The following is a 51583-nucleotide window of genomic DNA, read 5'->3' on the forward strand; positions in this document are numbered from 1 at the left end:
TCAAGAACATTCCTGTCGCCGCCGTCTGACGCGGCAGCAGCCGCGGCGGCGCTAGAGTTTGCGCATGCAACCCGGCAGTCCCATCGGCGTGTTCGACAGCGGCATCGGCGGCCTGAGCATCCTCAGGTCGCTGCGCGCCGAGCTGCCGAATGAAGACTTCGTCTATTTCTCCGACGCCGGGCACGCGCCCTACGGCGAGCGCGACGACGCCTTCGTCGCGCAGCGCTCGGCCGGCATCGCGCGCACGCTGGTGGACGGCCACCGCATCAAGGCGCTGGTGGTGGCCTGCAACACGGCCACCGCGGCGGCGGTGCACCTGCTGCGCGAAACGCATGGGCAGGCCCTGCCGGTGGTCGGCGTGGAGCCGGCATTGCGGCCGGCGGCAACGCTCACGCGCACGCGCCGCGTTGCCGTGTTTGCCACGCGCGGCACGCTGGCCAGCGCCAAATTCCGCGCGCTGCACGATTCGATGTCGGCGCATGCCGAATTCCTGCTGCAGCCGTGCGACGGCCTGGCAACGGCAATCGAGTCGCATGACGCTGACGCAGTCGCGGCGCTGTGCGAACGCTATGCGCGCGCCTGCGGCGCCTTCGGCGGCACGCAGGGGCAGATCGACACGCTGGTGCTGGGCTGCACGCACTACCCGTTCGCGCTCGCGCAGCTCACGGCCGCGGTCGGGCCGGCGGTGCATCTGCTGGAAAACGGGGCACCGGTGGCGCGGCAGACGCGCCGGCTGCTGGAAGACAACGCACTGCTCAATGCCCAGGGCGCCGGCCGTGTGACGCTGCTGACGACCGGCGCGCCGCAGGCCCTGCGCGCCGCCTCGCAGCGCTGGCTCGGCCTTCAGGCCGAAGCCGTGCCGGCCTGAAGCGCGGCGTCGCGGCCGCGCTGCACATTCACTTTGACCAGCAGCACCAGCCCGGCGGCGAACAGCACCGTGGTGGACATCAGCGCTGCGCGCAGGTTGCCGCCGCTTGCCCAGGCAATGGCGCCGAAAGTGAGCGGCCCCACGATGCTGGCCAGCCGGATCGCGAACGTCCACAGCCCATAGAACTCCGCCAGCTGGCGCGGCGGCGCGAACAGGCCGGCCATGGCGCGGCCGGCCGACTGGCTGGACCCCATGCACAGACCCGCGAGCGCGGCGGCCCACCAGAACTGGCCCTTGCTGGTGCTCACGGCCGCGATCACGCAGGTGGCCACCCAGCCGACCAGCGTGCTGCCCAGCGCCAGCTTGTGGCCCACGCGGTCCTGCAGGTAGCCCCAGGCGAATGCGCCGCCGGCCGCCGCGAGGTTCAGCACGAAGATCAGCACCATGGTTTCCTGCTGCTGGAAGCCGATCACCGTTTCCGCATAAATCGCCGCCAGCGAGATCGCCACCGCCACGCCACCCTGGTAGAACACGGCGCAGCCCATCAGCCACATGAAGTCGGTGTAGCGCCTCGCCTGGGCAAAGGTGCCGCGCAGCTGGCGCAGCGAGGCCCGCATGCCGCCTTCGCGCAGCGCATCGGGATTGGGCCGCGCGCGTTCGTCCATCAGCCAGAAAGTCGCGAGCGCGGCCAGGCCGTAGATCGCCGCGGTGACCACCATGGTCACCGGCACGAACCGCTCGGCCGGGATGCCGTGCGCCTGCGCCCAGATCACGTAGGCCAGGCAGATGCCGAGCGCCAGCATGCCGCCGAAGTAGCCGAAGCCCCAGCCCCAGCCGCTGACCTTGCCCATGGCTTCGGGCTTGGCCAACTCCGGCAGGAAGGCGGCCGTGAGCGATTCGCCGTAGGAATAGAAGGTGTTGGAGACGATCACAAGCAGCATGGCCAGCGCCACGCTGCCCGGCCGCGCGAAGGCGAGCGCCGCGGTGGACAGCACGCAGCCGGCGGTGAACCACGCCAGCAGCCGCTTCTTGGCGGCGCGCAGGTCGGCATAGGCGCCGATGCTGGGCATGGTGAGCATGACGATGGCGTAGGACACGCTGAGCGCCGCCGTCCAGGCGAAGGTGGCCCACTCGGCCTTTTGCGCGATGCCGCCGACGAAGTACGCAGCGAACACGGCCGTGATCACCACCGTGGTGTAGCCGGAGTTGGCGAAGTCGTACATCGCCCAGCCGAACACCTCGCGCTTGCGCACGCCGGGGTTCAGGGCATCCTTGGAAAACAGCGCCATGTGGGCCTCCTCACGGCCGAGCATAGCGGAGGATGGCGCGCCTGCTTCAGTGCAGGTGGCGCGGGCGGCGTCCGCCGCCGTGGCCGCCGCCACCGCTTCCGCGCGGCGGCTTGCCCAGCTCGAGCGAGCTGGCCAGCGCGTCGAAGCGTTGCGCGAACAGCTTGTCGATCTCGCCCACCACGCCCGACAACTCGGAGGCGTCGAAGTGCCGCTCCATCAGGTTGATCACGTCCTGCACCAGCAGGTCGCGCTGCACCTGCATGATGGCCGCGGGCGTTGGCCCGACGAACAGCATCAGGAAATCGTCGCGCGACTCGGCTTCGGAATCGGACTCTTCCTCGTCGAAGTCGGCATCGTAGAAGGTGACTTCGATGGCCGCGCCGGCGTCCGCCAGGTCGTTCAGGCTCATGCACATCTCGTCGAGCGACTGGCGAAAATCCTCGTCGCCGTTGACGGTCCAGCACATGGTCAGCAGGTGCTCGTGCGCATCGAACTTGATGCCGGGCTCTTCCTCGTACGCGCTTTCGGCACCGTCGGCCAGCGACTTGGCGCCGGCGTATTTCCACAGGGGGCTGAGCGCCTCCTGCAGCTGGGCAAAAGTGACGTCGGAGCGCAGCGGCACATCGCCATGGACGTGGATCTCGAAGGGGGCGTTATCGTAATTGGCCATGTGGCTCTCCGGAACCGGTACGCCGCTCTGCAAGCGGCATCAAGCCCGATGATACCCCGGCGTTCGGCCGGGACCGGTCAGGAAACGGCTCAGCGGTGCGGCCTTCTCAGTGGAGCGACGCGAGCGGTTTCTGCCGCGCCGAGAGCACCGCGCCGATGAACAGCGCAACGGCCGACACGATCAGGCCGCGCTCCAGTCCGCCCGGGCCGTCGGCGATCCAGCCCACCATGGTCGGGCCCACGATCTGGCCGAAAGCAAAGGCGGTGGTGAATGCGCTGATGCCCGCGGACCAGGATTCCTGCGGCAGGTTGTGCCGCACCAGGGCCGTGGTGGAGGCCACGACCGACAGGAACACTCCGCCGAAGACGATGCCGGAGAGGAACACGACCGGCACCGAGCTGGTCAGCGCCGGCAGGATGCAGACCACGCCCAGCACGCCGTTCAGGATCGCCAGCGACTCGCCGCCCTTGAAGCGGTCCAGCATGCGTGCCCAGATGCGCGACGACGCCACCACCGCCAGGCCGAGCAGCGTGTAGAACAGCGTGATCCGCCCTGGCGTCATGCCCTGCTGCTTGAGCAAGGCGATCACAAAGGTCATGTAGCCGATGTAGCCCATGCCGAACATGAAGTAGCCGCTCAGGCCGAAGAAGAAATCCTTGACGGCGAACGCCCGCTTGCCGCCCTGCCCGGGTGGCGCTTCGCCGATGGCCCTGGCCGGCAGGGCCAGGATGGCCGTGGCAAGCAGGCACGAAATGCCGAGCGCCAGCCACGGCCACTGCCAGGTGTGCGCCACGCCGTGTTCCTGCGCGGATGCCAGCGCCGCGGGCACCAGCAAGGCGGACAGCGCAATGCCGATGCCGGTGCCGCCGTAATACAGGCCGATGAGGAAACCGGCGCGCTTGCTGTGCATGGAGCCCAGCCGCGCCGACAGCACGCCACCAGCGATGAAGATAAAGGAGCTGGCGATGCCCGCGCACACCCGCTGCAGGAACAAGGCGCTGGCATCGGTCACCAGGCCCGACACCAGCATGAAGATGCCGGCCAGCACGGAACCCGCGATCAACAGGCGCCAGACACCCATGCGGCGCATCAAGGCCGGTGTGATCAGCGCGCCGATGAAATAGCCGAGCGCATTGGCCGTGTTCATTCCGCCGGCCAGCAGATACGACCAGCCGAGATCGGAGCGCATCGGCGGCAACAACAGTCCGTAGGAGAATCTTGAGATTCCTAATGCGACTGCTGCAGCGAGTGACAGCGCCAATGCCGTTGCCACGGGATGGCGTATGGAAATTCCCTGAGAAGACATGCGAGCGCGGAATGTTGGTATGCTTTTTTGATTATACATTTCGCGGTTTCGTCTGCCGCGTCGCGGCGGACGAAACGGGCGTCCCGCCTGATGGCGGAACGCCAATGGGCGCAATGCAATGCCCCAATTCCCGAGGCTGCTTCAGCGGCGCTCGGCGTTCCCCACCACGTCGGCCACGGTCTTGGCCTTGTCGTGGATGAAAACGCAGAGCAGCTTGATCGGCGTTTCGCTCAGCACCCTGGCGAAATGCACGTCCTTGTCCGTGACCATGTAGGACATGCCGGGCTTGAAGCGCTTGTCGGGCTTGCCTTCGGTGACCAGGTCGAACTCGCCTTCGAGCACGTAGGTGCACTCGAGGCCGGGGTGCGTGTGCGGCGCCGCGCTGGTGCCGTTGGGCACTTCGATGATGCTGCAGTTGACGGTGTAGCCCTCGGGGAAATTCGCCTTCTGCAGCGTCGTGCGCTTGATGCCCCCCTGGACGTAGGAAGCGCCGACCTTCGCGGCGATTGCTTCCTCGACGCTGGATTCTCTCAGTGCGAGTTCTTGCATGTCTGTTTCTCCTTGCTCATCTGATTGAAAAATTGCCATCCCTCCAACCGACTTCATGCAGTGCGGACTTTGGGGGGCGAAAGGCCAAATCTAAATCAGCCAATTTCAAAGATCAAGAAATTACAGATGTGCATTGCGTAAATATCCAAGTCAAATTGTCTTTTCTGGACAAATAGCTACGTACGACGGATTTATTTACGAAATTAAAATTGACGTGCAATAGCGTGCCGAGAGAGATTAGCTGGATCGCCCTTCCGACATCTCCGCGAGATTGGCAATTAGAAATTGAATTGGTGAGCAAGCAGACGCAAGGCGATCTCCTCGACTGGAACGGTGTTCCGGTCGATCTTGTTTTCGGAGCCTGTTTTCCTTCTCGCCGCTTGGGTGGCATCCAATTCAATTGCATTTCAGCAATCAACAATGAAAAAAGGTCTATCCGTGAACACAGAAGATGCAGTGAGATTCAGGCCGTACACGCGCAGCAACATCAGCGAGGCACCGCAATGGGGAAAGCTCACGCAGGACCAGCGTGAATCGGTGACTGTGATCTCGCGGGTGCTTCCGTTCCGTGTCAATTCCTACGTCCTGGGCGAGCTGATCGATTGGGACAACATTCCCGACGATCCGATCTACCGGCTCACTTTCCCGCACCGCGACATGCTGCGGCCGCAGGAATACGAGGCGCTGCGCGACCTGGTGCTGGTGGACAAGGACGAGAAGAAGATCGAGCGCATGGTGCATGACATCCGCATGCGCATGAATCCGCACCCCGCGGGGCAGATGACGCACAACGTGCCCTACCTGGACGGCCGGCCGTTGAGCGGGCTGCAGCACAAGTACCGGGAGACCGTGCTGTTCTTCCCGAAGGCCGGGCAGTCCTGCCACGCCTATTGCACCTTCTGCTTCCGCTGGCCGCAGTTCGTGGGCATGGAAGAGCTCAAGTTCGATGCCAAGGACGCGTCGGAGCTGGTCGCCTACCTCAAGCGGCACAAGGACGTCACCGACATCCTCATCACCGGCGGTGACCCGATGGTGATGAATACGCGCGCGCTGAGCAGCTACATCGAGCCCCTGCTCGTGCCCGAGCTGTCGCACATCCAGAACATCCGCATCGGCACCAAGTCGGTCGCCTACTGGCCGCAGCGCTTCGTGAACGAAAAGGATTCGGACGACGTGCTGCGGCTGTTCGAAAAGGTGGTGGCGTCGGGCAAGAACCTGGCGCTCATGGGCCACTACAACCACCCGGCCGAATTGCGCACCCCGCTCGCGCAACAGGCCGTGCGGCGAATCATTTCCACTGGCGCGACGCTGCGCATCCAGGCGCCGCTGATCCGCCACATCAACGAAGACCCGAACGGCTGGGCCGAGCTGTGGACGACCGGCGTCAGGCTGGGCGCCATTCCCTATTACATGTTCGTCGAGCGGGACACCGGCCCCAGCCACTACTTCGAGCTGCCGCTGGCCAAGGCCTACGAGGTGTTCCAGCAGGCATACAAGCAGGTATCCGGCCTGGCGCGCACGGTGCGCGGTCCTTCCATGAGCGCGCATCCGGGCAAGGTGGTCATCGACGGCATCGTGACGCTGGCCGGCGAAAAGGTGTTCGCACTGCAGTTCCTGCAGGCGCGCAACCCGGACTGGGTGCGCCGGCCGTTCTACGCGAAATTCGACCCCAAGGCGACCTGGTTCGACCAGCTGGTCCCGGCCTTCGGCGAGGACAAGTTCTTCTTCCAGGAAGACAGCGCCCCGGCGCGCGAGGAGCAGGTGGTCGAGCACCGCATTCCCGTGGCCTCCCTGAAGCGCACGCGCGAGGTGCATGCCGACGCGCCTGCCGACGTGTCCTGAAAGCCGCCATGAGCAAGCCTTCCTACGAGGTGTATGCGCTGCGCTACGCCACGCATCCCGGCCGCCATGCATCGGAAAACTTCATCTTTTCCGACTTCCACGACGACGCCCTGATGCCGCTGGATTTTTTCATGTGGGCGATCAAGGGCGAAGGCCGGACGATCGTGGTGGACACCGGGTTCGACGCCGAGACGGCGAAGAAGCGCCACCGCGTCTACCTGCAAAGCCCGGTGGAGATGCTGCGCGACGTGGGCATCGATGCGAACACGGTGACCGACGTCGCCATCACCCACATGCACTACGACCATTGCGGCAACCTGATGGCGTTCCCGAATGCGCGCTTCCACATCCAGGACGACGAGATGGCCTACTGCACGGGCCGCTGCATGGGCCACAAGGCCCTGCAGCAGCCGTTCGAGGTCAAGGACGTCATCAACGCCATCCGCTGCCTGTACGAAGGGCGGCTGGTCTTCCACAAAGGCCGGGGAAAGCTCGCCGACGGCATCTTCCTGCACCAGGTGGGCGGCCATACCAAGGGCCTGCAGGTGGTGAGCGTGCCGACGGCGCGCGGCGAGCTGGTGCTGGCGAGCGACGCCGCGCACTACTGGGCCAACATCCGCGAGCGCAGCCCGTTCCCGATCGTGGTCGACGTGGAGGGCATGCTGGAGGCGCACGCCACGATCGACGCGCTCGCCGACGGGCCCTACCACGTCATCCCGGGGCACGACCCCAAGGTGCTGGAGGTGTTCCCCAGGCTGCCGGGCAACAGCAACATCGCCGTGCTGCATGCCCACCCGGTGTTCCCGGGTGAAGAAAAAATCCAGGAAGTCATCTCGCAGAGCCTGGCCGCGACTCCTCAATAAGAATTGCCATGGACACCGCACGCATCACAATCGTCGGCATGGGCCCGCGCGGCCTGAGCATCCTGGAGCGCATGGTGGAGCTGCTGCACGCCAGCCCGCTGCCGCTCGACATCAAGGTGGATATCGTCGAGCCGGGCGAGTGCGGGCAGGGATCGCATCCCGCGCACCAGCCGGACCACCTTCTCACCAACACGGTAGCGTCGCAGGTCAGCATCTTCGCGCAGGACAGCATGGTTGCCGGCAAGGACGGCATCTCGCTGACGCAGTGGGCGCGCATGGTCGGCTACCGCAGGTTCGGCACCCGCTACTTCCCGGTGAAGGACGGCTCGGGCGAGGAGATCACCGACCACGACCATCTGCCGCGCAACATGCTGGGCGAATACCTGACCTGGGCGTTCGACCGCATCGTGCGCCTGCTGCCGGAGAACGTGCGCATCGAACACCACAGGCGGCGCGTGGTGGACCTGATCGCGCTGAAGAGCGGCGGTTTCACTGTCTGCCTCGACAACGGCTTCCAATATCCCGCCGACCACGTGTTCATCACCACCGGTCACGGCACGCGCGCGGCCAGCCCTGCCGACTTGGCGTTCGACGCATTCGCACGCTCCACCGGTGCGAAGAACCCGAAGCTGAATTTCTATTCCACGCCGTATCCGGTGCATTGCCTCAACACCATCGCGGCGGATGCGACGGTGGCGGTGCAGGGCCTGGGCCTCACGGCCTACGACGTCATCTCCGCGCTGACGACGGGGCGCGGCGGCCAGTTCGTGGAGGAGCAAGGCAAGTTCGTCTACCGGCCGAGCGGCCGCGAGCCGAACATCCTGCTGTTCTCGCGCAACTGCCTGCCGTTCGCCGCGCGCGGCGCCAACCAGAAGGGCATTGCGGGCCGGCACCAGGCGCGCTTCTTCACCGTCGACGCGGTCAAGGCCTTGCAGGCGCGTGCGGTCGCGCGCACCGGCAGCCACCAGCTGGATTTCGCAGAGGAGATGCTGCCGCTGATCGAGAAGGAAATGGCGTACGTCTACCGTGCGGTCGGGACGGGGAGCGACCCGGCCCCGGCGTCGTTCCAGGCGACCGCGGAAGAACGCCAAGCGATTTCGAAGCTGCTGAACCCGCTGAAGGGCAAAACCTTCTCCTCGTTCGAGAGCTTCAGGCGGTTCTTCCGCGCGCAGGTCGAAGCCGACCTCGCAGAAGCGCACAAGGGCAACCTGACCAGCCCGGTCAAGGCGGCGACCGATGTCTTGCGCGACACCCGCGAGGCCTTGCGCACGGGCGTCGAGTTCGCGGGCCTGACGCCGTCGTCCCACAAAGTGTACGTGGAAGACTTCGTCGCCACTACCAACCGGATCTCGTTCGGCCCGCCCAGGCGGCGCAATGCCGAACTGCTCGCGCTGATGGATGCCGGCGTGCTCGACGTCGCCGGCGGACCAGGCAACCAGGTCACTACCGATGCCGCGCGGGGGCAGTTCTGCATCGCCAACCAGTTCGGCAAGGAACAGGTCAGGCACTATGCTGACGTGCTGGTGATCGCCAGGCTGGACCCCTATTCGCCCCGGACCGATTCCTCGGCGCTCACCACGAACCTGGTCCGCAGGGAGCTCGTGCGGCCGCACCTGAACGGCGACTACCATCCCGGCGGCCTGGACATCAACCGCGACATGCAGGTCATCGATGCAAGCGGCGAGTCGCACGGCAACCTGTGGGCGATCGGATTTCCCGTGGAAGGCCCGCATTTCTACACGCATGCCCTGCCCCGGCCATTGATGAATTCCCGGTTCACGCAGGATGCGCACCGCTGCGTGGCGCAGTTGCTGGAGTCGCTGCGCGAACGGCAGCAAGCCTCTCGGCAAGAAGACAGACTTGCCGCTTTCAGCTAAAAAGTCCTAGCGCGTATTAACATGCTGTTCTTTTCACTGAATTGACGCATGGCAACTTATCGCGAACTGCAAGAACAAGCCCAAAAACTTCTGGAGCAAGCCGAACAGCAGCGGCAGAAAGAGGTCAAAGAATCTCTGGACTTGATAGCCAAGACGATGACGGATTTCGACATCGGCCTTGAAGAACTCTTCGATCACCTGAAGTCCGCCGGATTCAAGGCGGAGAGCCCCAGGAGGACGGCCAAGAACAAGGTGAAAGCAAAGGGCGGGGTTCCAAAATTCCGCAATCCGTCTACTGATGAAACCTGGTCTGGCCGTGGCCGCGCGCCGGCTTGGCTTCGCGAAGCCGAAGAAAAGGGCAAGAGCCGCGACAAGTTTCTGATCAAGTCATAGGGCAGTCCGGCTCTCCAGGCATTGGTGCTCGCGGCCGGACTCGAACCGGCACGATCTCTCAATCGACGGATTTTCGTACCCCTACAGCTTTCGCTGCGCGCGCCACCGAGGTGGCGCGTTTGTGGTCTGGACTATCCCTTCACCCTAGCCTCGCGGCCGTAGGTGCTGCCCGTCTAGTCTCTACACCTTCCTGATCTCTCAGGCTTGGCTCGGGATTGGCAACAGCATCACGCTGCGAGCGTTCCCCGAATTTGAGCAGTTCTACTTCCGGCGTTTCCACCGGAGCACTCAAATCTCCCAAGTCCGTTGCGTCTACCGATTCCGCCACGCGAGCAAGTCACTTTAAAAAATTCTTGGAAGTTCGAGCTGTGCCAGTGTAAAGGCTTCGCTGTGGGCATCGCAGGTGTTTGCCCGCCAAAAAGAAACAGCCCCGGCAGGTTCACCTGCGGGGCTGTGTGTCTGGAGGCGCGGGGCGGAGTCGAACCGCCCTGGACGGATTTGCAATCCGCTGCATAACCGCTTTGCTACCGCGCCGCACAAGAAAAAGGGAAGCGGAAGCTTCCCTTTTTCGAACGGTACCTGGAGCGGGAAACGAGACTCGAACTCGCGACCTCAACCTTGGCAAGGTTGCGCTCTACCAACTGAGCTATTCCCGCGGAAGACCATGATTATAGACAGAAATTTCGGTGCTTTAAGGTGCGTCCGAAGTTTTTGATCAGTGTTTGATGGCGACCGGCGCCGCCGGTTTGGCAGCTTCGGCAACCGGTGCGGCGGTCACCGGCTCGTCGTCGGGAAGCGGCGTCGGCACGCGTTCGAGCGCCACTTCCAGCACCTTGTCGATCCACTTCACCGGCACGATCTCCAGCCCGTTTTTTACGTTCTCGGGAATGTCCTGCAGATCCTTGCTGTTCTCTTCGGGGATCAGCACCGTCTTGATGCCACCGCGCAGCGCCGCCAGCAGCTTCTCTTTCAAGCCGCCGATGGCCGTGACCTCGCCGCGCAGGGTGATCTCGCCGGTCATCGCCACGTCGGCGCGCACCGGAATGCCGGTATATGCCGAAACCATTGCCGTGGTCATGGCGGCGCCCGCGCTCGGGCCGTCCTTGGGCGTGGCGCCGTCGGGCACGTGCACGTGCATGTCGCGCTTTTCGAACTGCTCGTCCTTGATGCCCAGGCCGCGCGCGCGGCTGCGCACCACGGTGCGCGCGGCTTCCACCGATTCCTTCATCACGTCGCCCAGCGAACCGGTGCGCAGGATGGTGCCCTTGCCGGGCATCAGCGCGGCCTCGATGGTGAGCAGGTCGCCGCCCACTTCGGTCCACGCCAGGCCGACCACCTGGCCCACCTGGTTCTGGGCCTCGGCGCGCCCATAGGTGTGCTTGCGCACGCCCAGGAAATCGTTCAGGTTCTCGGCGGTCACCCGCACCTTCGGCGTCATCTTCTTGAGCTGCAGGCCCTTGATCACCTTGCGGCAGATCTTCGACAGCTCGCGTTCGAGCGAACGCACGCCGGCTTCACGCGTGTAGTAGCGCACGATGTCGCGCACCGCTTCCTCGGTGACCTCGAGTTCCTCGTCCTTCACGCCGTTGTTTTTCAACTGCTTGGGCAGCAGGTAGCGCATGGCGATGTTGGTCTTCTCGTCCTCGGTATAGCCCGACAGGCGGATGACTTCCATGCGGTCCAGCAGGGCCGGCGGAATGTTCATCGAGTTCGAGGTCGCAACGAACATCACGTCCGACAGGTCGAAGTCGACTTCGACGTAGTGGTCGCTGAAGGTGTGGTTCTGCTCGGGGTCCAGCACCTCCAGCAACGCGCTGGCGGGGTCGCCGCGGAAGTCGGTTCCCAGCTTGTCGATCTCGTCGAGCAGGAACAGCGGATTGCGCGTTCCAGCCTTCGACAGGCTCTGCAGCACTTTGCCCGGCAGCGCACCGATGTAGGTGCGGCGGTGGCCGCGGATCTCGGCCTCGTCGCGCATGCCGCCCAGCGCCATGCGCACGTACTTGCGCCCGGTGGCCTTGGCGACCGACTGGCCGAGCGAGGTCTTGCCGACACCCGGAGGGCCGACCAGGCACAGGATCGGCGCCTTCACCTTGTCCACGCGCTGCTGCACCGCAAGATATTCCAGGATGCGGTCCTTGACCTTCTCAAGGCCCCAATGGTCTTCGTTGAGCACCTGCTCGGCGTACGCCAGGTCGTGCTTGATCTTTGTGCGCTTGGCCCAGGGCAGGTTGGTCAGCACGTCGATGTAGTTGCGCACCACCGTCGCCTCGGCCGACATCGGCGACATCAGCTTGAGTTTCTTCAGCTCCGCGTCCGCCTTCTTCTTGGCGTCCTTGGGCATCTTGGCGGCCTTGATGCGCTTCTCGATTTCCTCGATGTCCGCGCCCTCCTCGCCTTCGCCCAATTCCTTCTGGATGGCCTTGACCTGCTCGTTCAGGTAGAAGTCGCGCTGGTTCTTTTCCATCTGGCGCTTCACGCGGCCGCGGATGCGCTTGTCGACGTTGAGGATCTCGACCTCGCGCTCGATCTGCTCGAACAGGTTCTCCAACCGCTCCTTCACCTCGGCCAGGTCCAGCACGATCTGCTTGTTGTCGAGCTTGAGCGGCAGGTGCGCGGCGATGGTGTCGGCAAGGCGGCCCGGATCGTCGATGCTGGCGATCGAAGTCAGGATTTCCGGCGGGATCTTCTTGTTGAGTTTGACGTACTGGTCGAACTGCTGGAGCACCGCGCGGCGCAGCGCCTCCACTTCGGCCGACTTGGACTCGTCCACCACGCCGGCGGGCACCGGCACCACGGTGGCCGAGAAATGCTGGTTGCCGTCGGTGATCTTGCTCACGCGGGCGCGCTGCTGGCCTTCGACCAGCACCTTCACCGTGCCGTCGGGCAGCTTGAGCATCTGCAAAATGGTGGAGACGCAGCCGACCTCGAACATGTCGGTGACCGCGGGCTCATCCTTCGCGGCCGCCTTCTGGGCCACCAGCATGATGCGGCGCTCGGCCTCCATCGCAGCCTCCAGCGCCTTGATGCTTTTGGGCCGGCCAACGAACAGGGGAATCACCATGTGCGGGAACACCACCACGTCCCGCAGAGGCAGGAGCGGCAGTTCCATCGGTTCGGCTGGCAGGGGATTGTGTGCGGACATGAAAATCCTTTTTGTGACCAGCCGCATATGGCTGGCGATGCGCCATTTTCAACCCGGCCTCATCCGAGTGGGGCCGAATGGGTCGAAAGCGGCTGAAAAACCATGAAGGGCTCCCATGGGAGCCCTTCCGTTACGCTTTCTTGGCCGCCTCGCGGTACACCAGCAAGGGCGGCTTGTTCTCTTCAACGGTTGATTCGTCCACCACCACGCGCTCCACGTTGGAGATGTTGGGCAGCTCGAACATCGTATCGATCAGCGACTGCTCCAGGATCGAGCGCAGGCCGCGCGCGCCGGTCTTGCGCGCCAGCGCCTTGCGGGCGATGGCCTTCAGCGCGCTCGGGCGCACCTCCAGGTCAACGCCTTCCATCGACAGCAGCTTGGCGTACTGCTTGACCAGCGCGTTCTTCGGCTCGGTGAGAATCTGCACCAGCGCGTCTTCGCTCAGCTCGGACAGCGTGGTGACCACCGGCAGGCGGCCAACCAGTTCGGGGATCAGGCCGAACTTGATCAGATCTTCCGGCTCGACCTCGCGGAACATGTCGGACAGGCTGCGCTCGGCCTTGCCGCGCACCTTGGCCGAGAAGCCGATGCCCGAGGCTTCGGTGCGCTGTTCGATGACCTTTTCCAGGCCGGAGAACGCGCCGCCGCAGATGAACAGGATGTTGGTCGTGTCGATCTGCAGGAAGTCCTGGTTCGGGTGCTTGCGGCCGCCCTGCGGCGGCACGCTGGCCATGGTGCCTTCGATGAGCTTGAGCAGCGCCTGCTGCACGCCCTCGCCCGAGACGTCGCGCGTGATGCTGGGGTTGTCCGACTTGCGCGAGATCTTGTCGATCTCGTCGATGTAGACGATGCCGCGCTGCGCCCGCTCCACCTCGTAGTTGCAGTTCTGCAGCAGCTTCTGGATGATGTTCTCGACGTCTTCGCCCACATAGCCCGCTTCGGTCAGCGTGGTGGCGTCGGCCATGACGAAGGGCACGTCCAGCATGCGCGCCAGCGTCTGCGCCAGCAGCGTCTTGCCGGAACCGGTAGGGCCGATCAGCAGAATGTTGGTCTTGGCGAGCTCGACCTCTTCCTTCTTGGCTTTTTCCTTGTGGCGCAGCCGCTTGTAGTGGTTGTACACGGCCACCGACAGCGCCCGCTTGGCGGGCTCCTGGCCGATGACGTAGTTGTCCAGGTTCAGCTTGATCTCGTTGGGCGTCGGCAGGTCGCCGCGCGCCTCGCGCTGCTCGTCGCCCTGCGGCAGCTCGTCGCGGATGATCTCGTTGCACAGGTCGATGCACTCGTCGCAGATGAAGACCGAAGGTCCCGCGATGAGTTTCTTCACCTCGTGCTGGCTCTTTCCGCAGAAGGAGCAGTAAAGCGTTTTCTCGCTGGAAGAGCCTTTTCGTTCGGCCATGTGGGGAGCGCCTGCCTCGGTGTACGGTTGGGGAGGATGATACAGAAAGGGCCGAGGGGCCAGGGATGAGGGGCTAGGGGAAAAATCACAGAGAGGCGTCGGATGACGCCCTGTTTTCCCTAACCCCGGCCCCTGGCCCCTCAGCCTGCGAAGCGGCGCGTGCCGCTTCGCTCAAGGCCGCTTCGCGATGACTTGGTCGACGATGCCGTAGTTCTTCGCTTCCTCGGCTTCGAGGAAGTAGTCGCGGTCGGTGTCGCGTTCGACCTTTTCCAGCGGCTGCCCGGTGCGCTCGGCCATGATGCGGTTCATCGTGGCCTTGGTCTTCAGGATGTCCTTGGCATGGATCTCGATGTCCGTGGCCTGGCCCTGCATGCCGCCCAGCGGCTGGTGGATCATGATCTTGGCGTTGGGCAGCGAGAAGCGCTTGCCCTTCTCGCCCGCGGCCAGCAGGAAGGCGCCCATGCTCGCGGCCATGCCGGTGCACAGCGTGGAGACCGCGGGCTTGATGAAGTTCATGGTGTCGTAGATCGCCAGGCCGGCGCTCACGCTGCCGCCCGGGGAGTTGATGTACAGCGAGATGTCCTTGTCGGGATTCTCGCTTTCCAGGAACAGCAGCTGGGCGACCACCAGGTTGCCCGTCTGGTCGTTCACCGGGCCGACCAGGAAGATCACGCGTTCGCGCAGCAGTCGCGAGTAGATGTCGTAAGACCGCTCGCCGCGGCCCGACTGCTCGATGACCATCGGAATCAGGCCGAGGCCCTGGGTGTCGAGTGCGCTCATGGGGGATTTCGCTCCGTGTGTGGCTGCTACTGTAGTCCGAAAGAAGATGGGGCGCGGCCGCAAGACTGCAAGCCCGCGCCCCGATCCGGGATCTTTCGGCGGAATCAGCCCTGCGGGCCCATCAGCTCGTCGAACGTGACCTGCTTGTCGTTGACCTTGGCCTTGGCCAGCACGTAGTCGGTCACGTTGTTCTCGATCACGATGGCTTCGACTTCGGCCATGCGGCGGTTGTCGCCGTGGTACCAGCGCTCCACGTCGGCCGGGCGCTCGTAGCTGGCGGCCAGCTCCTGGATGTGCGCCTTGACCTGCTCGGGCTTGGCGCCCAGGTCGTTGGAGCGCACCAGCTCGGCGACCACCAGGCCCAGGCGGACGCGGCGCTCGGCCTGCGGCTGGAACACGTCGCCGGGAATCGGCGCCTTGTCGGCGTCCTTGATGCCGCGCTGCTTCAGGTCGGCGCGGGCGTTCTCGACCATGCGGTCGATCTCGGCCTGCACGATGGACTTGGGCAGGTCAAGCTCGGCCTTGGACACCAGGGCGTCCATGGCGGACTGCTTGTTGCGCGCAAGCACGCGGAATTTCACCTCGCGCTCCAGGTTCTTGCGGATGTCGGCGCGCAGGCCGTCGACCGTCGCGTCGGCGATGCCCAGCGACTTGGCGAAAGCTTCGTTGACTTCCGGCAGATGCGGCGCCTCGATCTTCTTGACCGTGACCATGAAGTCCGCCGTCTTGCCGGACACGTCCTTGCCGTGGTAGTCCTCGGGGAAAGCGAGCGGGAAGGTCTTGCTCTCGCCGACCTTCATGCCGCGCACGGCGTCCTCGAATTCCTTGAGCATCTGGCCTTCGCCGATGGAGAACTGGAAGTCCTCGGCCTTGCCGCCGCTGAAGGTTTCGCCGTCGATCTTGCCTTCGAAATCGACCGTGACGCGGTCGTCCTGCTCGGCCGCCGCGTCCTGCGAACGCTGGGCGAAGCTGCGGCGCTGCTTGCGCAGGATGTCCAGCGTGCGGTCGACGGCCGGGTCGGTCACTTCGGCGCTGATGCGCTCGACTTCGGCGTCCGACAGGTCGGCGATCTTGACTTCGGGATAGACCTCGAAGACGGCGTCGAATTCCAGCTGGCCTTCCGGTGCGCCTTCCTTCTCGGTGATCTTGGGCTGGCCGGCGACGCGCAGGTTGGCCTCGTTGGCGGCCTGGGCGAAGGCTTCGCCCACCTTGTCGTTCATCACCTCGTACTGCACCGAGTAGCCGTAGCGCTGCGCCACCACCGACATCGGCACCTTGCCGGGCCGGAAGCCGTCCATCTTGACGGTGCGCGCGAGACGCTTGAGACGGGTGTCGACTTCGGACTGGATCGCGCCGACAGGCAGCGACAGGGTGATCTTGCGTTCCAGCTTGTCCAGGGTTTCTACGTTCACGGCCATGATGGGTTTGCTCACTAGAGTCTTCGATTGCGTGGTGCGCGGGGGGGGACTCGAACCCCCACACCATTGCTGGCGTCAGGACCTAAACCTGGTGCGTCTACCAATTTCGCCACCCGCGCCCGCTGTCCTGATTCTTTGAAAGGGAAAGCGGGCAGCCAGGTGACCCCGGCGGCCCGCTCGAATCCGGTCAACTGACGATTTTAACCTGCGGAACAACGGCGCCCGAACAGCCGCCGTTTTCCGCGCGTTGCACCGTCAGGCCGGCTGCGCCTCCAGCAGGGGCGGCGCCGGTTGTTCCTCGCCGGGGCGCTTCACGCGGAACCACGCCGCGTACATCGCCGGCAGGGCGAGCAGCGTCAGCACGGTGGCCACGATCAGCCCGCCCATGATGGCCACCGCCATCGGGCCCCAGAACACCGAGCGCGACAACGGGATCATGGCCAGCACTGCCGCGGCCGCGGTCAGCACGATGGGGCGCAGCCGCCGCACCGCCGATTCGACGATGGCGGTCCAGGCCGGCACGCCGCGCGCGCGGTCCTGCTCGATCTGGTCGATCAGGATCACCGAGTTGCGCTGGATCATGCCCATCAGCGCGATCACGCCCAGCAGCGCCACGAAGCCGAATGGCCGGTTCAGCAGCAGCAGCGCGCCCGCCACGCCGGCAATGCCCAGCGGGCCGGTGATGAACACCAGCAGCGCGCGGCTGAAGCTGTGCAGCTGCAGCATCAGCAGCGTGAAGACGATGAACAGCATCACCGGGATGCCGGCGGAGATCGACGACGAGCCCTTGCCGCTCTCCTCCACCGCGCCCGCCACCTCCAGCCGGTAGCCGGGCTGCCACTTGGCGGCCAGCGCATCGAGCTTGGGCTGCAGTTCCGCCGTCACGGTGGCGCCCTGCAGGCCCTCGATCACGTCGGCTTGCGTGGTGATCGCGTAGCTGCGGCCCTCGCGCCACATCACGCCCGGCTCCCAGGCGAAGGTCGGCTTGGCGATCTGCGTGAGCGGGATCGACTTGCCCGACGCGGTGGGCAGGTAGGCGTTGCCGATGTCGGTGATGGCGTTGCGCTCGTCCAGCGGCTGGCGCAGCACGATGTCGATCAGCTTGTCGCCTTCGCGGTACTGGCCGACCGTGGTGCCCGACAGGATGGTCTTGCTGGCCTGCGCGATCGACTGGCTGGTGACGCCGAGCGCACGCGCCTTGGCCTGGTCGACCTCCAGCCGCAGCACCTTCACCGATTCGTTCCAGTTGTCGTTGACGCCGCGCGTGTTCGGGTTGGCGCGCATGGCAGCCTTCACCTGGTCGGCGTAATCGCGCAGCACCGCCGGATCGGTGCCGACGACGCGGAACATCACCGGGTACGGCACCGGCGGGCCGTTGGGCAGCAGGGTCAGGCGGCCGCGGGCTTCCGGGAACTCCCTGGCCAGCAGCGCCGGCAGGGTGCCGCGCAGCGCCTCGCGCGCATGCAGGTCCTGCGGCAGCACGATCAGCTGCGACACGTTGGTCTGCGGGAACACCTGGTTGAGCGGCAGGTAAAAGCGCGGCGCGCCCGAGCCGATCCAGGTGCTCACCGAGCTCACGCCCGGCTGGGTCATCAGGCGCTTTTCCACCCGCCTGGTGAGTTCCTCGTTGGCGGCGAACGACGTGCCCTCGGGGAACCACAGGTCCACCATGATCTCCGGCCGGCTCGAGTCCGGGAAGAACTGCTGCTGCACCTTGCCCATGCCGACGATTCCCAGCGCGAAGGTCAGCAAGGTGGCTCCGATGGTGATCCAGCGGTGCTCCACGCACCAGTCCACCGCCCGGCGAAAGCGCCGGTAGAACGGCGTGTCGAAATGCTCGTGCACTTCGGCGGACCCGGCATGCACCGGCGCGTGCGGCTTGGCCTTGAGCAGCAGCGTGCCCAAATACGGCACGAAGTACACCGAGACGAACCAGCTGAGCACCAGCGCGATCACCGTCACCGCGAAGATCGCGTAGGTGTACTCGCCCACGGTGGAGCGCGCCATGCCGATCGGCAGGAAGCCGGCGGCGGTGATCAGCGTGCCGGTCAGCATCGGCATCGCGGTGACCTCGTAGGCGAAGGTGGCGGCGCGGACCTTGTCGTAGCCCTCCTCCATCTTGCGCACCATCATTTCCACCGCGATGATCGCGTCGTCCACCAAGAGGCCCAGCGCGATGATCAGCGAGCCCAGCGAGATCTTGTGCAGGCCGATGCCCCAGTAGTTCATGGCCAGGAAGGTCACGGCCAGCACCAGCGGGATGGTGATGCCCACCACCAGGCCGGGACGCATGTCCACGTACCAGCGCCGCCACAGCGGCAGGCTCCCGGCGTCGGGCCGCTTGTGCAGGCCCAGCGCGAGGAAGCTCACCGCCAGCACGATCGCCACCGCCTCGATCAGCGTGCGCACGAATTCGTTGACCGAGCTGGCCACCGAGCGCGGCTGGTCCTGCAGCTGCACCAGGCGGATGCCGGCGGGCAGGCCGTCCTCGATGCGGCTGGAATTGGCCTTGAGCGCCTTGCCCAGGCGGATGATGTCGCCGCCCTTGGCCATGGACACGCCCAGGCCGATCACCTCCCTGCCCTGGTGGTGCACCTTCACCAACGGCGGATCGACGTAGCCGCGCTTGATCTCGGCGATGTCGCCCAGCCGCAGCTGGCTGCCGGAGCTGCCGCGGATCGGCATCGCCTTCAACTGGTCGAGGGCCTCGAACTGGCCGCCCACGCGCACCTGCACCACGTCCAGCGGCGTCTGCACCGCGCCGGCCGATTCCACCGCGTTCTGCTGGCCCAGCTGCGCCAGCACCTGGGTCAGGTCCAGCCCGAGCTGCGACAGGCGCTTTTGCGAGATCTCGACGTAGAGCTTCTCGTCCTGCACGCCGAACAGCTCCACCTTCGCCACGTCGGGCACGCGCAGCAGCTGCTGGCGCACGTCGTCGGCGAAGGTCTTGAGCTCGGCGTAGTTGAAGCCGGCGTCGGCCTGCAGCGCGTAGATGACGCCGTAGACGTCGCCGAACTCGTCGTTGTAGAACGGCCCCTGCACGCCCTGCGGCAGGGTGGCGCGGATGTCGCCGATCTTCTTGCGCACCGTGTACCAGACGTTGGGCACGTCGCCCGGCTTGGAGGAGTCCTTGATCTGGAAGGTGATCAGCGACTCGCCCGGCTTCGAATAGCTGCGGATGATGTCGGAGTACGGCACCTCCTGCAGCGTGCGCTCCAGCTTGTCGGTGACCTGCTCGGCCACCTGCTGCGCCGTGGCACCGGGCCAGTAGGTGCGGATCACCATGGCGCGGAAGGTGAATGGCGGGTCCTCGTCCTGGCCCAGCTGGAAGTAGGCCGCGACGCCCAGCACCATCAGCACCACCATCAGGTAGCGCGTGAGCGCCGGGTGTTCCAGTGCCCAGCGCGAGAGGTTGAAGCGCTGGCTCTCTTGGGTTGCGTGTCCGTCCTGCATGCCGGCCTCAGCGCGTGGCGGTGGGCACGGGCGCGGCCGCCGCGGTCCCCGGCGCCGGCTTGGGGGCGGCCGGGGCGGCGGCGCTCATGGCCGACGGGTCCTGCCAGATCGCGACCTTCTGGCCGGGCTGCAGCACATGCACGCCGGCCGACACCACGGTCATGCCCGGCTGAAGGCCGGAGCTGATGACTGCCTCGTTGCCGTCGGCGGTGGTCACCTGCACCGGTTGCGACTTCAGCGTCATGGAGCCGCGGTCCACCACCCACACGGCCGTGCCCTTGCCTTCCTGGCGCAAGGCGCTGGTCGGCAGCTTGATCATCTGGGCCGAGAGCTCCGGGCGGCTCAGCACGGGCAGTACCGACACGGTGGCGCCCAGCGGCGGCTGCACGGCGGGATCGAGCGACACCTTGACGGCATAGGTGCGGGTCACCGGATCGGCGCTGGCCGCGACTTCGCGCACCTTGCCGGGCACCGAGGTGCCGCTGGCCCAGGGCTTGACCATCACGGCCGCCCCGGGGCGCACGCCCGCCACCTTGTCCTCTGGCACCGAGAACACCACGTCGCGGGCGCCGTCCTGCGCAATCCGCACCACCGGCGTGCCGGCGGACACCACCTGGCCAGGCTCGGCTTCGATGGCGGTCACCACGCCCGAGACGTCGGCCACCAGGTTGGTGTAGCGCGCCTGGTTGCCCTGCGAGGCGAACTGCGCCTGCGCCTGCTGCAGCTGCGCCTGCGCCGCCTTGAGGGTGGTTTCGCGGCGCTCGAGTTCGGCGCCGCTGATGAAATTCTGCTCGCGCAGGGCGGCGTAGCGCTTGAAGTCGCCGGCCGCCAGGTCGCGGTTGGTGCTGGCCGCGGCGACCTGTGCGCGCGCGGCGTCGGTGGCCAGCTTGTAGTCCTGCGGATCGAGCTGCGCGAGCACGTCGCCGGCCTTCACGTGCTGGCCCAGTTCGGCCTGGCGGCGAATCATCTTGCCCGCCACGCGAAAGCCCAGGCGCGATTCGACACGCGGCTTGACCTCCCCGGAAAACTCGTAACCCGACTGTGCGCTGGATGTGCCCACGTTGATCACCTTGACGGCACGCAGCGGCTCGGGCGGCGCCTCGGGCTTGGAGCACCCACCCAGGGTGATAGCTACCAATGCGAGCAGGCTGAGCGACAGCGGAAGTGCGGAGAATTTCTGATACGGCATCATGAAAGAGGTCAAAAGTTTCGCAAAATCAGGTGCTACTGACTGACTGGTTAGTAATCTAGGGGATTTGGCCCAGCCGTGTCAAGCAACAATGCGCGGGTGACGACACCGCCCGACGGCCGGCCCCAACCGGTCGACCACTACGAAAATTTCCCGGTCGCCTCCTGGCTGTGCCCGGCGCGCCTGCGCCCGGCCGTGGCGGCGATCTACTGGTTCGCGCGCACGGCGGACGACATCGCGGACGAAGGCGACGCCACGCCGGCACAGCGTCTCGCCGACCTTGCCGCCTACGAGAGTGCCCTGCGCAGTTGCATCGCCGGCACCGACGCTTTCGCGCGCTGGCCGCAGGTGTTCACGCCGCTTGACAGGGTGCTGCGCGATTTCGCCCTGCCCTCCGGGCCGCTGTTCGACCTGCTGAGCGCCTTCACGCAGGACGTGCGCAAGACCGCCGCCGGCGCGCTGTACCGCGACCGCGTCGAGCTGATCGACTACTGCCGCCGCTCCGCCGACCCGGTCGGGCGGCTGATGCTGCACCTGTACGGCGTCACCGACGCCCAGGCGCTGCAACGGTCGGACGCCATCTGCAGTGCGTTGCAGCTCATCAATTTTTGGCAGGACTTGAGCCTGGACATCCCGCGCGGCCGCTACTACTTGCCGGTGGACGACCTGCGGCGCCACGGCATGGACCCGGCCGATCCCGCGCAGTGGGCCAGCCACCCGCAGGCGCCTGCGCTGGTCGCCCACGAAGTGGCATGGGCGCGCGACCTGATGCACGCCGGCGCACCGCTGGTCCACCAGGTGCCAGGCCGCGCCGGCTGGGAATTGCGGCTGGTGGTGCAAGGCGGCCTGCGCATCCTGGACCGCATCGCGGCCACAGGCTACGGCAGCTTCCATGTGCGGCCGAAGCTGCGGCGCCGGGATCTGGGCGCCATGGCATGGCGTGGCTTGCGAATGTGACAATCGCTGCCTCATGACGCCAGAACAGTACGTGCAGGACAAGGCCGCGGCCTCGGGCAGCAGCTTCTACTACGCCTTCCTGTTCCTGCCGCCGCCGCGCCGCGCCGCCATCACCGCTTTCTACGCCTTCTGCCGCGAGGTGGACGACGTGGTGGACGAGGTCAGCGACCCCGGCATCGCCGACACCAAGCTGGCCTGGTGGCAGGCCGAGGTGGCGAAATCCTGCGCTGGCAATCCCACGCATCCGGTCATGCGCGCGCTGGTGCCGCACATGGCGCCCTTCGGGCTGCGGCAGGACCAGCTGCAGGCGGTGATCGAAGGCTGCCGCATGGACCTGCAGCAGACGCGCTACCTGGACTTCCCTGGCCTGAAACGCTATTGCCACCTGGTGGCCGGCGTGGTGGGCGAGGTGTCGGCGCGCATCTTCGGCCAGACGCAGGAAGCCACCACCGCCTACGCGCACACGCTGGGCCTGGCATTCCAGCTCACCAACATCATCCGCGACGTCGGCGAGGACGCGCGGCGCGGGCGCATCTACCTGCCGGTCAACGAGCTGCAGCAGTTCGAGGTGAAAGCCAATGAAGTCCTGCAGCGCCAGTATTCCGAACGCTTCACCGCGCTGATGCGCTTTCAGGCGCAGCGCGCACATGCGTTGTACGACGAAGCGCTGGCGCTGCTGCCCGCCGAGGACCGGCGCGCGCAGAAGCCGGGGCTGATGATGGCCAGCATCTACCGCACCCTGCTGCGCGAGATCGAATCCGATGGCTTCCAGGTGCTGCACCAGCGCGTGAGCCTCACGCCGTTGCGCAAGTTCTGGCTGGCCTGGAAAATCCAGGCGCTCGGCCGCCTGTGACGCGCCCTGCTATGCGCAAGGTGGCCGTGGTCGGCGGCGGCTGGGCCGGACTGGCCGCCGCTGTGCAATGCATCCGTGCGGGCCACCAAGTCACGCTGTTCGAAGCGTCGCGCACCCTGGGCGGCCGCGCGCGTAGCCTGGAGGTGGCGCTGCCCGACGGCACGACGGCAATGCTGGACAACGGCCAGCACATCCTGATCGGGGCCTACGTGCAGGCGCTGCGCCTGATGGAGGATGTCGGCGTCGACTTGCAGCAAGCTTTGCTGCGGCTGCCGCTCACGCTGCGCTTTCCCGACGGCACCGGCCTGCGGCTGCCCGCGTGGCCGGCGCCGCTGGACGCGCTGACCGGCATGCTGGGCGCGCGCGGCTGGGGCTGGCGCGACAAGCTGTCGCTGCTGCGGCATGCGGCCGGCTGGCAGTGCCGTGGCTTTGCGTGCGCGCCGGAACTCAGCGTCGCCGTGCTGTGCCGCGACCTTGCGCCGCGCGTCGTGCACGACCTGGTCGAGCCGCTGTGCGTCGCCGCGCTCAACACGCCGGCCGAACGCGCAAGCGCCCAGGTGTTCCTGCGCGTGTTGCGCGATTCGCTGTTCGGCGGCGGCCATGGCCAGTGGGCCGGCTCCAACCTGCTGCTGCCGCGCCGCGACCTGGGCCGGCTGTTCCCGGATGCCGCACGCGACTGGCTGCGGGCGCACGGCGCCGAGATCCGCATGGGCGCGCGCGTGCATGCGCTCATGCGCGATGGCGCGCAATGGCGCGTCGACGGCGAGCCGTTCGACGCGGTGCTGCTCGCCTGCCCGCCCTGGGAAGCCGCGCGCCTGGTGGAAGCCAGCGGCGCGCCCGCTGATGGCTGGCTCGCGCGCGTGCGCGCACTCGACTACGAACCCATCGCCACCGTGTACGCGATGGGCAGGCAAGCCCTGCCCTTGTCTTTGCCCTCTCCCATGCTGTCCCTGCGCAGTGATGCCCGGCGGCCGGCGCAGTTCGTGTTCGACCGCGGGCAGCTTGGCGGGCCAGCCGGCCTGCTGGCCTTCGTCGCCAGCGCCAGCCGCGGCAGCCTGGAAGAACTGCAGGACCAGATCGTCGCGCAGGCGGCAACGCTCGGCTGGCCGGTCACGCCGCTGCGCACGGTGGTGGAAAAGCGCGCCACCTTTGCCTGCACGCCCGGCCTGCTGCGGCCTGGCATTGCCGTCGCGCCGGGGCTGTGGGCCTGCGGCGATTACGTGGAAGGCCCTTATCCCGCGACGCTGGAAGGCGCGGTGCGCGGCGCCATCGAGGCTGCCGGCGCGCTCACCTGAGCAGATCGCACAGCTCGCCCAGGTGGGCCACTGTGATGTGCGGCTGCAGTTCGTGCGGCCACATCGTGTCCGAACGGTTCAGCCACACCGCCTGCATGCCCGCGTTCAGCGCGCCCAGCACGTCCAGCGTGGCGTCGTCGCCCACATGCAGCACGCTTTCGGGCGGCACGTCCACCGCGCCGGCGGCGGCGTGGAAGATGCGCGGATCGGGCTTGCCCACGCCGAACTCGCGCGCCGAGATGCTGGCCGCGAACAGCGGCGCCAGGCCGACCACCGCCAGGTCCGCGTTGCCGTTGGACACGCTCACCAGCGGAAAGCGCGCCGCCAGGAAATCCAGCGCGGGACCTGCGTCGTCGAACAGCGTCACGCGCTGGCGCTCAGCGAAGAACACGCGGAACGCCTCGTCGGCCAGCAGCGGGTCTTCGCCGGCGCGGTAGAGCGCCAGGCGGATCGATTCGCGCCGCAACGTGCTCAGGTCGTGCTTGAGTTCGGGACGCGAATCCGCCATGTGGTCGCGGATCTCGCGCAGGGCGCCGGGGCTGGAGAACAGCGCCGCGGCCATCGGCGCGTTGTGGGTCAGCCAGCTGTGCAGGGCTTTTTCGGCGCGCTCGATGGTGGGCCAGATCGGCCACAGCGTGTCGTCCAGATCGAGGGAAATGGCCTTGATTTTGGCGACGTCGAGCATGACGGCGAGAATACTCCAATGGCCTCGCCCTTCATGACGGAACCACCTTTCGCGCACGGCCAGCCGCCGCGCACCGCCCTCCTCCTGTGCAACCTTGGAACGCCCGACGCGCCCACGCCGGCGGCGGTGCGCCGCTACCTCGCTGAATTCCTGAGCGACCCGCGCGTGGTGGAGATCCCGCGCGCGGTCTGGCTGCCGCTTCTGCACGGCGTGATCCTGCCGCGCCGCAGCGCGAAGTCGGCCGCCAAGTACGCGAGCATCTGGACGCCCGAGGGCTCGCCGCTGAGGATCTGGACCGAGCGCCAAGCCAAGCGGCTGCAAGGCTGGCTGGGCGAGCACGGCCACCGCGTGCAGGTGGCCTACGCCATGCGCTACGGCAATCCCTCCATCGCCAGCCAGCTCGACGCGCTGAAGGCCGCCGGCGCCACGCGCGTGCTGGTGCTGCCTTGCTATCCGCAGTATTCGGGCACCACCACGGCCAGCATCATCGACGCAGTGGGCGCGTGGACGGCACGCACGCGCAGCGTGCCAGAGCTGCGCTTCGTCAACCGCTACCACGACGACCGCGGCTACATCGATGCGCTGGCCAAACGCATCGAGCGGCACTGGCGCGAGGAAGGCCGTGGCGAGCATCTGCTGATGAGCTTTCATGGCGTGCCCGAGCGCACGCTGCACCTGGGCGACCCCTACCACTGCGAATGCCGCAAGACGGCGCGCCTGCTGGCGGGCAGGCTGAACCTGGCGGAAGGCGATTACAGCGTCACCTTCCAGTCGCGCTTCGGCCGTGCCAAATGGCTGGAGCCGTACACCGAACCGACCTTGCGCGAACTGGCGCGGCGCGGCGTCGAGCGCGTAGACGTGGCGTGCCCCGGCTTCACCGGCGACTGCCTGGAGACGCTGGAAGAGATCGCGCAGGAAGGCCGCGACGCTTTCCTCGCCTCGGGCGGCAAGGAGTTCCACTACATCCCGTGCCTGAACGACACCACGGAGTGGATCGGCGCGCTCGGCGGCATCGCGGAACAGCACCTGGCCGGCTGGCCAACGAAAGACGAGCCCGACAAGCAGAAGCTGGCGGCATCGCGCGAACGCGCGCTGGCACTCGGCGCAAAGGCCTAGCGCAAGCTGCGCCCAGCCCAGCTCAGGCCGCTGCCAGCATCTGCTGGTGCCGGTCGATGAACGACGTCACCAGGTCCAGCTGCGCCGGCACGTTCAGCGCCGGCGCGTGCCCGCAGCCGGGCACTTCCACCACGCGCAGCAGGCCCAGGGTGCCCGGGCCGCGGCGCTGCATCTCCTCGGTGGCATCGGGCAGCACCAGGTCGGACTCGGCGCCGCGCAGCACCAGCACCGGAATGCGCAGCCGGTCGTAGTGCTCCCACAGGTCGTAATCGTTCGGGTGGTCGGTGAACTGCCGCACCATCGCCGGGTCGTAGTGCGGCGTCACGCGCCCATCGGGCAGGCGGCGCGCCGAGGTTTCGGCCAGGCGCCGCCACTGCGCGTCCGTCAACAGGCCGAACGGCTTGTAGACCTGCCGGAAGAAGGCTTCCAGCTGCGCCATGGTGTCGAAGGCCGGCGGATTGCCGGCATAGGCGCGGATGCGCTCCACCGCCGGCGCCGACAGGCGCGGCGCGTTGTCGTTCATCACCAGGCTGGCGATGCGGTCCTTCATGCCCGGCTCATGGATGCCGGCCGCGCACACCTCGCCGATGGCGCCGCCCATCGAGGTGCCGACCCAGTGCGCGCGCGCGATGCCGAGCCGGTCGAACAGCGCCGCGGCGGTGCGCGCGTAGAACGCCAGCGTGTACTCGTTGCCCGGGTCGGGGCTCCACTGGCTGAAGCCGCGGCCGATGGTGTCGGGGCAGATCACGCGGTAGCGGCCGCTCAGATGGTCGGCCAGTTCGTCCATGTCGCGGCCGGTGCGCGCGAGTCCATGCCAGGCGATCACCACCGGCGCGTTCGGCGAGCCCCACTCCGTGTAGTGCATCTCGCGCCCCGCGCAGGTGACGTAGTTGGAGGTGAATGGCATGGACACTTCGCTCGTCAATCGGGAATGGTGACCGTTCCCGCCAAGAAGCCGATGGCGTCGGCGGGCGCCGGTGCTGTCACGAAGGCCGGCACGTTGGCCGCGGTGATGGCCGGCGCCGTGCCAGGCACGCCACCGCGCGGCACGGTGCGCACCACCTGGCTGGCCGGCAGCGCGCTGCCGTTCTTCAGGTGGCCGTACATCGCGTCGAGCGCGCGGTTGAGGTACACGTGCAGCGGCACGAAGCGGCTGTCGTAGCCGGGCAGCACGCTCGGCAAGCCGATGAAGGTATCGAAGTGCTGGGCGTTGGTGACCTCGATGTACGACAGCTTGCTGGCTGCGCCTTCCACCTTCTTGTTCAGGCCGAAGTATGGGCGCGAGGTGTGGTTGACCGGCAGCAGGTTGTCCGAGCGGCCGTGCACGATGATGGCCGGCTTGCCCTGCAGGTTGCCGTTGCGGCGCGTCTCGTCCAGCCCGGCCTGCAGCTTGAGCGCCTGCGGCGTGTTGCCGGTGACCAAATTGCGCAGGCACAGCGCGCCGTCCAGGTTCCAGTCGGCCACGCTCGCGGCGTTGAACGACAGGAAGTCGCGCGCCGGCCCGAACTTGCCGTTGTTGTTCACCAGGTTGATGCCGCCAGCCGGCGGCACGCCGTTGCCGGTGGCGAACATGCCGGCCAGCGCCGCCGCCGGCGCCAGCGTGGTGATGCTGCCGTTCGCGGCCGTGGCGGCGTAGCTGAAGCCGCACAGGTTGTCCTTCACGCTGGCGCGCGACAGCGCGTTGGCGAAGGTCACTGCGACGGCGGGTGCGATTTCGAACGCGGCGTGCGAGGCCTGCAGGATGGCCGCATCGGGCTCCCAGCCGTAGGCCAGCAGCTTGTGCAGCGACTCCTCGGCCTGTTCGGCGGTGGTGGAGGCGTTCAGCAGCCCCTGCGCCTTCAGCGCGGCGCAGCGGTTCGGCGCCACCGGAAACGCGGGCGCCGCGAAGCCGGCCGCGTAGGCGGCGGCGAACGGACCGCTCGCGATGGAGGGCGCGAGCGAGGCGCAGGCCTGGTACAGGTTGGCGTAGGTGGTGAAGTCGATCAGCGGCTTGCCGACCACCGGCACGGTGGTGTTGCCGCGCCTGATGGTGATGCCTGCGTTGGCCGGCATCTCCACCGCGGGTTCGGCCACCGCCACGCCGCGGATCAGGCCGCGCGTGTCCTGCTCGGCCGCCGCGATGGCGGCACCGCCGCCGTTGGACACGCTGGAGGCGATGACGATGGTGTTGCCGGGCGTGAGCGTGGCGTAGCGGCGGCCGCCGCCGTCCTGGTCGCCGTACTTCTCGTTCAGCACGTACAGCGCGAACTCCGCCGCCTGCAGCGTGAACTTGCCCCAGTCCTTCTCCACGTTGTGCCCGGAATGCGCGTGCTTGAAGGCGTAGCGGTTCGGCGTAACGGCGTTGAATGCGGCCAGCTCGGTGCCGCTCAAGCCGGCATTGAACTGCGCGGCCGTGCCGGCCGCGGCCGCGCTCGTACGCCGGCCGTCGATCAGCGGCACGGTGTCGTTTTGCAGGTCGTGCGGCGCGGCGCCGGTGCCCTTGTCCGTGTAGGCGACGGCGCAGCCGTGCTTCAGGCCCCACTCGCCGGTGGAGATGGCGCCGTACACGCCGCGCGAGCCTGACGACGCGGCGGCAATGATGCAGGGATTGGCTTTGTCGAAGGTGGCCGGCACCTGCACCATCAGCGTCACGTTCTGGCGGCCGCTGCCGTCGTCGGAGAACGCGATGTACTCGGTGCCCGCGATCTTGCCGCTGCCGGCCGTCGGCGTGCCGCCCACGTCCACCGACGGGCCGTACAGGGTGCCGTAGCCACCGGCCGCCGTGGTGTCGACGATGGCGCGGTAGCTGTTGTAGATGGCCGCGCGGCGCAGCTCGGCGGCCGTCGGCGCCTCGGCATTCGCATAGGCCGGCGGCGTCGCCGACGCGAGGCCGCTTGCGCCCAGGCCGGCGGTCAACAGGTCGTCGCCGCTGCCGTCGTAGGTGGCGGACATCACGCTGCCCAGGAATGCAGGCTTCTCGTTCACCTGCTGCGATGACGAATCGCCGCAGCCGGCGGCCAGCGCCGCGCAGGCCAGCCCCACACCCGCCAGTCCCATCGTGCCCGCCGTGCCGGCGGCATGCTGTTTCTTCGTCATGTGCGTTTTCCTTGCATGAGCTTGTGTTGCGTGGAAGCGGCGCGCAGCCGCCCCACCACACCAGTGGGGAAGTAATAGACCGAGAGCACGAACAGCACGCCCAGCCATAGCAGCCAGCGGTCCGGCGACAGCAGCGCGGCCAGCCATGGCAGGCCCGACGCGGCTTCGCTGCCCAGCCGCAGCAGGTCCTGCAGGTAGCTTTGCGCCACCACGAACAGGCCGGCGCCGAGCGCGGCGCCATACACCGTGCCCATGCCGCCGATGACGACGATCAGCAGCACGTCGAGCATGATCTCGAACGACAGCGAAGTGTCCGGCCCGTTGTAGCGAAGCCAGAGCGCCAGCATGGCGCCGGCCAGCGTGGCGAACAGCGCCGACAAAATGCTGGAGAGCGTGCGGAACACCACCACGCGGTAGCCGATGGCCTCGGCGCGGAACTCGTTCTCGCGGATCGCCTGCAGCACGCGGCCGAACGGCGAATTCACGATGCGCAGCAGGGCCAGGAACAGCACCAGCGCCACAACGAACAGCAGGTAGTAGCAGACCAGGCGCCCGTCGAGCGTGACGCCGAAGAGCGGCTGTTCGGCCAGCGCGAAGCTGGGCGACAGGACTTCCGGCACCTTGAAGGTCAGGCCGTCCTCGCCGCCGGTGATCTCCGACAGCTGCGAGGCCAGCGTCTGGAACGCCGCCGCCACCGCCAGCGTGATCATCGAAAAGAAGATCGCCCGCACGCGCAGCGAAAACAGGCCGATGGCCAGCGCCAGCACGAAGGACAGCGCCAGCGCGCCGGCGATGCCCGTGAACAGTGCGCCCCAGGTCGGGCCGAACCGCGTGAAGGCGATCGCCACGCCATAGGCACCGATACCGAAGAACATGGTGTGGGCGAAGCTGACGATGCCGGTATAGCCCAGCAGCAGGTCGAAGCTCGCCACCAGCACCACGAACACCAGCACCTTGGCGGCGACGTTGAGCGCCTTCACGCCGGGGAAGACGAACGGCGCGAACGCCAGCGCGAGCAGCAGCACGACGAGCAGCACGGCCAGCACGCGGCTGCGCGGGAAATCGGTGGAAAGGATGCGGGCTAGCATGGCGCTCACTTGTTCAGGGCGTACACGCCCTGTGGCCGCCACAGCAGGATGGCCATCATGAGCGCGATGTTGGAGAACAGCGCCGCCTTGGGCACCAGGAAGCCGGTGTAGTTGGCCATCAGGCCCACCAGCACGGCGCCCACCAGCGCGCCGGTGGTGGAGCCCAGCCCGCCGATGATGAGCACGATGAAGATCAGCACGTTGACCTGCGCGCCCATCTGCGGCGTCACATTCTGCTGGTACAGGCCCCACATCACGCCGCCCAGGCCCGCCAGCGCGCTGCCGACCACGAACACGCCGATGAACAGCACGCGGATGCGGTAGCCCAGCGACTCCACCATCTCGCGGTCCTGCACGCCGGCGCGGATCAGGAGACCGATCTTGGTGCGCGTGAGCGTCCACAGCAGGCCGCCGAACACCAGCGCGCCGACCACCACCGCGAGCGCACGGTACTTCTCGACCGCGGCCTCGCCGAACAGGAGGGTGCCGCGCATGCCCTCGGGCAGCGGCAGCGGGATCTGCAGGGGGCCCCAGATGACCTTGATCAGCTCCTCGCCGATGATCATGCCGCCCATGGTGATGAGGATCTGCTTCAGGTGGTTGCCGTACACCGGCCGCACGATGAAGCGCTCGAACGCCAGGCCCACGGCCGCGGCGACCAGCATGGCGACCACCATCGCCGGCAGCACCGCCAGCAGGTTCATCCACAGGCTGGCCGAGCTGGTGTAGTCGGACATGCCGCCCAGCACGCTGGTGGCGACGAAGGCGCCCAGCGCGATGAACACGCCGTGGCCGAAATTCAGCACGTCCATCAGGCCGAACACCAGCGTGAGGCCGGAGGCGATGACGAAGATGATCATGCCCATGGCCAGCCCCGCCACCGTGAGCGTGACCCAGGTGGACAGCGAGCCGATAAAGGGCAGCACCGCCAGTGCCAGCAGCGGCACCAGGGCCAGCGGCTTCCAGTCGAAATCGATGTTCTTCATAGGGCCAGTCCCAGCAAGGACTGCTGCAGGGCCTCGTCGTCGGCCAGCTCCTTCATGGAGCCGGCATGCACGACCTGGCCGTTGTCCATCACGGCCACCGTGTCGCCCAGCCGCCTGGCGAAGTTGAAGTTCTGCTCCACCAGCAGGATGGTCACGCCGCTGGCTTTCAGCTGCGCGAAGGCGTCGATCATGTTGTTGATGATGGCGGGCGCCAGGCCCTTGCTCGGCTCGTCGATGACCAGCAGCTCGCGCGGCTCGACGATGGCGCGCGACACCGCGAGCATCTGCTTCTGGCCGCCCGAGAGCTTGCCGGCCGGGTGGTTCCAGAACTTCTCCACCGCCGGAAACAGCGAGAAGATCCACTTCAGCCGCGTGTCGTCCAGCTGGTCGGCGCGCTTGGCGGCGCGCGCGGCCAGAAGCATGTTTTCCTTGACCGTGAGGTCGGCGAAGATGCCCATGTTCTCGGGCACGTAGGCGACGTTCAGGCCGGCGATCTGCGGCGTGGGCCAGGCCGTGATGTCCTGCCCGCCGAAGGCGACGCGGCCGGCGGACGCGCGCCACAGGCCCATGATGGTCCGCAAGGTGGTTGTCTTGCCCGCGCCGTTTCGGCCCAGCAGCATGGTCAGCTGGCCGCGCGGCACGGCGAGGTCGACGCCGTGCAGGATGTGGTACGCCCCGATGTGGGTGTGCACGGCGGAAAGCGTGAGGAGATTGGCGCTCATGGCTGCTCCCCCGTGCCGCGCAAAGGCCCTTCGACAGGCTCAGGGCGAACGGCCCCCACATCCCGTTCCGGTTTCACTGTGTTCCGTTCGGGTTGCGCTGCGTTCCGTTCGGGCTGAGCTTGTCGAAGCCCTTCCACTTCAGGGCGAACGGAGACGCCCAGATAAGCCTCTTGCACGATCGGCGACGCAATCACCTCCGCCGGTTCGCCATCCGCGACCAGCGCGCCGTTGTGCAGCACGATGATGCGGTCGGCCAGTTCGCGCACCACGTCCATCTTGTGCTCCACCAGCAGGATCGTCTTGGTCCTGTCTTCCTTGAGCTTGCGGATCAGGTTCAGGATCACCGGCGCCTCGGCGGCGTTCATGCCCGCCGTCGGCTCGTCGAACATGAAGACCTGCGGCTGCAGCGCCATCAGCAGCGCGACTTCCAGCTTGCGCTGGTCGCCGTGCGGCAGGTTGGCCACCAGCTCGTGCTCCTTGTCGGCGAGTGCCACGGCGTGCAGCACCTCGTCGGCGCGCGCGGTCAGCGCAGTGTGGTCGCTCCACACGCTCCACAGGTTGAGGCCGCGGCCGTGCCCACCCTCGCGCGACGACTGCACGGCCAGCCGGATGTTCTCCAGCACGGTCAGGCGCGGGAACAGGTTGGTGAGCTGGAAGGCCCGCCCCAGGCCCGCGCGGGTGCGCTGCGACGCGCTCAGGCCCGAGAGGTCGCGCCTGCCCAGCGAGACGCTGCCGGCCGAGGCCTTCAGCTGGCCCGAGATCAGGTTGAAGTACGTCGTCTTCCCCGCGCCGTTCGGCCCCACGATCGCAGTCAGCGTCCCCGGCTCGAAAGCGCAGGTGACGGCATTGACCGCGACGTGACCGCCGAAACGGATGGTCAGGTCCTTGGTGGCGAGCTGGCTCATCGAGCTTTCATCAGGGACAGGTCCCGATCACGTAGTAGTTGGTGCCGGTCTGCTTCAGCGTGGTGGTCGCGAAGGTGTTCCACAGGCCCATGTACTGGTTGGAGCCGTTGGCGTAGGTATAACCGCCCGACTGGTAGGCGCGCCCGGCCGTGGTGTGCGCGTAGTTGCTTGAGGTGTAGCAGGTCGCGGTGGCGCCCGCGAGCGTGGTGCCGCTGGCCGCTGCCGAGGCCGCGCCTTCCAGGCCGCCGCTGTCCACCGCGCGCACTGTCCACGAATAGGTGGTCGATGCCGCCAGGCCGGTGTCGGTGAAGCTGGTGCCGCCGACCTGCAGCGCGTTCACCTTGTTGCCGTTGCGGTACACGTTGTAGCCCGACGCGCCGGTGACGGCGCTCCAGCCGATGGCCATGGTGCTGGTGGTCGCGCCCGAGGTGCTGACGCTGGCCGGCGCCGGCAGCGTGCCGCCGCCACCGCCCGAGCCGGTGCCCGAGGACAGCTGGTTCACCATCGCCTTGATCGCCGCGATCTGGGTGCCGCCCTTCTGCGCGAAATTGGTGCCGTACCAACCGATCCAGTCCCAGCAGCCGTTCGGGTTGGCCAGCGAGCCGCTGGCGGAAGTCGCGCGGCTTGTGCTGTCCACCTTGGCTTGCGGGAACAGAACGATGATGCCGTTGGTGTCGGCCCAGCGGGTGTAGCCGGTGTTCTTGATGAACTTGTCGCCGATGGTGGCGTAGTTCTGCTGGCAGCCGTGCAGCGCCACGTGCACCTTGCACTGGGTGCCGCTGGCGCAGCTGGCCGGCACGTACACCCAACCGGTGGCCGACATGCCCGGGTTGGCGGTGAAGGCGGCCTGGTCGAACTCGATGTAGTTGCCCGCGGCTGGCGCGTTGTTGCGCGCGTTCAGCCCGCCGTAGAAATGCGTGAACATCGCCTGCACGCCGTCATAGCCGCAGTTGCTGATGTAGGGCGAAGCGCTGGTGCCGCAGGCGTTGTCGCCGGTGCTGTCGAAGTCGGTCGGGAACACGTGGGCCGTGCTGGCGCGCGACACGTACAGCAGGTTGGCTGCCGTCACGCCGTTGTTGGTGTACTGCGTCTTGGCGCCGAGCATGGGGTTCGGGCCCACCGTGGAGTCGCTGGTGCCCACGAACATGTAGACCTTCTGCGCCGCCACGTTGGCCTTGGCGTCGATCTGGCTGCCGCTCCAGTTGTTGATGTCGGCCTGCATCGTCGACAGCTGGGTGGAGCTGATGGTGGCGTTGTACATGCACGCCGTGTAGTTGCTGTGGCCGGCGCACATGTAGGGGCCGCCCGCGAAGATGCCCACGCCCTTGAAATAGGACGAATAGGCATAGCCCAGCTGGTTGGCCATGAAGCCGCCCGAGGACAGCCCGGACACCGTCGCCTTGGACGTGTCGACGTTGTACTTGGGAAGCGCCACCACCGCGTGCGCGGCCACGGTGGCGAGAGCCATCGCCGCGGCGGCGGCGAGGGTGCGAAGCAGTCTGAATTTCATTGCGTTGTCTCCTTGATATAGCGGGATTCCGTCATGGCGATGCCCATCCCCCGTGTGCCCGGGGGTTGTTCTCAACGTGAAAGTTAGCGGTGCAGGCGCTTCAGCGCTTGTTGCGGATCGGGACGTTCATCTCTTCCGGCTTGATCTCGCGGACCAGCTCGGGAACGCCCCAGGGGAAGGCCGGATCGACCTTGATCTTGAAGTGGTACATGGACTGCATGGCCTGGTGGTCTTCCTTGCGGAAAGTCATGCGGCCCTTGGGCGTGTCGAAGCTCATGCCTTCCATGGCGGCAATCAGCTTGTCGGCGCTGGCGTCGCCGTTGGTCTTCTTCAGCGCGGCCACGGCGGCCATGGCGGCGGAGAAGCCGCCGGCGGTGAAGAAGTCCGGCGGCGCCTTGAACTGCTTGTAGTGCGCGGCCACCAGGGCTTCGTTCACCGGGTTCTTCGGGATGCCGAAGTAGTAGTAGGTGGCGCCTTCCATGCCCGGGAACTGCTTGTACGAGGCCATGGCCGGCAGGATGTTGCCTCCGGTGAAGACGTCGATGTTGTAGCGCTGCTTCAGGTTCTGCGCGGCCAGCGCGTTGTACGGCGGTACGCCGCCGGCCCAGATCACCTCGATGGCCTTGTTGCCCGGCAGGTCCTTGATCCGATCGACGATGCGCTGGATGCCGGCGGTGAAGTCGGTGGTGGCCTGCGGCAGGTATTCCTCATGGACGATCTTGGCGTTCTTCAGAGCGTCCTTGAAGGCCTTCACGCCGTCGCGGCCGAACGCGTAGTCCTGCGCCAGCGTGGCAACCACGGTGCCCGGCTTGTCCATCGCCACCGCGTTGGAGATCGCGTCCTGCGAGCTGTTGCGCCCGGTGCGGAAGATGTACTTGTTCCACTTGTCGCCGGTGATCGAATCGGCCACGGCCGGCTCGACCAGCAGGATCTTCTTGTACTCCTCGGCCACCGGCAGCATGGCCAGCGCAACGCCGGAGGAACTGGGGCCGATGGCCATGTCGGCCTTGTCGTCGGAATAGGCGGTGGCCAGCAGCGACTTGCCCAGGTCCGGCTTGCCCTGGTCGTCCTTCTCGATGATGACGATCTTCTTGCCGCCGACCATCATGGTGCCGCCGGTGGCGTAGTCCAGGCCCATCATCAGGCCGGTCTGCGTCTGCTTGCCGTAGGCTTCCAGCGGGCCGGTACGGCTGTAGACGTGGGCGATGCGGATTTCCTTGCTCTGGGCGAACGCCAGCGGGCAAGCGAGTGCGGCGACGGTGGCTGCGGCAAGCACAGTCAAGGTACGGCGGTTCATCATGTCTCCTAGTTTGCAGACGACCTTGCACGCACCGTGCCAGAGCGTAAGTGGTTGATTTCACAGTGTGTGGCGCACCAGCCGTGGCTCATCTGCATGGTTCGCGGACACTTGACTGTCTTGTTTTCAGGCAGTTGTCTGATTTCCGTGCAATACGTCCAGCCGCTCGTAGAGCTTGGCGCGGGAAATGCCGAGCAGCTTCGCGGCGGCCAACTTGTTGCCGCCGGTCGCGGCCAGCGCTTCGCGGATGGCGCGGCGCTCGAGCGCGGCCACCTGCTCGGCCAGCGGGCGCAGCGGGCCGGCATGCCCGGCTGCCGGAAGTACGGCCACGCGCGGCGGCTCCACCCGCTCCATGCCGGCTTCATGCAGCACCTGCTCGACGTCCTGCGCCTCGATGCGCGGCGCGTCGCTGCGCATGGCGGCCTGTTCCATCACGTTGCGCAGCTCGCGCGTGTTGCCGCGCCACGGCTGCGCGGTGAGCAGCGCGATCGCCTCGGCGCTCAATTCCAGCGGGCCGGAGGCGTTGCGCGCCGCGATATCCTCGGCCAGCACCTCGGCCAGCGCCGGGATGTCGGCGCGCCGCTCGCGCAGCGGCGGCACCCGGATCGGCAGCACGTTGAGGCGGTAGTACAGGTCTTCGCGGAAGCGCCCTTCGCGCACCAGCGCCGCCAGGTCGCGCGAGGTGGCGGCGATCACGCGCGCGTCGAAGCGCACCACCTTGTTGGAGCCCAGCGGCTCGATCTCGCCTTCCTGCAGCGCGCGCAGCAGCTTGGCCTGCAGGCCCTGCGGCATGTCGCCGATCTCGTCCAGGAACAGCGTGCCGCCGTCGGACAGCTTGAACTTGCCGTCGCGGCCCTTGCGGTCGGCGCCGGTGTAGGCGCCCGGCGCCACGCCGAAGAACTCGGCTTCCAGCAGCGTGTCGGGCACGGCAGCGATGTTGACGCTGACGAACGGCCCGCGGGCGCGCGGCGAGGCGGCGTGGATGGCGTGCGCCAGCAGTTCCTTGCCCGTGCCGGTTTCACCCAGCAGCAGCACCGGGCTGGACGACAGCGCCGCGCGCCGCGCCTGCCGCTTCACTTCCACGGCCGGCGGGCTGCTGCCGATGAAGCTGGCCAGGGTGTGCTTGCTGCGCCGCTGCGTGGCGAGCTCGCGCCGCGCGTCGTCCAGGTCGCGCTGCAGATGCGCGAACTTCTGGATCAGCGGCTGCAGCGTGGTTTCGGGGTGGTCGAACAGCACGATGCCCAGCGCGCCGATCACCTCGCCCTGCGCGTCGCGCAGCGGGATGCGGCTGACCACGAAAGTGCCGGCCTTGTTGGACAGCAGATCGATCAGGATCGGCTTGCCGGTGCGCAGCACGCGGTGCATCTGCGTGTTCTGCACCACCTCGGACACCGGGTGGCCGACGAAGTCCTCGACCCGCTCGTAGCCCAATGCCGGCAGGAAGCGCTTGTACAGGTCGTTGATCCAGACCACGCGCGCGTCGCGGTCCACCAGCAGCATGCCTTCGCTGGCGTTGGCGAACAGCTCGAACATGGAGCGCGCCGCCAGCTCCAGGATGCTTTGGGCGTCGCTCGGCAGCGACATCTCAGTGCCCCAGGATCTTGGACAGGAAGTCCCGGCTGCGCTCGCTCTGGGGATTGTTGAAGAAGTCGTGCGGGTTGCCGCGCTCGACGATCTGGCCTTCGTCCATGAAGATCACGCAGTCGGCCACCGCCTTGGCGAAGCCCATCTCGTGGGTCACGCACAGCATGGTGATGCCCTGCCCGGCCAGCTCGATCATCACGTCGAGCACCTCCTTGATCATCTCCGGGTCGAGCGCCGAGGTCGGCTCGTCGAACAGCATGATCTTCGGCGTGAGGCACAGCGCCCGCGCGATGGCCACGCGCTGCTGCTGCCCGCCCGACAGCTGCAGCGGGAACTTGCTGGCCTGGTCGGCGATGCGCACGCGTTCCAGCTGCTGCATGGCGCGCTCCACCGCCTCTTTTCGCGGCAGCTTGCCCACCCACATGGGCGACAGGATCAGGTTGTCCAGCACGCTCAGATGCGGGAACAGGTTGAACTGCTGGAACACCATGCCGACCTTCCTGCGCACGGCGTCGATGGCTTTCACGTCGTCGGCCAGTTCCACGCCGTCGACCACCAGGCGGCCTTCCTGGTGTTCCTCGAGGCGGTTGATGCAGCGGATCAGCGTGGACTTGCCCGAGCCGGACGGACCGCAGATGACGATGCGTTCACCGCGCCCCACCTCCAGGTCGATGTCGCGCAGCACGTGGAAGTCGTTGCCGTACCACTTGTTGACCTTGTCGAAGCTGATGATGGATTCGGGCATGGCAGGACCTGCTTTCGGCTCAGCGCCGTTTGCTCGTGTTGACCTCGCGCTCCACCCAGCGGCTGTAGCGCGACATGGAAAAGCAGAACACGAAGTAGATCAGCGCGATGAAGAAATAGCCTTGCAGCTTGAACACCTTCCAGTTCGGGTCGGCGTTCAGCGCGAGGTCGAGCGCGCCGGTGAGCTCGTACAAGCTGACGATGCTTACCAGCGAGGTGTCCTTGAAGATCGAGATGAAGCTGTTGACGATGCTGGGCACCACCATCGCCAGCGCCTGCGGCAGCACGATCTTGCGCTGGGCCTGCCAGTACGACAGGCCCAGCGTCGCCGCCGCCTCCACCTGGCCGCGCGGCACCGCCTGCAGGCCGCCGCGGATCACCTCGGCGAGATACGCCGCGGCGAACAGCGTCATGCCGGCCAGCACGCGGATCAGCACGTCGATGGTCACGCCCTGCGGCATGAACAGCGGGAACATGAACGAGGCCATGAACAGCACCGAGATCAGCGGCACGCCACGGATCAGCTCCACGTAGACGGTGCAGATGGCGCGGATGGCCGGCAGGTCGGATCGCCGGCCCAACGCGACCGCCAGCGCGATCGGGAACGCCATGCCGATGGACAGCGTGGACAGCAGCACGGTGAGCGACAGGCCGCCCCAGCGATCGGTCTCCACCTTCGACAGGCCCAGCACGTTGCCGTGCATCAGCATCAGGAACACCGCCAGAACGGCGAGCCAGGCGACCGCCAGCCACGATTTCCAGAACACGCGCATGCAGCTGGCCACCAGCATCGCCAGCATCAGCAGGGTGGCCACCAGCGGACGCCACTGCTGGTCGAACGGATAGCGGCCCAACACGATCACGCGGTACTTCTCGGCCACCACGCCCCAGCAGGCGCCCACGCCCTCGGCGGCGCGGCAGGCCACGAGGTCGGGCCGCCACACGGCGTTGAGCACCGCCCAGTTCAGGAAGCGCGGCAGCACCCACGCCAGCAGCGCACACACCAGCAGCGTGCCGGCCGCCGTGCGCCAGTCGTGGAACAGGTTGGCGCGCGTCCAGGCGAGCGGGCCCTGCGTGCGGCGCGGCGCCGGGCGCGGGACGATGGAGCGGAAACTGCTTGCGCTCATGCTGTGCTCAGCGTTCCTTGATGGCGACGCGCGCGTTGTACCAGTTCATGGCGCCCGAGGTCAGCAGCGACAGCGTGAGGTACACCGCCATCAGGATGGCGATGCACTCCACCGCGCGGCCGGTCTGGTTCATCGCGGTGTTGGCGATGGACACCACGTCGGGGTACCCGATGGCGACCGCCAGCGAGGAGTTCTTGGTGAGGTTCAGGTACTGGTTGGTCAGGGGCGGCACGATCACGCGCAGCGCCTGCGGCAGCATCACCAGGCGCAGCTCCATGCCGCGGTCCAGCCCCAGCGCGGCCGCGGCCTCGCCCTGGCCGGCCGGCACGGCGGCGATGCCCGAGCGCACCACTTCGGCGATGAAGGACGCCGTGTAGAGCGACAGGCCCATCAGCAGCGCCAGGAATTCCGGCGTCAGCGCGCCGCCGTTCTCCACCGCGAACTCGCCCTTCATGGGGAAGTCCAGCACGGTGGACGCGCCGCCGGCCAGCCAGCCGGCGAAGCCGCCCACCAGCAGCAGCCCGATGGGCACCCAGACCATGCTGAGCGGCCGGCCGGTCTGCTCGAAGCGCTTGCGCGCCCAGCGCCGGTACAGCCACATCAGCACTACGCCGGCGCCCAGGCCTGCCAGCGTCCAGGCCTCGCCCGGTCCCCAGACCGGGGCGGGAAAATTCAGGCCCCCCTTGCTCAGGAAGAACGGCCCGACTTTCCAGGCTTCCTGCAGGGAAGGCAGCATTTCGGTGAGCACCAGGTACCACATCAGCAGCTGGATCAGCACCGGCACGTTGCGGAATGCTTCCACGTAGCCGGCGCACAGGCCGCGCACCAGGGCGTTGCGCGAGAAGCGGCCGATCCCGACCAGCGTGCCGATCAGGGTGGCGAAGATGATGCCGGCGACGGCCACGCGCAGCGTGTTGCTCAGGCCGATGCCGAAGGCGCGCACATACGACTCGGTGGAGTCGAAGGGGTACAGGCTCTCGCCAATGGTGAAGCCGGCGGGCTGGCTGAGGAAATCGAAGCCGCTCTGGATGCCGCGCACGCGCATGTTGTACGCGGTGTTGGAGGCGAGGAACCACACCACCAGCGCGATGGCGGCCACGGCGACCAGCTGATAGACCAGCCCGCGGAAGGCGCGGCTGCGCCAGGACCAGCTCTTCTTGCGCGGCGGCTTCTTTGCTTGCATGTCGGACAGGGGTATGCAACATGCGGGCCCGGCCGGGGCCGGGCCCGCTGTCGCGAACTGCGCTCAGGTGCTCAGCGGATCGGGTAGGCGTACATCAGGCCGCCCTTGTTCCACTGGTTGTTCAGGCCGCGCGGCAGCCCCAGGGCCGACTTCGGGCCGACGTTGCGCTCGAAGATCTCGCCGTAGTTGCCGGTGGCCTTGAGGGCGCGTGCCATCCAGTCCTTGTCCAGGCCGAGCAGCTTGCCCATGTCCTCGCCGGTGCCCAGGATGCGGCGCACCACCGGGTCCTGGCTGCTGGTCTTCAGGCTGTCCACGTTGGCCTGGGTGATGCCGTACTCCTCGGCCTCGATCAGGCCGTAGACCACCCATTTGACGATGGCGAACCACTCGTCGTCGCCGCGGCGCACCAGCGGGCCCAGCGGCTCCTTGGAGACCAGCTCGGACAGGATGATGTGGTCGTCCGGCTTGGGCGCGACCTTGTTGCGGATGGAGGCCAAGCCCGAGGCATCGGTGGTGTAGGACACGCAGCGGCCGGCGAAATAGGCGGCGGTGGCCGCTTCTTCCTTCTCGAACACCACCGTCTTGATGTTCAGGTTGTTGGTCTTGGAGAAGTCGGTGAGGTTCTTCTCGGTGGTGGTGCCCGACTGCACGCAGATCGTCTGGTTCTTGAACTGCTTGGTGCTCTTGATGCCGCTCTTCTTGGTGACGATGAAGCCCTGGCCGTCGTAGTACGTGGCCGTGATCTGGTTCAGGCCCAGCGAGGCGTCGCGGGTCAGCGTGAGCGTGGTGTTGCGCGACAGCAGGTCGAGCTCGCCGGACTGCAGCGCGGCGAAGCGCTGCTGCGCCGTCAGCGGCACATACTTCACCTTTTCCGGGTCGCCCAGCACGGCGGCGGCGACGGCGCGGCAGACGTCCACGTCCAGCCCGGACCACTTGCCCGCGGCGTCCGCGGCGGAGAAACCGGCCAGGCCGGTGTGCACGCCGCACACCATCTGCCCGCGCTGCTTCACGCCGTCCAGGGTCTTGCCGGCCAGCGCGGCCGTCGTGGACGCCATCGCGCCCACGGCCACGGCCAGGGCAATGCAGCGCTTGCTGAGTCTGTTCATTGGATCTCCTCGTTCGGATCGAAAAATTGCTGAGACTTTTGCGATTGCAAGTCCCGGGCCAGAAAAGGATATCCCAACTGTGCCGCGCCGCAGCCTGCGGTCAACCCGGAGTCGGCACGGGTTCCGGCCGCATCCAGCGCTTGAGCACCCGCGGCACCACCAGCACCAGCACGATCACCACCAATAGCGCGATGGACATGGGCCGCTGCACGAACACCGCGGCGCTGCCTTCGCCGATGGAGATGGCGTTGCGCATCTGCGCCTCGGCCAGCGGGCCCAGGATCATGCCCACGATCACCGGCGCGGTCGGGAAGTCGAAGCGGCGCATCAGCACGCCCACCAGGCCGATCCCCCACAGCAGCACCAGGTCGAACGCGCTTTGCCGCATGCCGTAGGCCCCGACGGTGGCGAAGATCAGGATGCCGGCATAGAGCTGAGGTTTGGGAATCTTCAGCAGCTGCACCCACAGCTTCACCATCGGAAGGTTCAGCACCAGAAGCATCACGTTGCCGATGTAGAGCGATGCGATCAGCGCCCACACCAGCGTGGCGGAGGTGGTGAACAGCTGCGGGCCCGGCTGGATGCCGTAGTTCTGGAACGCGCCCAGCAGGATGGCGGTGGTGTTGGAGGTCGGGATGCCCAGCGTCAGCAGCGGGATCATCGCGGTGGTGACGGTGGCGTTGTTGGCTGCCTCCGGCCCGGCGACGCCCTCGATGGCGCCCACCGTGCCGAACTCCGCCTTGTTCTCGCCCTTGGCCAGCTTCTTCTCCACCGCGTAGCTGAGGAAGGTCGGGATCTCGGTGCCGCCGGCCGGGATGCAGCCGAACGGCGCGCCGATGGCGGTGGCGCGCAGCCAGGCCGGAATCGAGCGGCGCCAGTCCTGCCTGGTCATGTAGACCTTGCTCATGGGGTTGCGGGTTTCCGTCTCGCGGCCCTCGTACAGCGCGAAGTACAGCACCTCGGCCACGGCGAACAGGCCGACCGCCACCAGCACGATCTCGATGCCGTCCAGCAGTTCCGGAACGCCGCCGATGTAGCGCGCCTGCCCCGAGATCTGGTCCAGGCCGACCAGGCCGATCGCCAGGCCCAGGAACAGCGCCGCCATGCCGCGCAGCGTGCTCTTGCCCAGCACCGCGCTGACGGTGGTGAAGGCCAGAACCATCAGCAGGAAATACTCGGGTGGCCCGAGCTTCACCGCGAAGTCGGCCACATAGGGCGCGAACAGCGTGACGATCAGCGTGGCGATGGTGCCCGCCACGAACGAGCCGATGGCGGCAGTGGCCAGCGCCGCGCCGGCGCGCCCGCTCTTGGCCATCTTGTTGCCCTCCATCGCCGTCACCATGCTGGCCGTTTCGCCGGGCGTGTTCAGCAGGATGGACGTGGTGGAGCCGCCGTACATCGCGCCGTAGTAGATGCCGGAGAAGAAGATCATCGATGCGGTGATGTCCACCTTGGCCGTGATCGGCAGCAGCATGGCCACCGCCACCGCCGGGCCGATGCCGGGCAGCACGCCAACGGCCGTGCCCAGCACGCAGCCGATGAAGGCCCACATCAGGTTAATGGGCGTGATGGCGGTGGCGAAGCCACCCATGAGCGCGGAGAAGATGTCCATGTCAGTCTCCGCAGAGCCGCCTCAAGGAGGCTGAAGCCCCCTCGGGGGGCAGCGAGTGAACGAAGTGAAGAGCGTGGGGGTTCATGGTTTTAGATCCACCCGGTTTGCGTCAGGCCCGGCAGGTTGATTGCCAGGAATTTGGTGAACATCCAGTACACGGGCGCGGAAATCACCAGCCCGGCGGCCAGGTCGGTCGCCAGCACCGCAGGCGTCGAGGCACCCGCCTGGCCCTGCGCGCGCCGCAGGCCCTGCACCGTCAGCACGTAGCACAGCGTGCAGCTCAGGATGAAGCCGATGGTGGTGATCAGCGCCGCGTTCGCCAGCAGCCCCGCCGAGACCCACACCAGGCCCGGCCACCAGCCGCGCGCCGCGCCCGAGGGCGCATCCAGCTCGCGAAAGCCCCCGCTGCGCGCCTCGCGCACCATCAGCACGCCGCAAATGGAGAGCACCAGCGCCACCAGCCAGGGCAGGAAGTTGGGCCCCACGCCGCCGTAGCCGGCGGCCGAGGGAATGGTGAGCGCGCCGCCCGCCAGGCCGAGGCCGGTGAGCAGGATGCCCGCGCCGACCAGCGTCTGCGCGAGCCGCTGGGATGAAGATCCGTCTTGCGTCATGAGGTGCTCCGGGAACAAAAAACGCCCGGTGGAAGCCGGGCGGTACTGCTTGGCGGAAGGGAACGCGACAGCGCGTCAGACCATGCCGGACTTCACCATGGTGGCGCGCAGGCTGGCGAATTCGTCGTCGACGAACTTGTCGAAGGCCGGGCCGCTCAGCAGGGCCGGCGTCCAGTCGTTCTTCTCCAGCGACTCCTGCCAGGACTTGGTCTTCAGCGCGGCCATCACCATGTCGGTCAGCGCCTTGCGCTGCGCCGCGGTGATGCCGGGCGCGCCGTACACGCCGCGCCAGTTGCCGATTTCCACGTCGATGCCCTGCTCCTTCAGCGTAGGCACGTCGTTCAGGCGCTTGGGCGAGGTGACCGCGATCGGCTTCATCTTGCCGGCCTTGATGTACTCGGCGAACTCGCTGTAGCCGCTGCCGCCCACCGTGACGTTGCCGCCCAGGATGGCAGCCGTGGCCTCGCCGCCTCCGCGGAAGGCCACGTAGTTGATCTTGGAGGGATCGACGCCGGCCTTTTGCGCGATCATGGCCGCGGCGATGTGCTCGGTAGAGCCGCGCGAGCCGCCGCCCCACTTGACGCTGCCCGGGTCCTTCTTGAGCTGCGCGATCACATCGGCCATGGTCTTGAAGGGCGAGTTGGACGGCAGCACGAACACGTTGTATTCGCTGGTGATGCGGGCGATCGGCGTGGCCTGCGACAGGTTCACAGGCGGCTTGCCGGTGATGATGCCGCCCAGCATCACGGCGCCCATCACCATCATCGCGTTCGGGTCGCCCTTGCTGCCGTTGACGAACTGCGCCAGGCCCAGCGCGCCCGCGGCGCCGCCCTTGTTGTCGTACGTGACGCTGTCGGCGACCTTGGCTTCCTGCAGCGCCTTGCCGAGCGCGCGGCCGGTGGTGTCCCAGCCGCCGCCGGGGTTGGCCGGGATCATCATCTTGACGTTGCCCGCGGCGCGGGCCGAGAGCGGCAGCGCGCCGGCGGCGGCCAGCGCGACCAGCGATCTGAGGAATGTGTCGCGTCGCATGCGTGTCTCCTGTTGGAATATGGAACATTCGCATGATCGCCCTGGCGGCTGTCAATCGGCTGTCCGGCGTATTGGGGAAACTACTAGAGTCTGCTTGAACCACACTTGCACGTATTCATGAGATTGCTTTTGGTCGAAGACGATGCCGCCATGCGCAGCACCCTGCAACGCGCCCTGGGCCGCCGCGGCTGGCAGGTTGCCACCTGTGACGACGGCACCAAGGTGCTAGCTCAATGGCGCGCCGCCCCGCCCGAGGCGGTGGTGCTGGACCTCAGCCTGCCGGGCATAGACGGCCTGCAGGTGCTGGAGCAGGCGCGCAGGGACGGCTTGGCCACGCCGGTGCTCATCCTTACCGCGCGCGGCACGGTGGGCGACCGCATCATCGGCCTGAACACCGGCGCCGACGACTACCTGCCCAAGCCGTTCGACCTCGACGAGCTGGAGGCGCGCCTGCGCGCCCTGGTGCGCCGGCGCGGCGAGGCGGTGGACGACCCCGCCGCCGGCAACCTGCAGTTCGGCGGGCTGGTCTACGACCACGACGGCGGCGCCTTCCACCACCGCGACGAGGTGCTGGAACTCACGCCGCGCGAGTCGGCGCTGCTGCAGGCGCTGATGGCGCGGCCCGGCCGCGCGGTCACCAAGGAGCGGCTGTTCGAGATCGTGTTCGCCGGCGAGCAGGACGTGCAGTACGAAGCGGTGGAGGTGGTGGTGTATCGGCTGCGCAAGAAGCTGGCCCACACCGGCGTCTCGTTGGTCACGCTGCGCGGCCTGGGCTACCTGCTGAAGATCGGGTGACGAGCGTGCCGTCGCCAGGGCCCCGCCCGCTTCGGCCGCACTCGCTGCGCCGTTACCTGCTGCTGGGCATTCTGCTGCCGGTGATGCTGCTGATCGCGCTGAACGGCATCAGCCTGTACGGCCGCGCGCTGGCCGCGCTCAACACCGCCTACGACCGCACCCTGCTGGCCTCGACCAAGGTGATCGGCGAGCAGCTCGACGTGGAGGGCTACGACGAGGCGGCACGGCTGCGCGCCACGGTGCCCTATTCCGCGCTGGAAGCGTTCGAGGCCGACACCCGCACGCGCATGGTCTACCGCGTGTCCAGCCTGTCGGGCGAAATGGTCTCCGGCTATGCCGACCTGCCGTTCTGGCACGGCCGGCTGCCGGCGCGGCCGCCCTATGCCGCGCTGGTGGATTTCTACGACGACGTCTACGCCGGCGCCGAGGTGCGGGTGGCGGTGCTGCTGCAGCCGGTGGCCAGCGCCCGCGGCCGCGGCATGGCGGTGGTGCAGGTGGCCGAAACGCTGGAGCTGCGCCGCACCCTGGCGCGCCAGATCCTGTTCGACACGCTGTGGCGCCAGGCCGTGCTGGTAGCGGTGATCGGCCTGGTGGTGATGCTGGTGGTGCAGCGCGCCACGCGCCCGGTGCGCCAGCTGAGTGCGCAGCTGCGCGAACGCCCCGAAGGCGACCTGACGCCGATTGCCGCCGCGGATGCGCCGCGCGAGCTGCTGCCGCTGGTGGACGCCACCAACGCGGTGATGGCGCGGCTGGCCGCCATGCTGGACAACCAGAAGCGCTTCGTGCGCGACACCGCGCACCAGCTGCGCACGCCGCTGGCGGTGCTGAAGACGCAGGTGCAGTCGGCCTTGCGTGGCGACGTGGAGCCGATGCAAGCGCTAGCCGAGGTGAACGAAACGGTCGAGCGCGCCACCATACTGGCCAACCAGATGCTGTCGCTGGCCAAGGTCGAACAGCTGCGCCAGCAGCCGGGCAGCGGCGTGGCCGACCTGGCCGAGGCGGTGCGCGAGGTGGCGCTGGACCTGTCGCCGCTGATCGCCGAGAAGGACATCGATTTCGAAATCGCCACCGAGCCGGTCGGCATCCGCGCCCACGAATGGATGCTGCGGGAGCTCGCGCGCAACCTGCTGCACAACGCCATCAAGCAGGTGCCGGCCGGCGGCAGCCTTGCGGTGCGTGTCGAGCGCGAGGGCGACGCGGGCGTGCTGCTGGTGCGCGACAGCGGCCCGGGCATCGCCGACGCGCTGCGCGTGCGGCTGTTCCAGCCGTTCTCGGCCGGCGACCTGCGCGGCGGCTCGGGCCTGGGCCTGGCGATCTGCCACGAGATCGTACGCGCGCTCGGCGGCGGCATTTTTCTCGACAACCGGGAAATCCAGGGGCATATCGCCGGTTTGGATGCCACCGTGCGGCTGCCGCTGGCGGAAAATGGCGGCTGATGGACAAGCTGCGCATCGACAAATGGCTGTGGGCCGCCCGCTTCTACAAGACCCGCACGCTCGCCACGGATGAGATCGCCAAGGGCCGGGTCGCCGTCAATGGCCAGGACGTGAACAAGCCGGCGCGCGAGGTGAAAGTCGGCGACACCGTGGCGATGCGCCGCGAAGGCCTCACGCGCACCGTCGTCGTCAAGGGCCTGTCGGAAATGCGCGGGCCGGCGCCGGTGGCCCAGCAGCTGTACGAGGAAACCCCCGAAAGCCTGGCCGAGCGCGAACGCGCCGTGCAGCAGCGCCGCTACGCACCGGAACCAGCCAACAGCATCGAGCACGGCCGTCCCACCAAGCGCGGCCGGCGCGACCTGGAAGAGCAGTCGCGCCAGGGCTGGGGCGACCGCTGGAGCGCTTCGGTGGACGACGAAAACAAGTAGGCTCTCGCAGCGCCACGCCGACCAGAAACCTGAAGCTCTGGCTCGGCCGTTGTCGGACCGCTCCGACCCGCCTTGGCGCGCGCTACTGTCATAACCCTGGCATCACTCTCGCTGATACTTTGTGCACTGCAGTCACACACAGCGCCAAACAATCGTCGTAGGGAACCATGGAATTGATCGAAACCCGAACCCCGTCCATCCTGGAACGGGTGCCCAAAATCCTCGCGGTGACCGCCGCGTCTTACGGGCTCTCGTTGCAGCCGCGCACCGTGCGCGAAGGACCCCACATCAAGAAGGCCGGCAGCCACAAGCCGACAGCCCGCAGCCGCAGTGGCGCGCGCCAATAAGAAGCATAGGGATCACACGCCAGGAAGGCCGCCTCAGGGCGGCCTTCTTCTTTTCACATCCATGCTGGACCCGGGACTGCAGTCGAGGTACAACCCGCTGCGTCACGGAGGACTCATGACTGTTGTGGAAAAAGCGGTGGCAACGCCGCAGGATTGCATCCGGGAGCGCAGGCAGGCGCTGCAAGCACAAGACATTCGGCTCGAACACGAACGACCCTGGGGGCTGGCGCTCTCGGGCGGCGGCATCCGCAGCGCCACCTTTTGCTTCGGGTTGATCAAGGCGCTGGCCGAAAAAGGGCTGTTCCACAAGTTCGACCTGATGTCCACGGTGTCGGGCGGCGGCTACATCGGCTCCACCATCGGGCAGCTGTTCAACGAGCGGCGCCAGGCGGATGCGGACCCGCGCGAAGTGGAAGAGGCCTTGAAGGAAGCCGAGACCCGGGTTTTCGCCGCATGGCTGCGCGCCAACGGGCGCTACCTCATTCCCGGCGGCGCGAAGGACCTGTTCTTCGCAGCCGCGAGCTACGGGCGCAACCTGCTGGCCGTGCATTTCGAGCTGGCCATGCTCTCCTTCCTGCTCGGCGGCGTCCTGGTCGGCCTCGATCTTCTCGCATGGCAGTGGGGCGATTCGGTGTTTCGGCACGCAAGGGCGAGCGATGCGGGTGCACTCGCCTACGAGGTGCTGGGCAGCATCGACTGGATCCCAGCCACATGGCTGCTGCTGCCGCTGCTGATGTGGCTGGGCCTGCTCTTCACGTCGGCGTTCTGGGCCGCACCCAAGAAAAAATCAGACCCGTTCGGGTGGCCACGGCCGGCGGTCACCCTGCTGTTCGCCGCCACGCTGGGAGTGGTGGTGATCTCCAACCTTCCCTTCTTCGCGAAGGGAGACACCGGCTACGCCGTCGAAGGTTCGATGAAGTGGCCGATGCTGGTGCTTGTCGCGCTTTTTCTCGCCGCGGCCGTGCTCGGGCACGTGCTGGCCGTTGGCCTCGCACTGGTGCGCGATCGCGACGTGGACTGGATTCGCAACCGCCTGACGTCCGCCCTGTCCTTCGTCCTTTCGCTGGCGGTCGGCCTGGTGGTCCTCGGGGGGGTGGACCATCTGGCCTGGGCGCTCGCGACCACCGACGCCGCCAAGCAAGGCACGCTGGCCATCGTGATGGTGTCCATCGCCGCCGTCCTGCGCGTCGTGCTGCCCCGGGTGGCCGACGTGCCGCGCGGGTTGACGCCGCGCCTGCGCGGCGCATTGATGAGCGTGATGAACGCCGCCGGGCTGCTGCTGCTGCTGATGGTGGTGGTGTTCTGGATCAGCCTGGAGCACCGCGCGGTGTCGGGCGTGCTGTTCGACGAAGGGGCCAAGCACCTGCAGTTTGGACTTGCCTGGAAGTGGCTTGGCTGGATGGTCGCGCCGCCGCTGGTGATGGTGGTGCTGTCGGCGCGCAACCGCGAATTCCTCAACCGCTCCTCGCTGCACAGCTTCTACCACTCGCGGCTCATCCGCAGCTACCTGGGCGCGGCAAACCGCAACCGCTTCGGCACGGACGCGCAACGCGTCGCCGACACCCTGGCGAAAGTGCGTGACGTGACGGCCGTGGCCAGGGTCGGCGACGTGGATGCCGGCGACGACGTGCCCATGGTGGACTATGCGCCGCACCTGGCGGGCGGCCCCGTGCACCTCGTCAACGTGTGCGTCAACCAGACCAGCGACCCGAACGGCGGCCTGTTCAACCAGGACCGCAAGGGGCTGCTGATGACGGTTGGGCCGCGCGGCGCCAGCTGCGTCAGCGCCGGCACCTGGGCCGCTCCCGAGCCGGAGGCCGCACTGACGCTGGGGTCGTGGGTCGCGATTTCCGGCGCGGCCGTGTCGCCAGGACTGGGCGCCTCCACCCGGCCGGGCGTGGCCGCGATCCTGATGCTGGCCGGTGTGCGGCTCGGCTACTGGTGGGACAGCGGCGGCCTTGCGGGGCCGGCGGCCAAGGCCACTGGCAAGTACAGTGGCTTCATCGACGAACTGCGCGGCCGTTTCTCGGGGATTTCCAGGCGCGAATGGTTCCTCAGCGACGGTGGCCATTTCGAGAACACCGCCGCCTACGCGCTGCTGCGCGAGGAATGCGAGGTGATCGTCGTCGCCGACTGCGGCGCCGACCCGCGCTACGCGTTCGCCGACCTGGAGAACCTGGTGCGCAAGGCGCGTATCGACCTGCAGGCGGACATCACTTTTCTGCGCACCTCGGCGCCGGGTGCCGCGCCGAAGGCGTTCGGGTCGCTCAACGAAATCGCCTCGGAGGACAGCCAGGCGTGCATCGCGGTGGCCCGCGTGGACTACCGCCACAGCAAGAAGCAGGGCTGGATGTTCATCGTCAAGCCCAACCTGTGCCAGGGGCTGCCGGTGGACCTGGTGAACTTCAAGGCCGACAATCCGCTGTTCCCGCAGGAACCGACGACCGACCAGTCTTTCAGCGAAGCGCAGTGGGAGAGCTACTTCCAGCTGGGCGACACGCTGGGCAGGCAGTTGGACGACAAGCAGCTCGGCGCGGCGCAGGCCTTCGCTTCCAACTTCGTCGACGACGACGGCGCGTTCTTCGTCAGGGACGCGGACGGCACGCCGGTGCTGAAGGCGCCGCAGAAGCGCCTGTCCTCGCGCATCGCCTCGACCGGCGCGGTCACCGCGACGCTTGGCCTGGGCGGCGTCGCATCGCTCGGCATCGCGGCATGGGAAGGTGTGAACGCTGAGCTGCGGAGCCACACGCTGGCAAGCCAGATCGAACCTGCGGCTTACAAGGAGCTCACCGAGATCTTCGGGAAACTCCCTGTGGAGCCCGTTTCCGCGGCAGCCCCGGCCAAGTCGGCCGACGGCCGGTTGGGCGAGATGGCAACAGCCCTGCTACGCGTGGGCGACGCCGCCTGCACCAGCGACAACATGGGCGCCTTCCGCGAATCGAACCTGATGGCGCTGATGATCCAGCGCACCAAGGACGCCTGCCGCGAGAGCACGCCGAAACACCCCTCCTGCGAAGCCCTGCTGCAGGACGACAGAATCTCGGCCTGCCTGCAGGACAAGCCGCGCGTGAGCTGCATACCGGTGTACTGGGGCCGCCATTACGGGCAAGGTCCCAGCAAGCCCGCGAACTGCTGGGACCCGGAGACGGCCATCGTGGCCGCGGCAGCAGCACCACCAACTGCGGCCGGACCCGCCGCACCAGCTGTGTCCACTCGCACAACTGGCGCCCAAAGTCCGGCAAGTGCGGTCCAGGGAACCGTCCAGGTGGTCGCCGCGCGGCCAGAACCCAACCCGGACGCGTGCGCCGGCCACACCATCTACATCCAGATCTACGGTCCCGAATTACGTGACAAGGCACGCATGCTGCGCGCACCCTGGCGGGCGCTTGGTGCTTCGGTACCTCCGGTCGAAGATGTGTGGGACACGGCGCGGCGCGCCGGGCGGCGCGCACCACAACCCTATGCCGTGCCAACGGTCCTCTACCGAAATGCTGCTTCTTTGCAGTGCGCCGAGGCACTGGCGCCGCCGGGAGCGGTGCAAGCGTGGGCCGTGAAGCCGCTGCGGGCCCAGTCGGATGCGAGCTCCACGGTGATCGAGGTGTGGCTGCCGCCGCTGCCGCCGCAAATCGGCGCGCTTTCCGCGACCGCGTTTTGCTACCAGGAAGACGATGGTGTCCAAAGCCCGAGCCGATTCGGCGCGAGCTGCTTTCCAACAGAGGTGCAATGCGTCGAGGGGCGCGGAAACCATCCGCGTCGTCGCATGTCGGAGTGCAACAGCGTCGCCATCGACACGCCTGTGCGGGACAAGTTGAGGCCAGGCTGGTCGAATTCTTGGTTTCTGCAGCAGTCGAGCCCGATGGCATCACCGATGCCGCAATTACCGGGATGAAAGAAGGCAAGAAGCCCTGATAAAGGGCTGTCGCTTCTTTAATGATTTCTCTTCCCCAAGAAGAAAAGGCCCAGCATTGCTGCTGGGCCTTTCTTGCTTTGTAGTAGCCTGACGATGTCCTACTTTCACACGGGAATCCGCACTATCATCGGCGCAAAGGCGTTTCAC

40 protein-coding genes, 3 tRNA genes and 1 pseudogene are annotated in these 51583 nt (G+C 67.2%); 14 read left to right on the top strand and 30 right to left on the bottom strand.

Annotated elements, in window-relative coordinates:
* Nucleotides 1-64: 64 nt before the first annotated feature.
* On the top strand, nt 65-868 hold the full coding sequence (gene murI / locus H0U68_RS11650) for a glutamate racemase (protein ID WP_296355724.1): 804 nt from the start codon (nt 65-67) through the stop codon (nt 866-868).
* Here the strand turns inward: murI and H0U68_RS11655 are convergent.
* The 4 genes from H0U68_RS11655 to H0U68_RS11670 form a co-directional block, all read right to left on the bottom strand.
* Nucleotides 844-2157: an MFS transporter gene (locus tag H0U68_RS11655; protein WP_296355726.1), complete on the bottom strand. Its 1314-nt coding sequence runs from the start codon at nt 2155-2157 to the stop codon at nt 844-846. The two genes, murI and H0U68_RS11655, sit on opposite strands and share 25 nt — an antisense overlap.
* Nucleotides 2158-2203: 46 nt before the next feature.
* Nucleotides 2204-2827 (bottom strand): DUF6806 family protein, encoded by a 624-nt coding sequence (locus H0U68_RS11660; protein WP_296355728.1) that lies wholly within the window; start codon nt 2825-2827, stop codon nt 2204-2206.
* Nucleotides 2828-2933: 106 nt separating this feature from the next.
* Nucleotides 2934-4172, bottom strand: a complete 1239-nt coding sequence (locus H0U68_RS11665) for a YbfB/YjiJ family MFS transporter (protein ID WP_365731457.1) — start codon at nt 4170-4172, stop codon at nt 2934-2936.
* Nucleotides 4173-4274: 102 nt separating this feature from the next.
* A complete protein-coding gene (locus tag H0U68_RS11670) occupies nt 4275-4682 on the bottom strand; it encodes a cupin domain-containing protein (RefSeq protein WP_296355730.1) in 408 nt (135 codons plus the stop codon).
* Between the two features lie 420 nt (nt 4683-5102).
* Between H0U68_RS11670 and H0U68_RS11675 the strand changes: the two genes are divergently transcribed.
* From H0U68_RS11675 to H0U68_RS11690, 4 genes are read left to right on the top strand one after another with little or no spacing between them, the layout of a single operon-like run.
* The gene (locus tag H0U68_RS11675) at nt 5103-6524 is read left to right on the top strand and encodes a lysine 2,3-aminomutase (RefSeq protein WP_296355732.1); all 1422 of its coding nucleotides are present in this window, start codon (nt 5103-5105) and stop codon (nt 6522-6524) included.
* Between the two features lie 8 nt (nt 6525-6532).
* The gene (locus H0U68_RS11680; protein ID WP_296355733.1) at nt 6533-7387 is read left to right on the top strand and encodes an N-acyl homoserine lactonase family protein; all 855 of its coding nucleotides are present in this window, start codon (nt 6533-6535) and stop codon (nt 7385-7387) included.
* An 8-nt stretch (nt 7388-7395) separates the two neighbouring features.
* Nucleotides 7396-9264, top strand: a complete 1869-nt coding sequence (locus tag H0U68_RS11685; protein ID WP_296355735.1) for an FAD/NAD(P)-binding domain-containing protein — start codon at nt 7396-7398, stop codon at nt 9262-9264.
* Between the two features lie 48 nt (nt 9265-9312).
* Entirely contained in the window at nt 9313-9657 is a 345-nt protein-coding gene (locus H0U68_RS11690) for an H-NS histone family protein (protein WP_296355738.1), read from the top strand.
* Nucleotides 9658-10117: 460 nt separating this feature from the next.
* Here H0U68_RS11690 and H0U68_RS11695 read toward each other — a convergent pair.
* From H0U68_RS11695 to H0U68_RS11735, 9 genes are all read right to left on the bottom strand, one after another.
* Nucleotides 10118-10191: transfer RNA gene (locus H0U68_RS11695), tRNA-Cys, on the bottom strand.
* Nucleotides 10192-10237: 46 nt separating this feature from the next.
* Nucleotides 10238-10313: transfer RNA gene (locus H0U68_RS11700), tRNA-Gly, on the bottom strand.
* 59 nt (nt 10314-10372) lie between these two features.
* Nucleotides 10373-12799 carry an endopeptidase La gene (gene lon, locus H0U68_RS11705; RefSeq protein WP_296355740.1) on the bottom strand — a complete coding sequence of 809 codons (2427 nt, stop codon included), beginning with the start codon at nt 12797-12799 and terminating at the stop codon, nt 10373-10375.
* 130 nt (nt 12800-12929) lie between these two features.
* Nucleotides 12930-14195 carry an ATP-dependent Clp protease ATP-binding subunit ClpX gene (clpX, locus tag H0U68_RS11710; protein WP_296355742.1) on the bottom strand — a complete coding sequence of 422 codons (1266 nt, stop codon included), beginning with the start codon at nt 14193-14195 and terminating at the stop codon, nt 12930-12932.
* A gap of 171 nt (nt 14196-14366) precedes the next feature.
* Nucleotides 14367-14975 (bottom strand): ATP-dependent Clp endopeptidase proteolytic subunit ClpP, encoded by a 609-nt coding sequence (clpP, locus tag H0U68_RS11715; RefSeq protein ID WP_296355744.1) that lies wholly within the window; start codon nt 14973-14975, stop codon nt 14367-14369.
* 104 nt (nt 14976-15079) lie between these two features.
* Nucleotides 15080-16393 (bottom strand): trigger factor, encoded by a 1314-nt coding sequence (gene tig / locus H0U68_RS11720; RefSeq protein ID WP_296355800.1) that lies wholly within the window; start codon nt 16391-16393, stop codon nt 15080-15082.
* A gap of 32 nt (nt 16394-16425) precedes the next feature.
* A tRNA-Leu gene (locus H0U68_RS11725) sits at nt 16426-16512 on the bottom strand.
* A 136-nt stretch (nt 16513-16648) separates the two neighbouring features.
* A complete protein-coding gene (locus H0U68_RS11730; protein WP_296355747.1) occupies nt 16649-19846 on the bottom strand; it encodes an efflux RND transporter permease subunit in 3198 nt (1065 codons plus the stop codon).
* A gap of 7 nt (nt 19847-19853) precedes the next feature.
* Nucleotides 19854-21038 carry an efflux RND transporter periplasmic adaptor subunit gene (locus H0U68_RS11735; RefSeq protein ID WP_296355749.1) on the bottom strand — a complete coding sequence of 395 codons (1185 nt, stop codon included), beginning with the start codon at nt 21036-21038 and terminating at the stop codon, nt 19854-19856.
* Nucleotides 21039-21134: 96 nt separating this feature from the next.
* Here H0U68_RS11735 and hpnC point away from each other — a divergent pair, with 96 nt between their 5' ends.
* The 3 genes from hpnC to hpnE are packed head-to-tail and all read left to right on the top strand — an operon-like array spanning nt 21135 to nt 24140.
* A complete protein-coding gene (hpnC, locus tag H0U68_RS11740; protein ID WP_296355751.1) occupies nt 21135-21992 on the top strand; it encodes a squalene synthase HpnC in 858 nt (285 codons plus the stop codon).
* Between the two features lie 13 nt (nt 21993-22005).
* Nucleotides 22006-22845: a presqualene diphosphate synthase HpnD gene (hpnD, locus tag H0U68_RS11745; RefSeq protein WP_296355753.1), complete on the top strand. Its 840-nt coding sequence runs from the start codon at nt 22006-22008 to the stop codon at nt 22843-22845.
* An 11-nt stretch (nt 22846-22856) separates the two neighbouring features.
* Nucleotides 22857-24140, top strand: coding sequence for a hydroxysqualene dehydroxylase HpnE (gene hpnE, locus H0U68_RS11750; RefSeq protein ID WP_296355755.1), 1284 nt, complete (start codon nt 22857-22859; stop codon nt 24138-24140).
* Here hpnE and H0U68_RS11755 read toward each other — a convergent pair.
* Nucleotides 24133-24825 carry an HAD-IA family hydrolase gene (locus tag H0U68_RS11755; protein ID WP_296355757.1) on the bottom strand — a complete coding sequence of 231 codons (693 nt, stop codon included), beginning with the start codon at nt 24823-24825 and terminating at the stop codon, nt 24133-24135. The genes hpnE and H0U68_RS11755 overlap by 8 nt on opposite strands.
* Nucleotides 24826-24843: 18 nt before the next feature.
* Here H0U68_RS11755 and hemH point away from each other — a divergent pair, with 18 nt between their 5' ends.
* A complete protein-coding gene (hemH, locus tag H0U68_RS11760) occupies nt 24844-25941 on the top strand; it encodes a ferrochelatase (protein ID WP_296355758.1) in 1098 nt (365 codons plus the stop codon).
* A 22-nt stretch (nt 25942-25963) separates the two neighbouring features.
* Here hemH and H0U68_RS11765 read toward each other — a convergent pair whose 3' ends face one another.
* The 16 genes and pseudogenes from H0U68_RS11765 to H0U68_RS11840 all read right to left on the bottom strand — a co-directional run bounded on the left by H0U68_RS11765 (nt 25964) and on the right by H0U68_RS11840 (nt 44520).
* On the bottom strand, nt 25964-26848 hold the full coding sequence (locus H0U68_RS11765) for an alpha/beta hydrolase (RefSeq protein WP_296355760.1): 885 nt from the start codon (nt 26846-26848) through the stop codon (nt 25964-25966).
* A 14-nt stretch (nt 26849-26862) separates the two neighbouring features.
* On the bottom strand, nt 26863-29016 hold the full coding sequence (locus tag H0U68_RS11770; protein WP_296355762.1) for a D-(-)-3-hydroxybutyrate oligomer hydrolase: 2154 nt from the start codon (nt 29014-29016) through the stop codon (nt 26863-26865).
* Nucleotides 29013-30104: a branched-chain amino acid ABC transporter permease gene (locus H0U68_RS11775; protein WP_296355765.1), complete on the bottom strand. Its 1092-nt coding sequence runs from the start codon at nt 30102-30104 to the stop codon at nt 29013-29015. Before H0U68_RS11775 ends, H0U68_RS11770 begins: the two co-directional genes overlap by 4 nt.
* 5 nt (nt 30105-30109) lie before the next feature.
* On the bottom strand, nt 30110-31090 hold the full coding sequence (locus H0U68_RS11780; RefSeq protein WP_296355767.1) for a branched-chain amino acid ABC transporter permease: 981 nt from the start codon (nt 31088-31090) through the stop codon (nt 30110-30112).
* Nucleotides 31087-31812, bottom strand: a complete 726-nt coding sequence (locus H0U68_RS11785; protein WP_296355769.1) for an ABC transporter ATP-binding protein — start codon at nt 31810-31812, stop codon at nt 31087-31089. The genes H0U68_RS11780 and H0U68_RS11785 overlap by 4 nt, the downstream gene beginning before the upstream one ends.
* Before the next feature lie 149 nt (nt 31813-31961).
* Nucleotides 31962-32717: pseudogene (locus H0U68_RS11790) on the bottom strand (ABC transporter ATP-binding protein); the annotation flags it as partial.
* Nucleotides 32718-32727: 10 nt separating this feature from the next.
* A complete protein-coding gene (locus H0U68_RS11795) occupies nt 32728-34227 on the bottom strand; it encodes a PHB depolymerase family esterase (protein WP_296355771.1) in 1500 nt (499 codons plus the stop codon).
* 100 nt (nt 34228-34327) lie between these two features.
* On the bottom strand, nt 34328-35524 hold the full coding sequence (locus H0U68_RS11800; protein WP_296355773.1) for a substrate-binding domain-containing protein: 1197 nt from the start codon (nt 35522-35524) through the stop codon (nt 34328-34330).
* 126 nt (nt 35525-35650) lie between these two features.
* On the bottom strand, nt 35651-37108 hold the full coding sequence (locus H0U68_RS11805) for a sigma 54-interacting transcriptional regulator (RefSeq protein ID WP_296355774.1): 1458 nt from the start codon (nt 37106-37108) through the stop codon (nt 35651-35653).
* 1 nt (nt 37109) lies between these two features.
* A complete protein-coding gene (locus H0U68_RS11810; protein WP_296355776.1) occupies nt 37110-37853 on the bottom strand; it encodes an amino acid ABC transporter ATP-binding protein in 744 nt (247 codons plus the stop codon).
* 19 nt (nt 37854-37872) lie between these two features.
* Entirely contained in the window at nt 37873-38979 is a 1107-nt protein-coding gene (locus H0U68_RS11815) for an amino acid ABC transporter permease (RefSeq protein WP_296355778.1), read from the bottom strand.
* Nucleotides 38980-38986: 7 nt separating this feature from the next.
* Nucleotides 38987-40162, bottom strand: coding sequence for an ABC transporter permease subunit (locus H0U68_RS11820; RefSeq protein ID WP_296355780.1), 1176 nt, complete (start codon nt 40160-40162; stop codon nt 38987-38989).
* Nucleotides 40163-40233: 71 nt separating this feature from the next.
* On the bottom strand, nt 40234-41268 hold the full coding sequence (locus H0U68_RS11825; protein ID WP_296355782.1) for an amino acid ABC transporter substrate-binding protein: 1035 nt from the start codon (nt 41266-41268) through the stop codon (nt 40234-40236).
* Nucleotides 41269-41368: 100 nt separating this feature from the next.
* Nucleotides 41369-42880: a tripartite tricarboxylate transporter permease gene (locus H0U68_RS11830; protein ID WP_296355784.1), complete on the bottom strand. Its 1512-nt coding sequence runs from the start codon at nt 42878-42880 to the stop codon at nt 41369-41371.
* 89 nt (nt 42881-42969) lie between these two features.
* The gene (locus H0U68_RS11835) at nt 42970-43491 is read right to left on the bottom strand and encodes a tripartite tricarboxylate transporter TctB family protein (protein WP_296355786.1); all 522 of its coding nucleotides are present in this window, start codon (nt 43489-43491) and stop codon (nt 42970-42972) included.
* 75 nt (nt 43492-43566) lie between these two features.
* Nucleotides 43567-44520 (bottom strand): tripartite tricarboxylate transporter substrate-binding protein, encoded by a 954-nt coding sequence (locus H0U68_RS11840; RefSeq protein WP_296355788.1) that lies wholly within the window; start codon nt 44518-44520, stop codon nt 43567-43569.
* A gap of 117 nt (nt 44521-44637) precedes the next feature.
* Here H0U68_RS11840 and H0U68_RS11845 point away from each other — a divergent pair, with 117 nt between their 5' ends.
* The 5 genes from H0U68_RS11845 (at nt 44638) to H0U68_RS11865 (ending at nt 51415) form a co-directional block, all read left to right on the top strand.
* On the top strand, nt 44638-45315 hold the full coding sequence (locus H0U68_RS11845; protein WP_296355790.1) for a response regulator: 678 nt from the start codon (nt 44638-44640) through the stop codon (nt 45313-45315).
* Between the two features lie 83 nt (nt 45316-45398).
* Nucleotides 45399-46751, top strand: coding sequence for a sensor histidine kinase (locus H0U68_RS11850; protein ID WP_296355803.1), 1353 nt, complete (start codon nt 45399-45401; stop codon nt 46749-46751).
* Complete coding sequence (locus tag H0U68_RS11855) at nt 46751-47179, top strand: RNA-binding S4 domain-containing protein (RefSeq protein WP_296355792.1); 429 nt, start codon at nt 46751-46753, stop codon at nt 47177-47179. The genes H0U68_RS11850 and H0U68_RS11855 overlap by 1 nt, the downstream gene beginning before the upstream one ends.
* Before the next feature lie 167 nt (nt 47180-47346).
* Nucleotides 47347-47526 carry a hypothetical protein gene (locus H0U68_RS11860; RefSeq protein WP_296355794.1) on the top strand — a complete coding sequence of 60 codons (180 nt, stop codon included), beginning with the start codon at nt 47347-47349 and terminating at the stop codon, nt 47524-47526.
* 115 nt (nt 47527-47641) lie between these two features.
* Complete coding sequence (locus H0U68_RS11865) at nt 47642-51415, top strand: patatin-like phospholipase family protein (protein WP_296355796.1); 3774 nt, start codon at nt 47642-47644, stop codon at nt 51413-51415.
* Nucleotides 51416-51583: the final 168 nt, after the last annotated feature.

This window comes from Ramlibacter sp. (assembly GCF_013697775.1).
In the GTDB taxonomy this organism is placed as follows: domain Bacteria; phylum Pseudomonadota; class Gammaproteobacteria; order Burkholderiales; family Burkholderiaceae_C; genus Ramlibacter.

What these genes read in the sequence shown, in the direction of transcription:
- H0U68_RS11835 (WP_296355786.1), bottom strand. Translation starts at nt 43,491, where the DNA reads ATGACGCAAGACGGATCTTCATCCCAGCGGCTCGCGCAGACGCTGGTC.
- H0U68_RS11820 (WP_296355780.1), bottom strand. Translation starts at nt 40,162, where the DNA reads ATGCAAGCAAAGAAGCCGCCGCGCAAGAAGAGCTGGTCCTGGCGCAGC.
- H0U68_RS11655 (WP_296355726.1), bottom strand. Translation starts at nt 2,157, where the DNA reads ATGGCGCTGTTTTCCAAGGATGCCCTGAACCCCGGCGTGCGCAAGCGC.
- H0U68_RS11785 (WP_296355769.1), bottom strand. Translation starts at nt 31,812, where the DNA reads ATGAGCGCCAATCTCCTCACGCTTTCCGCCGTGCACACCCACATCGGG.
- hemH (WP_296355758.1), top strand. Translation starts at nt 24,844, where the DNA reads ATGGCCTCGCCCTTCATGACGGAACCACCTTTCGCGCACGGCCAGCCG.
- H0U68_RS11805 (WP_296355774.1), bottom strand. Translation starts at nt 37,108, where the DNA reads ATGTCGCTGCCGAGCGACGCCCAAAGCATCCTGGAGCTGGCGGCGCGC.
- H0U68_RS11675 (WP_296355732.1), top strand. Translation starts at nt 5,103, where the DNA reads ATGAAAAAAGGTCTATCCGTGAACACAGAAGATGCAGTGAGATTCAGG.
- H0U68_RS11845 (WP_296355790.1), top strand. Translation starts at nt 44,638, where the DNA reads ATGAGATTGCTTTTGGTCGAAGACGATGCCGCCATGCGCAGCACCCTG.
- murI (WP_296355724.1), top strand. Translation starts at nt 65, where the DNA reads ATGCAACCCGGCAGTCCCATCGGCGTGTTCGACAGCGGCATCGGCGGC.
- H0U68_RS11735 (WP_296355749.1), bottom strand. Translation starts at nt 21,038, where the DNA reads ATGATGCCGTATCAGAAATTCTCCGCACTTCCGCTGTCGCTCAGCCTG.
- H0U68_RS11860 (WP_296355794.1), top strand. Translation starts at nt 47,347, where the DNA reads ATGGAATTGATCGAAACCCGAACCCCGTCCATCCTGGAACGGGTGCCC.
- H0U68_RS11830 (WP_296355784.1), bottom strand. Translation starts at nt 42,880, where the DNA reads ATGGACATCTTCTCCGCGCTCATGGGTGGCTTCGCCACCGCCATCACG.
- hpnD (WP_296355753.1), top strand. Translation starts at nt 22,006, where the DNA reads ATGACGCCAGAACAGTACGTGCAGGACAAGGCCGCGGCCTCGGGCAGC.
- H0U68_RS11765 (WP_296355760.1), bottom strand. Translation starts at nt 26,848, where the DNA reads ATGCCATTCACCTCCAACTACGTCACCTGCGCGGGGCGCGAGATGCAC.
- H0U68_RS11840 (WP_296355788.1), bottom strand. Translation starts at nt 44,520, where the DNA reads ATGCGACGCGACACATTCCTCAGATCGCTGGTCGCGCTGGCCGCCGCC.
- H0U68_RS11775 (WP_296355765.1), bottom strand. Translation starts at nt 30,104, where the DNA reads ATGCTAGCCCGCATCCTTTCCACCGATTTCCCGCGCAGCCGCGTGCTG.
- H0U68_RS11690 (WP_296355738.1), top strand. Translation starts at nt 9,313, where the DNA reads ATGGCAACTTATCGCGAACTGCAAGAACAAGCCCAAAAACTTCTGGAG.
- clpP (WP_296355744.1), bottom strand. Translation starts at nt 14,975, where the DNA reads ATGAGCGCACTCGACACCCAGGGCCTCGGCCTGATTCCGATGGTCATC.
- H0U68_RS11865 (WP_296355796.1), top strand. Translation starts at nt 47,642, where the DNA reads ATGACTGTTGTGGAAAAAGCGGTGGCAACGCCGCAGGATTGCATCCGG.
- H0U68_RS11850 (WP_296355803.1), top strand. Translation starts at nt 45,399, where the DNA reads ATGCTGCTGATCGCGCTGAACGGCATCAGCCTGTACGGCCGCGCGCTG.
- tig (WP_296355800.1), bottom strand. Translation starts at nt 16,393, where the DNA reads ATGGCCGTGAACGTAGAAACCCTGGACAAGCTGGAACGCAAGATCACC.
- H0U68_RS11795 (WP_296355771.1), bottom strand. Translation starts at nt 34,227, where the DNA reads ATGAAATTCAGACTGCTTCGCACCCTCGCCGCCGCCGCGGCGATGGCT.
- H0U68_RS11680 (WP_296355733.1), top strand. Translation starts at nt 6,533, where the DNA reads ATGAGCAAGCCTTCCTACGAGGTGTATGCGCTGCGCTACGCCACGCAT.
- H0U68_RS11800 (WP_296355773.1), bottom strand. Translation starts at nt 35,524, where the DNA reads ATGAACCGCCGTACCTTGACTGTGCTTGCCGCAGCCACCGTCGCCGCA.
- H0U68_RS11810 (WP_296355776.1), bottom strand. Translation starts at nt 37,853, where the DNA reads ATGCCCGAATCCATCATCAGCTTCGACAAGGTCAACAAGTGGTACGGC.
- H0U68_RS11825 (WP_296355782.1), bottom strand. Translation starts at nt 41,268, where the DNA reads ATGAACAGACTCAGCAAGCGCTGCATTGCCCTGGCCGTGGCCGTGGGC.
- H0U68_RS11670 (WP_296355730.1), bottom strand. Translation starts at nt 4,682, where the DNA reads ATGCAAGAACTCGCACTGAGAGAATCCAGCGTCGAGGAAGCAATCGCC.
- H0U68_RS11685 (WP_296355735.1), top strand. Translation starts at nt 7,396, where the DNA reads ATGGACACCGCACGCATCACAATCGTCGGCATGGGCCCGCGCGGCCTG.
- H0U68_RS11665 (WP_365731457.1), bottom strand. Translation starts at nt 4,172, where the DNA reads ATGTATAATCAAAAAAGCATACCAACATTCCGCGCTCGCATGTCTTCT.
- H0U68_RS11815 (WP_296355778.1), bottom strand. Translation starts at nt 38,979, where the DNA reads ATGAGCGCAAGCAGTTTCCGCTCCATCGTCCCGCGCCCGGCGCCGCGC.
- clpX (WP_296355742.1), bottom strand. Translation starts at nt 14,195, where the DNA reads ATGGCCGAACGAAAAGGCTCTTCCAGCGAGAAAACGCTTTACTGCTCC.
- H0U68_RS11730 (WP_296355747.1), bottom strand. Translation starts at nt 19,846, where the DNA reads ATGCAGGACGGACACGCAACCCAAGAGAGCCAGCGCTTCAACCTCTCG.
- H0U68_RS11770 (WP_296355762.1), bottom strand. Translation starts at nt 29,016, where the DNA reads ATGACGAAGAAACAGCATGCCGCCGGCACGGCGGGCACGATGGGACTG.
- H0U68_RS11755 (WP_296355757.1), bottom strand. Translation starts at nt 24,825, where the DNA reads ATGCTCGACGTCGCCAAAATCAAGGCCATTTCCCTCGATCTGGACGAC.
- hpnE (WP_296355755.1), top strand. Translation starts at nt 22,857, where the DNA reads ATGCGCAAGGTGGCCGTGGTCGGCGGCGGCTGGGCCGGACTGGCCGCC.
- H0U68_RS11855 (WP_296355792.1), top strand. Translation starts at nt 46,751, where the DNA reads ATGGACAAGCTGCGCATCGACAAATGGCTGTGGGCCGCCCGCTTCTAC.
- lon (WP_296355740.1), bottom strand. Translation starts at nt 12,799, where the DNA reads ATGTCCGCACACAATCCCCTGCCAGCCGAACCGATGGAACTGCCGCTC.
- H0U68_RS11660 (WP_296355728.1), bottom strand. Translation starts at nt 2,827, where the DNA reads ATGGCCAATTACGATAACGCCCCCTTCGAGATCCACGTCCATGGCGAT.
- H0U68_RS11780 (WP_296355767.1), bottom strand. Translation starts at nt 31,090, where the DNA reads ATGAAGAACATCGATTTCGACTGGAAGCCGCTGGCCCTGGTGCCGCTG.